This window comes from Pseudomonas sp. S32 (assembly GCF_016648095.1).
In the GTDB taxonomy this organism is placed as follows: domain Bacteria; phylum Pseudomonadota; class Gammaproteobacteria; order Pseudomonadales; family Pseudomonadaceae; genus Aquipseudomonas; species Aquipseudomonas parafulva.
Genome location: NZ_JACVVF010000015.1, coordinates 1 through 55,127, shown reverse-complemented (window position 1 = coordinate 55,127; position 55,127 = coordinate 1). Strand labels below are relative to the sequence as shown.

The 55,127-nt window shown below is 63.3% G+C and carries 50 protein-coding genes and 1 tRNA gene (1 of these 51 running past the window's edge); 26 read left to right on the top strand and 25 right to left on the bottom strand.

All coding sequences use genetic code 11. The features are described from left to right. Together IAE38_RS10770 and IAE38_RS10765 are read right to left on the bottom strand one after the other, a co-directional pair. A protein-coding gene (locus IAE38_RS10770; protein WP_201217536.1) for an amino acid ABC transporter permease crosses the window boundary here: on the bottom strand, positions 1–435 show its 5' portion. It extends 375 nt beyond the left edge of the window; 435 of the gene's 810 nt are visible here — the first part of the coding sequence; the start codon lies at positions 433–435; its stop codon lies off the left edge, out of view. Then, a complete protein-coding gene (locus tag IAE38_RS10765; RefSeq protein WP_201217535.1) occupies positions 432–1,253 on the bottom strand; it encodes an ABC transporter substrate-binding protein in 822 nt (273 codons plus the stop codon). Before IAE38_RS10765 ends, IAE38_RS10770 begins: the two co-directional genes overlap by 4 nt. Before the next feature lie 118 nt (positions 1,254–1,371). On the opposite strand from IAE38_RS10765, the gene IAE38_RS10760 reads away from it, so the two are divergent. Then, complete coding sequence (locus tag IAE38_RS10760; RefSeq protein ID WP_201217585.1) at positions 1,372–2,256, top strand: homocysteine S-methyltransferase family protein; 885 nt, start codon at positions 1,372–1,374, stop codon at positions 2,254–2,256. 164 nt (positions 2,257–2,420) lie between these two features. Continuing rightward, the gene (locus tag IAE38_RS10755) at positions 2,421–4,394 is read left to right on the top strand and encodes a BCCT family transporter (protein ID WP_201163564.1); all 1,974 of its coding nucleotides are present in this window, start codon (positions 2,421–2,423) and stop codon (positions 4,392–4,394) included. Positions 4,395–4,399: 5 nt separating this feature from the next. Here IAE38_RS10755 and IAE38_RS10750 read toward each other — a convergent pair whose 3' ends face one another. From IAE38_RS10750 to IAE38_RS10735, 4 genes are all read right to left on the bottom strand, one after another. Continuing rightward, entirely contained in the window at positions 4,400–5,356 is a 957-nt protein-coding gene (locus IAE38_RS10750; protein WP_201217533.1) for an arsenic resistance protein, read from the bottom strand. 121 nt (positions 5,357–5,477) lie between these two features. Continuing rightward, positions 5,478–6,065 (bottom strand): hypothetical protein, encoded by a 588-nt coding sequence (locus tag IAE38_RS10745; protein WP_201217532.1) that lies wholly within the window; start codon positions 6,063–6,065, stop codon positions 5,478–5,480. 142 nt (positions 6,066–6,207) lie between these two features. Further along, positions 6,208–7,461, bottom strand: a complete 1,254-nt coding sequence (glyA, locus tag IAE38_RS10740) for a serine hydroxymethyltransferase (RefSeq protein ID WP_201163567.1) — start codon at positions 7,459–7,461, stop codon at positions 6,208–6,210. Positions 7,462–7,663: 202 nt separating this feature from the next. After that, entirely contained in the window at positions 7,664–11,434 is a 3,771-nt protein-coding gene (locus tag IAE38_RS10735; protein ID WP_328804864.1) for a sensor domain-containing protein, read from the bottom strand. Positions 11,435–11,740: 306 nt separating this feature from the next. Between IAE38_RS10735 and IAE38_RS10730 the strand changes: the two genes are divergently transcribed. The 3 genes from IAE38_RS10730 to gdhA all read left to right on the top strand — a co-directional run bounded on the left by IAE38_RS10730 (position 11,741) and on the right by gdhA (position 15,532). Then, positions 11,741–12,130 (top strand): hypothetical protein, encoded by a 390-nt coding sequence (locus tag IAE38_RS10730; RefSeq protein WP_201163569.1) that lies wholly within the window; start codon positions 11,741–11,743, stop codon positions 12,128–12,130. Between the two features lie 186 nt (positions 12,131–12,316). After that, a complete protein-coding gene (gene ettA / locus IAE38_RS10725; protein WP_201217583.1) occupies positions 12,317–13,984 on the top strand; it encodes an energy-dependent translational throttle protein EttA in 1,668 nt (555 codons plus the stop codon). A gap of 207 nt (positions 13,985–14,191) precedes the next feature. Further along, entirely contained in the window at positions 14,192–15,532 is a 1,341-nt protein-coding gene (gene gdhA, locus IAE38_RS10720) for an NADP-specific glutamate dehydrogenase (protein WP_201163570.1), read from the top strand. 30 nt (positions 15,533–15,562) lie between these two features. Here gdhA and IAE38_RS10715 read toward each other — a convergent pair whose 3' ends face one another. The 4 genes from IAE38_RS10715 to IAE38_RS10700 form a co-directional block, all read right to left on the bottom strand. Continuing rightward, entirely contained in the window at positions 15,563–16,063 is a 501-nt protein-coding gene (locus IAE38_RS10715; protein ID WP_028631732.1) for a GreA/GreB family elongation factor, read from the bottom strand. Between the two features lie 66 nt (positions 16,064–16,129). After that, positions 16,130–16,486 carry a hypothetical protein gene (locus IAE38_RS10710; RefSeq protein WP_201163597.1) on the bottom strand — a complete coding sequence of 119 codons (357 nt, stop codon included), beginning with the start codon at positions 16,484–16,486 and terminating at the stop codon, positions 16,130–16,132. A 98-nt stretch (positions 16,487–16,584) separates the two neighbouring features. After that, a complete protein-coding gene (locus IAE38_RS10705; RefSeq protein WP_201163571.1) occupies positions 16,585–18,438 on the bottom strand; it encodes an Lnb N-terminal periplasmic domain-containing protein in 1,854 nt (617 codons plus the stop codon). Positions 18,439–18,513: 75 nt separating this feature from the next. Then, on the bottom strand, positions 18,514–19,002 hold the full coding sequence (locus tag IAE38_RS10700; RefSeq protein WP_028631729.1) for a DUF3015 domain-containing protein: 489 nt from the start codon (positions 19,000–19,002) through the stop codon (positions 18,514–18,516). Positions 19,003–19,253: 251 nt separating this feature from the next. On the opposite strand from IAE38_RS10700, the gene IAE38_RS10695 reads away from it, so the two are divergent. The 4 genes from IAE38_RS10695 (at position 19,254) to IAE38_RS10680 (ending at position 23,472) form a co-directional block, all read left to right on the top strand. After that, entirely contained in the window at positions 19,254–21,692 is a 2,439-nt protein-coding gene (locus tag IAE38_RS10695) for a Lon protease family protein (protein WP_201217530.1), read from the top strand. 158 nt (positions 21,693–21,850) lie between these two features. Then, complete coding sequence (locus IAE38_RS10690; protein ID WP_201163573.1) at positions 21,851–22,189, top strand: PA4575 family protein; 339 nt, start codon at positions 21,851–21,853, stop codon at positions 22,187–22,189. Between the two features lie 84 nt (positions 22,190–22,273). Further along, complete coding sequence (locus tag IAE38_RS10685) at positions 22,274–22,762, top strand: TIGR00645 family protein (protein WP_028631726.1); 489 nt, start codon at positions 22,274–22,276, stop codon at positions 22,760–22,762. Between the two features lie 92 nt (positions 22,763–22,854). Then, positions 22,855–23,472, top strand: a complete 618-nt coding sequence (locus tag IAE38_RS10680) for an FKBP-type peptidyl-prolyl cis-trans isomerase (protein WP_201217528.1) — start codon at positions 22,855–22,857, stop codon at positions 23,470–23,472. A gap of 153 nt (positions 23,473–23,625) precedes the next feature. Here the strand turns inward: IAE38_RS10680 and IAE38_RS10675 are convergent, their stop codons facing one another. The 3 genes from IAE38_RS10675 to IAE38_RS10665 all read right to left on the bottom strand — a co-directional run bounded on the left by IAE38_RS10675 (position 23,626) and on the right by IAE38_RS10665 (position 25,424). Then, positions 23,626–23,871 carry a PA4570 family protein gene (locus IAE38_RS10675; RefSeq protein WP_028631724.1) on the bottom strand — a complete coding sequence of 82 codons (246 nt, stop codon included), beginning with the start codon at positions 23,869–23,871 and terminating at the stop codon, positions 23,626–23,628. 83 nt (positions 23,872–23,954) lie between these two features. After that, positions 23,955–24,296 (bottom strand): zinc ribbon domain-containing protein YjdM, encoded by a 342-nt coding sequence (locus tag IAE38_RS10670; RefSeq protein ID WP_201217526.1) that lies wholly within the window; start codon positions 24,294–24,296, stop codon positions 23,955–23,957. A 159-nt stretch (positions 24,297–24,455) separates the two neighbouring features. Next, the gene (locus IAE38_RS10665; RefSeq protein WP_201217524.1) at positions 24,456–25,424 is read right to left on the bottom strand and encodes a polyprenyl synthetase family protein; all 969 of its coding nucleotides are present in this window, start codon (positions 25,422–25,424) and stop codon (positions 24,456–24,458) included. A gap of 244 nt (positions 25,425–25,668) precedes the next feature. Here IAE38_RS10665 and rplU point away from each other — a divergent pair, with 244 nt between their 5' ends. The 5 genes from rplU (at position 25,669) to IAE38_RS10640 (ending at position 29,359) form a co-directional block, all read left to right on the top strand. Beyond that, a complete protein-coding gene (rplU, locus tag IAE38_RS10660; RefSeq protein WP_003247466.1) occupies positions 25,669–25,983 on the top strand; it encodes a 50S ribosomal protein L21 in 315 nt (104 codons plus the stop codon). 38 nt (positions 25,984–26,021) lie between these two features. After that, positions 26,022–26,279 carry a 50S ribosomal protein L27 gene (gene rpmA, locus IAE38_RS10655; RefSeq protein WP_003247464.1) on the top strand — a complete coding sequence of 86 codons (258 nt, stop codon included), beginning with the start codon at positions 26,022–26,024 and terminating at the stop codon, positions 26,277–26,279. A gap of 188 nt (positions 26,280–26,467) precedes the next feature. Further along, on the top strand, positions 26,468–27,694 hold the full coding sequence (cgtA, locus tag IAE38_RS10650; protein ID WP_028631721.1) for an Obg family GTPase CgtA: 1,227 nt from the start codon (positions 26,468–26,470) through the stop codon (positions 27,692–27,694). 85 nt (positions 27,695–27,779) lie between these two features. Beyond that, positions 27,780–28,898 carry a glutamate 5-kinase gene (gene proB / locus IAE38_RS10645; RefSeq protein WP_201163576.1) on the top strand — a complete coding sequence of 373 codons (1,119 nt, stop codon included), beginning with the start codon at positions 27,780–27,782 and terminating at the stop codon, positions 28,896–28,898. Positions 28,899–28,900: 2 nt separating this feature from the next. Continuing rightward, entirely contained in the window at positions 28,901–29,359 is a 459-nt protein-coding gene (locus IAE38_RS10640) for a CreA family protein (RefSeq protein ID WP_442967367.1), read from the top strand. A gap of 339 nt (positions 29,360–29,698) precedes the next feature. Here the strand turns inward: IAE38_RS10640 and mksF are convergent, their stop codons facing one another. The 3 genes from mksF to mksB are packed head-to-tail and all read right to left on the bottom strand — an operon-like array spanning position 29,699 to position 34,513. Continuing rightward, entirely contained in the window at positions 29,699–32,530 is a 2,832-nt protein-coding gene (gene mksF / locus IAE38_RS10635; RefSeq protein ID WP_201217523.1) for an Mks condensin complex protein MksF, read from the bottom strand. Further along, complete coding sequence (gene mksE / locus IAE38_RS10630; RefSeq protein WP_028631717.1) at positions 32,527–33,234, bottom strand: Mks condensin complex protein MksE; 708 nt, start codon at positions 33,232–33,234, stop codon at positions 32,527–32,529. Before mksE ends, mksF begins: the two co-directional genes overlap by 4 nt. Next, a complete protein-coding gene (mksB, locus tag IAE38_RS10625) occupies positions 33,224–34,513 on the bottom strand; it encodes an Mks condensin complex protein MksB (protein ID WP_201217521.1) in 1,290 nt (429 codons plus the stop codon). The genes mksE and mksB overlap by 11 nt, the downstream gene beginning before the upstream one ends. Positions 34,514–34,719: 206 nt before the next feature. Between mksB and IAE38_RS10620 the strand changes: the two genes are divergently transcribed. From IAE38_RS10620 to IAE38_RS10610, 3 genes are read left to right on the top strand one after another with little or no spacing between them, the layout of a single operon-like run. Further along, positions 34,720–35,502, top strand: coding sequence for an energy transducer TonB (locus IAE38_RS10620; protein ID WP_201217519.1), 783 nt, complete (start codon positions 34,720–34,722; stop codon positions 35,500–35,502). Continuing rightward, on the top strand, positions 35,499–35,951 hold the full coding sequence (rimI, locus tag IAE38_RS10615; protein ID WP_028631714.1) for a ribosomal protein S18-alanine N-acetyltransferase: 453 nt from the start codon (positions 35,499–35,501) through the stop codon (positions 35,949–35,951). Before IAE38_RS10620 ends, rimI begins: the two co-directional genes overlap by 4 nt. A gap of 56 nt (positions 35,952–36,007) precedes the next feature. Then, the gene (locus IAE38_RS10610) at positions 36,008–36,565 is read left to right on the top strand and encodes a D-Ala-D-Ala carboxypeptidase family metallohydrolase (protein ID WP_201163598.1); all 558 of its coding nucleotides are present in this window, start codon (positions 36,008–36,010) and stop codon (positions 36,563–36,565) included. On the opposite strand, the gene IAE38_RS10605 is transcribed toward IAE38_RS10610, so the two are convergent. Next, complete coding sequence (locus IAE38_RS10605) at positions 36,505–37,419, bottom strand: LysR substrate-binding domain-containing protein (protein ID WP_201163581.1); 915 nt, start codon at positions 37,417–37,419, stop codon at positions 36,505–36,507. The two genes, IAE38_RS10610 and IAE38_RS10605, sit on opposite strands and share 61 nt — an antisense overlap. 136 nt (positions 37,420–37,555) lie before the next feature. On the opposite strand from IAE38_RS10605, the gene IAE38_RS10600 reads away from it, so the two are divergent. The 3 genes from IAE38_RS10600 to IAE38_RS10590 all read left to right on the top strand — a co-directional run bounded on the left by IAE38_RS10600 (position 37,556) and on the right by IAE38_RS10590 (position 38,925). Beyond that, positions 37,556–38,182, top strand: a complete 627-nt coding sequence (locus tag IAE38_RS10600) for a LysE family translocator (protein WP_201163582.1) — start codon at positions 37,556–37,558, stop codon at positions 38,180–38,182. A gap of 102 nt (positions 38,183–38,284) precedes the next feature. Beyond that, a complete protein-coding gene (gene vapB, locus IAE38_RS10595) occupies positions 38,285–38,515 on the top strand; it encodes a type II toxin-antitoxin system VapB family antitoxin (RefSeq protein ID WP_201163583.1) in 231 nt (76 codons plus the stop codon). Continuing rightward, on the top strand, positions 38,512–38,925 hold the full coding sequence (locus IAE38_RS10590) for a type II toxin-antitoxin system VapC family toxin (protein WP_201217516.1): 414 nt from the start codon (positions 38,512–38,514) through the stop codon (positions 38,923–38,925). The genes vapB and IAE38_RS10590 overlap by 4 nt, the downstream gene beginning before the upstream one ends. A 140-nt stretch (positions 38,926–39,065) precedes the next feature. On the opposite strand, the gene IAE38_RS10585 is transcribed toward IAE38_RS10590, so the two are convergent. Then, positions 39,066–39,142, bottom strand: a tRNA-Met gene (locus IAE38_RS10585). A 94-nt stretch (positions 39,143–39,236) separates the two neighbouring features. Then, on the bottom strand, positions 39,237–40,157 hold the full coding sequence (locus tag IAE38_RS10580; RefSeq protein ID WP_201163599.1) for a FecR family protein: 921 nt from the start codon (positions 40,155–40,157) through the stop codon (positions 39,237–39,239). Between the two features lie 188 nt (positions 40,158–40,345). On the opposite strand from IAE38_RS10580, the gene IAE38_RS10575 reads away from it, so the two are divergent. The 3 genes from IAE38_RS10575 (at position 40,346) to IAE38_RS10565 (ending at position 43,055) form a co-directional block, all read left to right on the top strand. Next, positions 40,346–41,560 (top strand): MFS transporter, encoded by a 1,215-nt coding sequence (locus tag IAE38_RS10575; protein ID WP_028631707.1) that lies wholly within the window; start codon positions 40,346–40,348, stop codon positions 41,558–41,560. A 121-nt stretch (positions 41,561–41,681) separates the two neighbouring features. Next, a complete protein-coding gene (locus tag IAE38_RS10570) occupies positions 41,682–41,819 on the top strand; it encodes a hypothetical protein (protein ID WP_201163586.1) in 138 nt (45 codons plus the stop codon). Between the two features lie 78 nt (positions 41,820–41,897). After that, positions 41,898–43,055: an MFS transporter gene (locus tag IAE38_RS10565; protein WP_201163587.1), complete on the top strand. Its 1,158-nt coding sequence runs from the start codon at positions 41,898–41,900 to the stop codon at positions 43,053–43,055. Positions 43,056–43,082: 27 nt separating this feature from the next. On the opposite strand, the gene IAE38_RS10560 is transcribed toward IAE38_RS10565, so the two are convergent. From IAE38_RS10560 to IAE38_RS10550, 3 genes are all read right to left on the bottom strand, one after another. Next, positions 43,083–45,551 carry a TonB-dependent siderophore receptor gene (locus IAE38_RS10560; protein ID WP_201217514.1) on the bottom strand — a complete coding sequence of 823 codons (2,469 nt, stop codon included), beginning with the start codon at positions 45,549–45,551 and terminating at the stop codon, positions 43,083–43,085. A gap of 98 nt (positions 45,552–45,649) precedes the next feature. After that, positions 45,650–46,606, bottom strand: coding sequence for a FecR domain-containing protein (locus IAE38_RS10555; protein WP_201163589.1), 957 nt, complete (start codon positions 46,604–46,606; stop codon positions 45,650–45,652). Beyond that, complete coding sequence (locus IAE38_RS10550) at positions 46,593–47,108, bottom strand: sigma-70 family RNA polymerase sigma factor (RefSeq protein WP_201217581.1); 516 nt, start codon at positions 47,106–47,108, stop codon at positions 46,593–46,595. The genes IAE38_RS10555 and IAE38_RS10550 overlap by 14 nt, the downstream gene beginning before the upstream one ends. 169 nt (positions 47,109–47,277) lie before the next feature. On the opposite strand from IAE38_RS10550, the gene IAE38_RS10545 reads away from it, so the two are divergent. The 3 genes from IAE38_RS10545 to IAE38_RS10535 are packed head-to-tail and all read left to right on the top strand — an operon-like array spanning position 47,278 to position 51,454. After that, positions 47,278–47,904: a DNA-3-methyladenine glycosylase family protein gene (locus IAE38_RS10545; protein ID WP_201217513.1), complete on the top strand. Its 627-nt coding sequence runs from the start codon at positions 47,278–47,280 to the stop codon at positions 47,902–47,904. A gap of 21 nt (positions 47,905–47,925) precedes the next feature. Continuing rightward, the gene (gene ada / locus IAE38_RS10540) at positions 47,926–48,981 is read left to right on the top strand and encodes a bifunctional DNA-binding transcriptional regulator/O6-methylguanine-DNA methyltransferase Ada (RefSeq protein ID WP_201217511.1); all 1,056 of its coding nucleotides are present in this window, start codon (positions 47,926–47,928) and stop codon (positions 48,979–48,981) included. Between the two features lie 55 nt (positions 48,982–49,036). Then, a complete protein-coding gene (locus tag IAE38_RS10535) occupies positions 49,037–51,454 on the top strand; it encodes a DUF3772 domain-containing protein (protein ID WP_201217509.1) in 2,418 nt (805 codons plus the stop codon). 60 nt (positions 51,455–51,514) lie between these two features. Here IAE38_RS10535 and IAE38_RS10530 read toward each other — a convergent pair whose 3' ends face one another. From IAE38_RS10530 to IAE38_RS10520, 3 genes are all read right to left on the bottom strand, one after another. Next, positions 51,515–52,945, bottom strand: a complete 1,431-nt coding sequence (locus IAE38_RS10530) for an aldehyde dehydrogenase family protein (RefSeq protein ID WP_201217508.1) — start codon at positions 52,943–52,945, stop codon at positions 51,515–51,517. Positions 52,946–52,958: 13 nt separating this feature from the next. Continuing rightward, positions 52,959–54,458: a purine-cytosine permease family protein gene (locus tag IAE38_RS10525; RefSeq protein WP_201212175.1), complete on the bottom strand. Its 1,500-nt coding sequence runs from the start codon at positions 54,456–54,458 to the stop codon at positions 52,959–52,961. Positions 54,459–54,548: 90 nt separating this feature from the next. After that, on the bottom strand, positions 54,549–54,938 hold the full coding sequence (locus IAE38_RS10520; protein ID WP_201217506.1) for a YybH family protein: 390 nt from the start codon (positions 54,936–54,938) through the stop codon (positions 54,549–54,551). Between the last annotated feature and the right edge of the window lie 189 nt (positions 54,939–55,127).

Below are 55,127 nucleotides of genomic sequence, written 5' to 3'. Positions count from 1 at the left end.
CGACAGGGCGATGATGCCGGCACTGATGGCGCCTGGCACCAGCCCCACCTGGGGCAGGCCCAGGTAGATGAGCAGGATCTGGATCAGCAGCGGCGTACCGCGGAAGAACGAGGTATAGAAGCTGGCCACGCCCACCAGCACCGCACTGCCCGACAGCCTGGCCAAGGCCGCAGCAAAACCCAGCAGCACCGACACCACCATCGAGCACAGGCACAGGAACAGCGTCAGTGCCGCCCCTTGCAGAAACCCGTTTGGCCCAAGCTTGAAGCCCGCCAGGTTGGGAAACTTCTCCACAATGATCGAAAACTTCAGGTCGAAGCTGAGAAAGAACCCGATAAACAGTGCGAACATCACCAGCCAGGTCAGCAGCAACCGGGTTTTGAAGCCCAGCAGGCGGGTGCCTTTGGGTTTGGGGGCGGAAGGGAAGGTACTCATTTGCTGATATCGGCGCCGATCCATTTCTGCGACAGCTTGCTCAGGGTGCCATCCGCTTTCAGCTCGGCGAATACCTGGCGTACCTTGGCATCCCACTCGGCGTCGCCTTTTTCGATGGCAACGGCGTTCGGCTCTTCATAAAGCGGCGCACCGGCCAGCTTGAAGCGCTTGTCCTGGTTCAGGCGCGGTTGTGCGGTTACCAGGTTGGTGAGGATGGCGTCCAGGCGCACGCCGGCGCCCAGCCCCAGGTCCTGGAAGGCGACGTTGTCGGTATCGTAGGGCGCGATCTGCACGAAATCGAACGGGTAATCGATCTTGCGCCCCTCGTCACCTTCAATCACAAGGTTCTTGTTCAGGTAGCTTTCGTAGCTGGAGGCGCTGGTCAGGCCCACCTTGCGCCCTTCCAGGTCCTTGGCGCCATGAATGCGGTCGTCCTTGGCATTGACCACGATCACCGCAGGCGATGCGTAGTACTCAACCGGGAAGTCGAACACCTCGGCGCGGGCCTTGCTCGGGGTCATGGAGCAGATACAGATGTCGTAGCGGCCGCTCCAGCGCCCTGCGGCGATCACGTCCCACGACGGTGTTTCGAGGCGCAGTTTCACGCCCAGCTTGGCGGCCACGGCTTTGGCCACATCCACGTCGAAGCCATCCAGCTGGTTCTGGTCGTTCAGGAAGGAAAACGGCGGGTAACTCTCCATCAGCACATTGACCAGTTCCTTGCGCGATTCGACTCGCTCCAGCGTGGCACCGGCAAAAGCCTGGGAGGCGGTGGCAAGCAGCACGAGGCCCGCGCCGAGCAATGCAGAAAATCGCATGTTCATACCTGAAAAGTTGGCCAATAAAGGGATTGGGTATTTAATAGTTATATATGTAGTCAACATAATGAATTTTATTCATAAGCACCTTTAGAGTAGTTATATGAAACAGCGAGCGATGGTGATTCTTGACGGTGGCATGGGCCGTGAACTGCAACGTAGCGGGGCGCCGTTCCGCCAGCCCGAGTGGTCGGCACTGGCCCTGAGCGAAGCGCCGGAGGCCGTGGTGGGTGTGCATGCGGCGTTCATCGCTGCAGGTGCCCAGGTGATCACCAGTAACAGCTATGCGGTGGTGCCTTTCCATATTGGCGAAGCGCGCTTCGCTGAAGAGGGGCGCCAGCTCGCCAACATTGCCGGGCAACTGGCCCGTCACGCCGCCGACAGCGGGGCGCACCCGGTGAAGGTGGCAGGCTCCTTGCCACCGCTGTTCGGCTCCTACCGCCCAGACCTGTTCCAGCCAGCGCGCGTGGCAGAGGTGCTGCTGCCACTGCTGCAAGGCCTGTCACCCCATGTGGACCTGTGGCTGGCAGAAACCCAAAGCGCCATTGCCGAAGTGCGGGCCATTCATCAGCACCTGCCTGAAGACGGCCGCCCGTTCTGGGTGTCGTTCACCTTGCAGGATGAAGACGTGGACGCCGTGCCACGCCTGCGCTCCGGTGAACCGGTAGCCGATGCCATCGAGGCCGTGGTTGCCCTCGGTGCTGCTGCGGTGCTGTTCAACTGCAGCCAGCCCGAAGTGATTGGGGCTGCAATCGATGTGGCCCGCCAGGTGATCGAGCAGCATGGGGCCGAGGTGGCAATAGGGGCGTACGCCAATGCCTTCCCACCACAGCCGAAGGAGGCCACGGCCAATGATGGCCTGGATGAACTGCGTGAAGACCTCGACCCACCGGGCTACCTGGCCTGGGCCACCGACTGGCGCGAGCGGGGCGCCAGTATGGTAGGTGGCTGCTGCGGCATAGGCCCGGAGCACATTGCCGCGCTCAAACGCGACCTGGGCTGACCTGCTGGCGAATGCCTGGCGGTAAAACACAGCGGTTAAGTTTGGGAAATGCCGGAACTGACGGTAAGGTTTCAGCATCTCTCATTCATCACGCGCCGAGGGTGGTCGTGTCCTGACCACCCATTCACGATGCGCAGCGCTGAACGCCAGGAGTAATACTGCCTATGACTGCAGAGCAAAAACGCAGGAGCACCATCAACCCGCCCGTCTTCTTCACCAGTGCCATACTCGTATTGTTGCTGGTGCTGTATGCCACTGTTTTCCAGGAACACGCCCAGCGCGTATTCGAACACGTCCAGCAATGGATCATCACCAACGCCAGCTGGTTCTACATCCTCACCGTGGCGCTGGTACTGATCAGCGTGGTGTTCCTGGCGGTCAGCCGTTATGGCGACATCAAGCTGGGCCCGGACCACAGCGAGCCGGATTACCCCAACAAAAGCTGGTTCGCCATGCTGTTCTCCGCAGGCATGGGCATCGGCCTGATGTTCTTCGGCGTTGCAGAGCCGGTGATGCACTTCATCAACCCGCCGGTGGGTGAGCCCAACACCATCGCGGCAGCGCGCGAAGCGATGAACATCACGTTCTTCCACTGGGGCCTGCATGCCTGGGCCATCTACGCCATCGTGGCGCTGATCCTGGCTTACTTCAGTTTCCGCAACGGGCTGCCGCTGACCCTGCGTTCGGCGCTGTACCCGTTGATTGGCGAGCGTATCTATGGCCCCATTGGGCATGCGGTGGACATTTTTGCCATTCTGGGCACGGTGTTTGGCGTCGCCACTTCGCTGGGCTACGGCGTGCTGCAGATCAACAGCGGCCTGCACCAGCTGTTCGGCTTGCCCATCAGCACCACCATCCAGGTCATCCTGATTGCCGTCACCTGTACGCTTGCCACCCTGTCGGTGGCCAGTGGGCTGGATAAAGGCATCCGTATCCTCTCCGAGCTCAACCTGGGCCTGGCGGTGATTCTGATGCTGTTCGTGCTGATTGTGGGCCCGACCGTGTTCCTGCTGCAGGCCTACGTACAGAACACGGGCGCTTACCTGTCCGATATCGTCAATAAAACCTTCAACCTGTTCGCCTACGAGCCCACCGACTGGATCGGTGGCTGGACGTTGCTGTACTGGGGCTGGTGGCTGTCCTGGTCGCCCTTCGTCGGGCTGTTCATCGCGCGTATTTCCCGCGGCCGCACCATTCGCGAGTTCGTCTGCGGCGTGTTGTTCGTACCGGCCGGCTTCACCCTGCTGTGGATGACCGTGTTCGGCGATACCGCCATTCACATGATCCTGCACGGCGGCATCAAGGACCTGGCCACGGTCGTCGACCAGGACAGTTCGCTGGCGCTCTTCGCATTCCTTGAGCACTTCCCGTGGTCAACGGCCGTGTCGATGCTGGCGGTGCTGATGGTGGTGGTGTTCTTCGTGACCTCTGCCGACTCCGGGGCACTGGTGGTCGACATGCTTGCCTCGTCGGGCAAAGGCCATTCGCCGCTGTGGCAGCGGGTGTTCTGGTCGGTCACCATGGGCGCCGTGGCTATCGCCCTGTTGCTGGCCAACGGCCTGAAAGCGTTGCAGGCGGCCACTATCGCCAGCGCCTTGCCGTTTGCGGTCATTCTGCTGGTGGCAATCTGGGGGCTGTTCAAGGCGCTTGGCCTGGATGCCACCCGGCGCGGCCTGCGCACCCAGGCCCTGCCCGGCCAGCGCCAGCACCGGCAGAACCACGGGGGCTGGCAGCGGCGCCTGCGCAACATTGCCATGATGCCGCGCCGGGCTCACGTGACGCGCTTCATCAACGATGTGGTGAAACCTGCCTGTGAGGAAGTGGCCCAGGAACTGCGCAAGCAGGGTTACGACGTCACGGTAGATGAACGCGACGACGGCCGTGTCACGCTGGAGTTATCCCATGCGGGTGAAGGTCGCTTCAAATACGAAGTTCGCCCCCGCGCGTTCAATACCCCCAGTTTTGTCATCCGCGAGTCGGACGACAACAACGATGCGCGCAAGTACTTCCGCGCCGAGGTGTACCTGCGTGAAGGTGGCCAGGACTACGACGTCATGGGCTGGAGCCGTGAAGATGTGATCGGCGACATCCTGGACCAGTACGAGCGCCACCTGCACTACCTGCACGTGGTCAGCTGAGCCCGTTACGTGCGGGCGAGCCTCGGGAGCGCCCGCACGTAGATCAGCTCGCACACCAGCTCCACCAGTGTTTGCGTAATCACGGCCGCCGCTGCCAGGGTGCGTAACTGCTCTGGCAAGGCCAGTGCCAATGGCAGCACCACCAGTGAATTACGGGTGGATGCACTGAACATCACCGAGCGTTGCTGGGGTACCGGCAGCCGCATCAGCCGTGCAGTTGCCCAGCCGATCAGCGGTGCTAGCACTGCAAAGGCCAGGTACACCGGTACCACGGGTAGCAACTGGCCCAAGTCCCTCAGCACCACGCTGATCTGCGGTGCGATCACCACGAACAGCACCAGCGCCATTGCCGGCACTGGCATCCAGGCCCAGGCATGGTTCCAGGCAGCCACCGCACTGGACCGTTTGACACTTGCGCTGGTCAGCACCGCCAGCCCCAGCGGCAGCACGATCAGTAACAGAAATGCCTGCAGAAACGGACTGATCGCCAGGCCTACCTGCGCGCTGTCCCCCAGCAATACCGCCAGGTAAACCGGCAGCAGCACCAGTTGCAGCAACAGCAGTACGGGCGTGGCCGCCAGGGTCAACCGTGCATCGCCCTTGCCCAGGTGGGTGAACACCACCACGTAGTCGATACAGGGCGTCAGCAATACCAGCAATGCGCCCACCAGCAGTGCTGGGTGGTGCATCAGGCCACGGGTAATGGCCGCGACCAACAACGGCACCAGAATGAAATTGGCCAGCAGCAAGGCAGCCATGAAGCGGCGATTACTCAGGCCCTCGCGCAGGCTCAGAAACGGAATCTGCAGGAACATGGCGTACATCAGTACGGCAATAGTGGGCGTGGCCAGTGCCTCCAGATAGCGCGCGGAGGTGCTGGACAGCAAGCCAAACACGATGGCCGCCAGCACGGCGGCGAAGTAGATCGGGGTCTGGTGGGTTTCGAGTTGGTCTCTGGTCAAGGGGAGCCTGTGAGCTTGAGCAAAAAACCACAGGTTAATCTGAAAAGTAGCCGGTTGCCGAGACAACGGCATTTGCGGCCCGGCTACGCGGCTGCTTTCCTGGCCTTAGGCTAATGATTGCTCAGGCAGACCTGTACCAGTCCACATCCCGCTGCTCGATTGCCAGCCTGAGCGTGCACCGGTCAGCCGCCGCGTGGCACATGGCATAGCCACCAACCGGGAATAGGGACTGGAGCCCGAGCGGGTTATCGGTGCTCACAAGTGAGATATCGATTTCGTCCGTCTCGGTTGTGATGACATCCAAATGTTCGCCGGTAGCGGCAGCAATGACTGACCAGAGGGTGGGATCTTTCTGTTCGATAGGCTTGACCGCCACCAGCCCTTCCTCCGTGACGAAAACGCCCTGGCCAAAATGCGGGCCACTGCGAATGTAAAGGCGATAACCCTCGTCACTGTGGCGGAAGTACAACAACAATGGGGCCGGCGCAGCCGCTCGCTCAAAGGTAATCAGCCCCAGGTCCTGGCCGTGTTGCCAGTCCTCATCCGAGCAATTGAGCATGCCAAGCGCCGATGCGCCGTCCAGGGCATGTGCAGGGCTAGCCAGTGGACTCTCCAGCACCACCTGACCACGGGTCATGCTGTCGAAAGTATTCACTGGGCAACCATTTACTTGCAGGGTTGCAATAAAGGAACGGGCTTTGTGTGTCATCAGGGGGCGCCTCCAATGTGTTCAACGGAGGCAGGAGGCTAAGGTGAACCCTGGCTGGGGCCTATCTGGAACCGATTCCGGGATGCCTGCAGGCACAAAAAAGCCCGGCATCAAACCGGGCTTCTTCAGCTCAACGCTGCGATCAGTTGCCGTAAACCGGCAGCTTCTTGCAGATGGCCTTGACCTTCTCGCGAACGGCGTCGATCACCGCGTCGTTGTTCAGGTCAGCCAGGATGTCGCAGATCCAGCCGGCCAGTTCACGGCATTCGGCTTCCTTGAAACCACGGGTGGTAACGGCCGGGGTGCCGAAACGCAGGCCCGAGGTGACGAACGGCGAGCGTGGGTCGTTCGGTACCGAGTTCTTGTTGACGGTGATGAAGGCTTTGCCCAGGGCGGCGTCTGCATCCTTGCCCGAGATATCCTGTTTGATCAGCGACAGCAGGAACAGGTGGTTCTTGGTACCGCCAGACACCACGTCGAAGCCGCGCTCGATGAACACGCTGGCCATGGCCTGGGCGTTCTTCACCACTTGCTCCTGGTAGGCCTTGAACTCAGGCTGCAGGGCTTCCTTGAAGCAGATGGCCTTGGCGGCGATGACGTGCTCCAGCGGGCCACCCTGGGCACCCGGGAATACGGCAGAGTTGAGCTTCTTCTCGATCTCTTCGTTCTTGCGCGCGAGGATCAGGCCGCCGCGCGGGCCGCGCAGGGTTTTGTGGGTGGTAGTGGTGACCACGTCTGCGAACGGCACCGGGTTCGGGTAAACACCCGCAGCCACCAGGCCGGCCACGTGGGCCATGTCGACGAACAGGTAGGCACCGACCTTGTCGGCGATGGCGCGGAAGCGGGCGAAGTCCAGCACCTGCGAGTAGGCCGAGAAGCCGGCAACGATCATTTTCGGCTTGTGCTCGACTGCCAGGCGCTCGACTTCGTCGTAGTCGATCAGGCCGTTGCCGTCGATGCCGTACTGGATGGCGTTGTACAGCTTGCCCGAGGAGCTGACGGAAGCACCGTGGGTGAGGTGGCCGCCGTGGGCCAGGCTCATGCCCAGAATGGTGTCACCGGCCGACAGCAGCGCCAGGTAGACCGCAGCGTTGGCCTGGGAACCTGCGTGTGGCTGAACGTTGGCGTAGTCGGCACCGAACAGCTGCTTGGCACGGTCGATGGCCAGTTGCTCGACCACGTCGACGTACTCGCAACCGCCGTAGTAGCGCTTGCCTGGGTAGCCTTCGGCGTACTTGTTGGTCAGCACCGAACCCTGGGCTTCCATGACAGCCGGGCTGGTGTAGTTTTCCGAGGCGATCAGCTCGATATGCTCTTCCTGGCGCAGTTCTTCTTGCTGCATGGCTTCGAAGAGCTCGGCGTCGTACTTGGCAATGGTCAAATCACGGCTGAACATGGCGGTCCTCAAGGATCGGGGTGAATTGGGGGGGGCATTCTAACCGATTGCTCTGCAGCTGGCATATGAAGTGGCATCAAGTCGCGGACCAAAGGGCCTCATGTTGCAGGCCGCGCCGTTTGTGGGCTGGAGGTGGGCGGTAGTTGACTTGAAAGTCCGGTTTCAAGCGGTGCAGAGCATCGCGTGCCGCGCACTGGAAACGTCAGTCGAACATGAACAGCGTTTCGTTGGCGAACTGGGCTTCGAACTGGTGGGCCGGCATGGGCCGCCCGAACAGGTAACCCTGCACTTCGTCGCAACCATGCTCACGCAGAAACTCCAGCTGCTCATGGGTTTCGACACCTTCGGCGATCACTGCCAGGTTCAGGCTGTGGGCCATGGCGATGATGGCCCTGGCGATCTGCGCGTCCTGCTCGCCAGCCGGCAGGCCATCGACGAAGGTACGGTCGATCTTGAGCACGTCGATGGGGAACTGCTTGAGGTAGTTGAGCGATGAATAACCGGTACCAAAATCATCCACGGCAATGCTCAGCCCCAGGTTCTTCAGGCCGGCGAGAATCTGCAGCGCCTCGTTCACCTCGCGCATCAGGATGCTCTCGGTCAACTCCAGCTCCAGACACGCCGGTGGCAGGCCGGTTTCATCCAGGATGTTGGCGATGCGGGTGCCCAGTTGGCCGTCGGAAAACTGCCGCGCCGAGATGTTCACCGACACCTTGGGCACCCGCACCTTGGCCTTGTGCCAGGCCTTGAGCTGACGGCTGGCTTCGCGCAGCACCCAGTCGCCCACGTCCACCACCAGGCCCAGTTCCTCGATCACCGGGATAAAGTCGCCCGGCGGCACCAGGCCTCGGGTTGGGTGCCGCCAGCGCAGCAGCGCCTCGGCGCCGGTCAGGCGCTTGCCGTCGCCGCTGAACTGCGGCTGGTAGTAAAGAATGAACTCATTCTGCTCCAGCGCGTGGCGCAGGTCGCTTTCCAGCTCCAGGCGCTCCAGGGCGCTGGCGTTCATCTCGGCCTGGTAGAACTGGAAGTTGTTCTTGCCACGCTCCTTGGCGTGGTACATGGCTGTGTCGGCGTTCTTCATCAGCTGGCTAAGCTCGCTGCCATCTTGCGGGCTGAGGGCGATGCCGATACTGGCGGTAACGAAGAACTCGCGGTTTTCCAGCACGAACGGACGCACCAGGCTGCCAAGGATGTTCTCCGCCACATGAATGGCGCGGTTCAGGGCCAGTTGGCGGGTGGCCCGCGGTTGCAGCAACAAAGTGAACTCGTCGCCACCCATGCGCGCGACGGTGTCGTCGTCGTCCACGCAGGCCAGCAGGCGCTGGGCCATGTCCTTGAGCATGCGGTCGCCGGCGGCGTGGCCCAGGGAGTCGTTGATCGGCTTGAAGCGGTCCAGGTCGAGGAACATCAGCACCACCCATGCCTTCTGCCGCTCGGCTTGCTGCAGGGCGTTGTACAGGCGGTCCTGGAACAGCGTGCGGTTGGGCAGGTGGGTGAGGGCGTCGTAGTAGGCCAGGCGGTGAATGCGCTGTTCGCTGGCCTTGCGCTCGCTGATGTCGGTGAAGAAGCACACGTAGCTGGCCAGGTCGCCTTCGTCATCCAGCACGGCGGTGATGCCCACCCAGGCCGGGTAGTGATCGCCATCGCGGCGCTTGAGCCACACTTCGCCTTCCCAGCTGCCGCGCTGGTTCAGCTGCTTGAGGATGTAGCCCAGGTGCGCTTGCTGCTGCTCGTTCATCACCAGCATGCCCGGCAGTTGGTCCAGCACCTCGCTGACCGCATAGCCGCTGACGCGGCTGAACGCTTCATTGGCCTGCACGATGTAGCCAGCCGGGTCGGTGATCAGGATCGCCGACGTGGAGTGCTCGAATACCGTGGCGGCCATGCGCAGGTCTTTTTCGGCGCGGCGTTGCTGGCTGATGTCGCGGCCCACACCCAGCACCCCTTCGAAGCGCTGGTCGTCGTCCCACACCAGCACCAGGCGCAGTTCGATCGGGATCTTGCGGCCGTCGGCGCGCAGGCAGTCGAACAGGAACAGTTGCATTGGCAGATGGTTGCGCAACTCGGCCAGTTGGGCCGGGTCGTCCATGGCCTTGCTGACGCGCTCCATCAGGCCGTAAATACCCGTGAGCTGGGCCGGGTTGGCAATGATCGACTGCCAGCCGTTGGCGAAAATCCAGTCGGTCTGGTAGCCCAGCACGCTTTGCACCGAAGGGCTCACATAGTCCAGCTTGAGCTGGCTGTCCGTGGAGAAGATCACATCGCTGATGCTCTCGGCCAGCATGCGGTAGCGTTGTTCGCTGTCGCGCAGCGACTGGCTGGCTTCGATCTGCACGGTAACATCCTTGCCCACCCCGATGATGCGTGTCACCTGGCCGTCTGCGTCGCGGGCCAGCACCTGCTCACGGATGTCATAGCAGCGCCAGTTGCCGTCGCGGTGGCGGAAGCGCAACTGGCAGTGCAGCGGCTGGTCGTGCCCGGTTTCACGTTGCTGCTGGCGCAAGGCCTTGTAGTGGTCGGCATCTTCAGGGTGCAGCAGCAGTTCCCAGAAGCGGTCGCCCATCTGGGCCAGCTCGGTGCGGTCGTAACCCAGTGTCTGGCCCAGGTGACGGTTGCTGAAGATCATCCGCTGGCTGTGCACATCCTGCACGTACAGCTGGTCTGGTACGGTGCGGACCACGTCCGACCAGAAGCTTTCGCGCTCCAGCAGTGACAGTTCCACCTTCTTGCGGCTGGTGATGTCGCTGATGCTCAGGATCACGGCCTGGTAGTCCCGGCGCTGCTGCGGCAGGCGTGCCATCAGCCACAGGTGCAGCTCGCCACCGAGGGGGGAGGGCAGGCGCACTTCCAGCTCCAGCAAGGCGCGCTGCTCGATCAAGGCATCGATCAGTTGCATGCCGACGCTGTCGCGGCCATTGCCGCTTTCTTCGAACAGGCGCTGCCAGGCCCCTTCATGGCTGTCGATGTTCAGCAACTGGCGGGCCACTTGGTTGATCTCGGTGATCTTCAGTTGCTGCAGCAGAGCGCGGCGCAGGTTTGGCTCCAGGGCCAGGCTTTGCTTGAGCGCTGCGCGGTTACGCACGTGGTAGCGGTCCAGTTGCCCGGGAAGGCTGGACAGGTCCAGCACGCACAGCGCTACGCCAGTGCCTTCGAAAATTTCCTGGTAGCGCCGGCGGTCTTCCTGCAATGCGCGCTGGCGGCGGCGCATGTTGATCAGGGCCAGCAGCGGCAGCAGTGCGCAGATCAGCACCAGCACGCACTTGCCGATCAGCGCGGGCAGCAGCTTCTGCCGCGCCAGATGCGCGTCGAATTGCCCGCGCAACTGCCAGGTGCTGCTGTCGATGAACGCCAGCATCACGCTCTGCAACGGCGCCTGGCTGCTGTGTGAGGACAGGTGGCGTTGCAGTACATCGCCGCTGCGGCTGTTTTCCAGCAGCCATTGCGGGTGGCTGGCGCCGTTCAGGCGGTCGGTAAGGGTGCTGTAGTAGTCAGGTGACAGGCGCAGCAGCCAGTAGCCGCGGTCCTGCTCGGGCGCCTGGCGCAGCAGCAGGTAAAGCGTGCGGTTGTCGGCGGCGTTGGTGAAAAAGTACGGGCGGCCCTGGTTGAGCTTGAGCAATTCGTCGATCAAGGCGCGATCGCCCGCACCCGGCAGGCTGTCGATACGCGAACGGCCCGCGCTGTCCAGCCACGCCACGCTCTGCAATGCGGGTATCCGTTCGCGCAGCACGCCGACCAGCGCACTGACCGCAGCCGGGGCCGGCGCTTTGATATAGGGCTGCATCACATTGATGGCCTGCTGCGCCTTGAACGCCATGTTCAGGCTCAGGTGGTCGGCCAGTTCCGTGGTGGCATCCAGGCTCTTCTTGCGCAGCTCGGCCTGGGTATTGTTGAACTGGGCGAACAGCTGCCACAACAACAGGCCCAGCAGCAGCAAGGCCAGCAACGCCAACGCACCCTTGATCGACCCGCGCATGCTGGTAGCGGGCGCGTGGGGCGCGGAACGCGATGAAGGCGGTAGCGTGTGATTGGTCAAGCGTCGATCCTGCGATTGGGCTGGCGATGGCAGGTAGGGTCATGCGCGGCGGCTGCCGGTGCCTGGCTGCCATACCGCGGTGGCGCACTATAAGCCGGACACTCGAAACCGGCTAGCATGCCTAGCATTGTGGCAAAGTGCCAGCGCTGTTCGCCGTGTCCCGTGGGGCCCTGGTTCGGCAAGCCCCTGCAACCTGTGCGAGAATGCCGCCCGCTTCACATGACAACGCATCGGAGATGTTCGGTTTTGGTTACTCACTTTTCCACCAATGGCCTCGATTCCGCCTGTGGGCGCAGCAGTCAGACCCTTGTCAGCACTGCCGTGACCGAGGACGTATCCTGCAAGACTTGCCAGCGCTCGCTGGTAAAACCCGCCGCAGCCACCAAGGCCAAGGCGCCGTCGCTGGCCGAGTTGCGTACCAGCGCCAGGGCAGCTGCGCAACCGGCACCTGTAGCTGTGGCCAAGCCAGGCGCCAAGCCGGTCGCCACGCCTTCCGCCACGTCGGCACCTGTGGCCCCTGTACAGCCAGCGCGCAGCGGTGGTTTCAGCGTCAAGTCGGCCTGGGCTTCGCGCCTTGCCGAGCAAGGTGAGCGTTGCCGCTTGCCACGCGGCAAGGCCAGGCAGCGCCACGTCTGACCCCGCGCTGGCCGCAGCACCTGCAGGCCAGCGCCCCCTTTTTCTCGACCATTAGCCACGCCTATGCAACGCGGCGCGTTGGCGTAGAATGGTCCACTTTGTTCAACGACACCCGACCGTGACTCCCCTGGCCATCGCCGGGGCGCTCGTCGATGTCCTTACTTATCTGAATGAGAGGGCTTGGTTTTGGCTCAATACGTCTACACCATGCATCGGCTGAGCAAGGTCGTGCCGCCGAAGCGGGAAATTCTCAAGAACATTTCCCTGTCGTTCTTCCCGGGCGCCAAGATCGGTGTACTCGGCCTGAACGGCGCGGGTAAATCGACACTGCTGCGCATCATGGCGGGTGTCGACAAGGAGTTTGACGGCGAAGCCCGCCCGATGCCCGACATCAACGTGGGTTACCTGCCGCAGGAGCCGCAACTGGACCCCACCAAGTCGGTGCGCGAAGTGGTCGAAGAAGCGGTCAGCGTAATCAAGGACGCACAGGCCCGCCTGGACGAGGTCTACGCGGCCTACGCCGAGCCCGATGCCGACTTCGACAAGCTGGCCGCCGAACAGGCCAAGCTTGAAGCCATCCTGCAGGCCGCCGACGGCCATAACCTGGAGCGCCAGCTGGACGTGGCGGCCGATGCCCTGCGCCTGCCGGCCTGGGATGCGCGCATCGAACACCTGTCCGGCGGTGAAAAGCGCCGTGTAGCCCTGTGCCGCCTGCTGCTGTCGGCCCCCGACATGCTGCTGCTGGACGAACCGACCAACCACCTGGACGCCGATTCCGTCGCCTGGCTGGAGCGCTTCCTGCACGACTTCCCGGGCACCGTGGTAGCCATTACCCACGACCGGTACTTCCTCGACAACGTTGCCGGCTGGATCCTGGAACTGGACCGTGGTGCGGGTATCCCGTACGAAGGCAACTACTCTGGCTGGCTGGAAGCCAAGTCCGATCGCCTGGCGCAAGAGTCCAAGCAGCAGAGCGCCCACGAAAAGGCCATGAAGGAAGAACTGGAATGGGTGCGCAAAGGCGCCAAGGCCCGCCAGTCCAAGTCCAAGGCGCGCCTGCAGCGGTTCGAAGAAATGCAGTCGCAGGAATTCCAGAAACGCAGCGAAACCAACGAGATCTACATACCGGCTGGCCCGCGTCTGGGTGACAAGGTCATCGAGTTCAAGAACGTCACCAAGGGCTATGGTGACCGCGTACTCATCGACAACCTGTCGTTTGCCATGCCCAAGGGCGCCATTGTGGGTGTGATCGGCGGTAACGGTGCCGGTAAGTCGACCCTGTTCCGCATGCTGATGGGCAAGGAACAACCGGACTCGGGCAGCATCGAGATTGGCGAAACCGTGCAGCTGGCCTGCGTGGACCAGAGCCGCGAAGACCTGGACGGTGGCAAAACCGTGTTCCAGCAGGTTTCCGACGGCTCCGACCAGATCCGCATCGGCAACTACGAGATCCCGTCGCGTACCTATGTTGGTCGCTTCAACTTCAAGGGCGGTGACCAGCAGAAGTTCGTCAAGGACCTGTCCGGTGGTGAGCGTGGGCGCCTGCACCTGGCTCTCACCCTGAAAGAGGGCGGCAACGTGCTGCTGCTCGACGAACCGTCCAACGACCTCGACGTTGAAACCCTGCGTTCGCTGGAAGAAGCCTTGCTGGACTTCCCTGGCGCCGCCATCGTGATTTCCCACGACCGTTGGTTCCTGGACCGTGTAGCCACGCACATCCTGGCTTACGAAGACGATTCCAACGTGGTGTTCTTCGAGGGCAACTACACCGAGTACGAAGCCGACCGCAAGAAGCGCCTGGGTGATGCTGCTGCCCAGCCGCACCGTGTGCGCCACAAAAAGATGGCCCAGTAAGCCGCTTTCAGCTGCACAACGATGGGGCCTTCAAGGCCCCATTTTTGTGCCTGTAATCGGCAAATAGCGTTTTATTTTGTATACATTTATATAAAACGCACCAAATAATTTCATTAAAACGACATCGCGCCCTGTTGCAGGGCGATTGCTTCTTGGTACATTCCAGAGAAAACCAATAAGTCCAATCCTCTTGGTGAGATGTCTACCATGATCGAATCCGTCGACGATTTCCTCGCACGCCTGCAGCAGCGTGACCCCGGCCAACCGGAATTCCACCAGGCCGTGGAAGAGGTGCTGCGCACCCTCTGGCCGTTCCTTGAAGCCAACCCCCATTACCTGCAGGCGGGCATTCTGGAGCGCATGGTGGAGCCTGAGCGCGCGGTGCTGTTCCGGGTTTCCTGGGTGGATGACCAGGGCAAGGTGCAGGTCAACCGCGGCTACCGCATCCAGATGAGCAGCGCCATCGGCCCGTACAAGGGCGGCCTGCGCTTCCACCGGTCGGTGAACCTCAGCGTGCTGAAGTTTCTGGCGTTCGAGCAGGTATTCAAGAACTCCCTGACCTCCCTGCCCATGGGCGGCGGCAAGGGCGGTTCGGACTTCGACCCCAAGGGCAAGAGCGACGCTGAAGTAATGCGCTTCTGCCAGGCGTTCATGAGTGAGCTGTATCGCCACATCGGCGCTGATTGCGATGTGCCGGCCGGCGATATTGGTGTGGGTGCCCGCGAGATTGGCTTTATGTTCGGCCAGTACAAACGCCTGGCCAACCACTTCACGTCGGTGCTCACCGGCAAGGGCATGACCTATGGCGGCAGCCTGATCCGCCCGGAGGCAACTGGCTACGGCTGCGTATATTTCGCCGAAGAGATGCTCAAGCGCCAGAACCAGCGTATTGATGGCCGTCGCGTGGCCATCTCGGGCTCGGGCAACGTTGCCCAATATGCGGCGCGCAAGGTCATGGACTTGGGCGGCAAGGTTATTTCGCTGTCTGACTCAGAAGGCACGCTGTACGCCGAAGCGGGCCTCACTGATGCCCAGTGGGATGCGCTGATGGAGCTGAAAAACGTCAAGCGTGGGCGCATCAGCGAATTGGCCGCGCAGTTTGGTCTGGAATTCCGCAAGGGCCAAACCCCGTGGAGCCTGGTGTGCGATATCGCGTTGCCTTGCGCCACCCAAAACGAGCTGGATGTGGACGATGCCAAGGCGCTGCTGGGCAATGGCTGCATCTGTGTAGCCGAGGGCGCCAACATGCCTACCACGCTTGCGGCTGTGGATATCTTCCTGGAGGCAGGCATTCTGTATGCCCCTGGCAAGGCCTCCAACGCCGGCGGTGTGGCTGTGTCAGGCCTGGAAATGTCACAGAACGCCATGCGCCTTCTGTGGACGGCCGGCGAAGTGGACAACAAGCTGCACGGCATCATGCAGTCGATTCACCATGCGTGCGTGCATTACGGCGAAGAGGCCGACGGCCGCGTCAATTACGTCAAGGGTGCAAACATCGCAGGCTTCGTGAAAGTAGCGGATGCGATGCTGGCCCAAGGCGTAGTCTGACCCGCCCGCTATCAGGGCCGCGTCGCGGCCTTAGTCTGCTTCACCGTCGATCCGCACAACCTCGATCACCCGATCACCCGCTGGTCGGTGCCACGCCACCTCGTCCCCGGGCTCAGCACCGAGCAGCGCCCGCCCCAGGGGCGAGCCCCAGTTGATCAGCCCGCGCCCCGCGTCGGCCTGGTCTTCACCCACCAACTGCACGGTCTGCTCCAGCCCATCTTCATCAGCAAACGTGACGCGGCTGCCGATGGCGACCTTGCTGGATGACTGGGCAGGGGGCATCACCTGGGCGCTCTGCACGCGCAGGGTGAAGTAACGCAGGTCACGCTCCGTGTCGGCCAACCGCTGCTTGTCACCGCGCTCACCCTGCGCCGCCAGCTCACTGCGCAAGGTGTTGAGGCTGGCCACGCGGGCCTGCAACTGGCGCAGGCCACTGGCGGTTACATAGTTGGGTTGTTCACTGACATGCCGCTCTACCGGTTGATCGGCCTGGGCAGCGGCTTGGTCTTCGTTGACGAATGCTCGGCTCATGGCGGCCTCCTTGTGCAGAAGACCATCATGGCAGGCTGAGGGTTTCAACGAATGCCCAGTAGCGACTCAGTCGGGGCGCCAGGCCCGGGCTGCGCCGCGGTCCTTTTCCTGCTGCCAGTCACGGTCGCGCTGGTCCCAGAAGCGCTGGTGGTATTGCTGCTGCTCGGCGCTGTCCTGCGTAGCCTTGCACTGGCGGAAACCATCGTCCCAGCCGGTTTCATACTGCGGCTCGTGCAGGTAGCGCGGCACGTTCTTGCGAAAGTCGCCCACCATCACACCGGCGGCCTGCCGGCCACTGCTGCACCCATCCTGAAAGCCGTCGGCATAGGCGGGGGGGTAGCCGCGCCCGACCATCTGCTCGTGGGTGCTTTCACACCCCGCCAGCAGCAACGCAACGCACAAGCCCAACCCGTACCGCCACATGGCCACCCACCCTCCAGCTGTTGATAACCAGTCTAGAGGGCGATTTGTCGCGGTGCTGTCAAAACAGTGTCAAAGAGTCGCGGGTTCTACAGCGAGAGCTAGTAGTGGTACCACTTCACTTCGAGCATCACCTCGTTCTGTGCCGTGGCCAGGTGGCTGAACCCGCGTGAGGCACTTAGACGCAGCCCCAGGTTCTGGCTGATCTCCCACTGCTGGTTCAGGCTCAGGCTGCGGCGTACTTCGCCGTTGGTGAAGTAGTCCCCCTTGGCTTCGAGCGTCATGTTGCCCAGCCCGTTGCGCCACAACAGCCCGCCGTTGAACCCCGCCGCCGGTGCAATGAACTGGGCAAAATCGTTGTGGTGCTCCACCCGCACTGTGCCCAGGGCAAAGCCCAGCAAACCGTCGGCCAGTTGCCAGGTGCCGCCGGCGCCGCCGTTCACGTGGCTGACCAGCACCTCGTCGTCATGCTTGCCCGGTACCCGCTCCAGGCCGCCGGCCACCTGCCATGACCAGGGTTTGAGCAGCTCGTTGCGCGGTGTCAGCGAGCGGATGGTGGCGAGGTCCAGGCGTTGCACCTGCCAGTCATTGCCTTCGTACTGGCGCACCTTCAACTGCAGGATCTCGATCTGGGCGCCGAGCGGGAAGCCATAGGCGTTGTCGTTGAGGTCGTGGTAGGCCATGCGCAGGCCGTACTCGGCGAAGGCGCGGTCTTCCCGGGTACCTACGCCAAGCTGCCAGGTACGCGAATCGTGGCCGTCTTCGGGGAGCCCCGGGCGTTCAATCTGCAAGGGTGGCGGCGGGTTGGTATTGATCGCGCGCAGCAGCTCGAAGCTGCGCTTGGCCTGGCCGGGGTCGCGCTCCTGGCCATTGGCCCGGTAACGCTCCAGGCGATAGGCGGCGTCCTGCACCAGTGCCTGACGCTCCCGGGGCAGTGCCTTGAACTCGGGGCTTTGCAGTTGCGCGGTGTCGGCACTCACGGCCAGCACCTGGCGTTTTTCGTCATGATCCAGCGGTGCTGCCCGCGCCAACAGTTCACGTTCGCGCGAGGGGCGGTAGATTTCGCTGGCCACCAGGCCGGACTGCTTTACCGCCTTGACCGTGTCGGTAGGGATGGCCGTAAGCGGGAACTGCGAGGTCAGGTCCAGGCCTGGGCGCGCCACCTGCAGCAATTCCAGCAGGCGGTAGGAGCAGTTCTCGTCGAAGAAGAAATAGTCGAACTGAATCTGCTTCAGTTCCCACACATGTTCCACCATGCGCCCGGTCTCTTCCGGGGTCAGGTCCAGCTGGTACTCCCACAGGTCGCGGTTTTCCAGGCTGCGGTATTCGGAGAGCTTTTCCTGGTAGGGCATCAGCGCGAACAGGCCAGGGTAGCCGCCCGCCAGGCCTTTCCAGGCATACAGGATGCTGTTGTCGCTGCCTTCGATGTACGCACCGAAGTTGATCGCGTAACTGAGCAGCGTGGTGTCGTCGCTGCGGGTGGTGGACTGGTCGATGCGCAGCAGGGTATGGCCGAACATGGACGAGGGGCTGTTCAGGTAAGCGGCCGGGAAGATCAGCGCCGCGCTGTGTGGGTCGATCGACTGGTACCAGGTCTTGAATTCCTGGCAGTCCGGCTCTGGCAGGCCTTGCAGGCCGAGCTGCTCACGCAGCCAGCGGGTGCGGGCCGGGAACACGCATTGAGCATGCTTGTCGCCAAGGCTTGCCGGTGCGTACAGGGCCTCTACGGTGGCCTTGAGTTCGCGGTCCGGGTGGTGCGCGCCGTCCTGCGCCAGGAAAAACGCATCGTCGTCCACATAGCTGCGCCAGCCACCCAGCTTGCCCGTTTCATAATGACCAAGGGCTATCCAGTAGGGGGTGTTTGCCAGTTGCTGAAGGCGAGCTTGGTCGATGTGCGGGGCGGCATGAACAGGGGCGCAGGCTAACAGCGCCAGGGAAGCGAGGCGTTTGAACATAGGGGGCAGCTACTTCCAGACGATGCCGAAGAGAAGGCGAAACCCGCCCCGGGGCCGGGGCGGGAAAAGCGGCAATTACGCCTCGGTAGCGTACTTGGCCAGGCGTGGGTCGTTCTTCAGAACGGCCAGGGTGTTGCTGTGTACGGTTTCAGCATTGACGTCGGCGCTGCTGAAGATCTGGTTGAAGTGGTCGTGGGTGACCGATGCGAAGTAGCCGCGGTCTTCCGGTGCCACGCCCAGTACCACGGCGTAGGTGGTCAGAGCTTCACCCTGGCCCATGGCCATGTCTTCGGAAAGCTCGTTCATCATGCCGTTCATGGCGAACCAGGACTTGCCGCCGTAGGTCAGCGAAGCCTTTGTGGAGCAGCCGTTGGTGCCGGAGGTCATGCCGAAGGTGGCGTTACCGGAAGTGCCGTTGGTGGTGGAAGCCAGGAAGTGCGCAGGGGTGCCACGCTGGCCTTCGAACAGCATGTTGCCCCAGCCGCAGTTCGGGCCGCCTGGCGCATCGGCCATTGCGTTGAGCGAGGCCACGGTGAACAGAGTACCCAGAAGAATCCGTTTCATAGCTTTATTCTCTATTTGACTTAAACCAAGGGTCAGGTTTCTGGCAACTCGATTGCCAGGTCGGGAAAGCATTTCACCCACCCGCGCAGCTTGGAGTTTAGGCGCGATCTAAAGGTTGCGTCACTGATTGCGAAAAATTTGCCTGCACAAGACACCGTCGCACCTGCGACATAAAGTTTTTATAGCCTTGCAACCCTCGCGCAGGCGGCGCCAGAATGCTGCCATCTGCCCCGCCGAAGTAAGGAAACCCAATGCCCGATCCTGTCGCTGCGCGCCTGCGTCTTGCGCCTGAAGCCCTGACCCGGCGTTTCTCCCCCGAGCAGTTTGCCTTTGCCAATACCGACGATCTGGAGCCGTTTCGCGGAGTCCTGGGCCAGGAACGTGCTGTCGAGGCCCTGCAGTTCGGCGTGGCCATGCCGCGCCCTGGTTACAACGTGTACGTCATGGGCGAGCCCGGTACCGGGCGTTTCTCGTTCGTCAAACGCTACCTCAAGGCCGAGGGCAAGCGTCAGCAGACGCCGGCCGACTGGGTGTACGTCAACCACTTCGACGATAACCGTGAGCCCCGCGCCCTCGAGCTGCCCTCGGGCACGGCCGGTGAATTCATCGCCGACATGGGCGGGTTGATCGACAACCTGCTGGCAACCTTCCCGGCAGTGTTCGAACACCCCTCCTACCAGCAGAAAAAAGGCGCCATCGACCGCGCCTTCAACCAGCGCTATGACCGCGCCCTGGATGTGATCGAGCGTGCATCGCTGGAAAAGGACGTGGCCCTGTACCGCGACGCCAGCAACGTCGCCTTCACCCCGATGGCCGACGGCAAGGCCCTGGACGAAGCTGAATTCGCCCAGTTGCCAGAAGAGGTGCGCGAGCAGTTCCACGAAGACATCGCCCTGCTCGAGGAGCAGCTGAACGAGGAGCTCGCCAGCTTGCCGCAGTGGAAGCGCGAGTCCAACAACCAGCTGCGCCAGCTCAACGAAGAAACCATCACCCTGGCGCTGCAGCCGCTGCTGGCGCCATTGTCGGAAAAATACGCCGAAAATGCGGCCGTGTGCGCTTACTTGCAGTCGGTGCAGCTGAACCTGCTGCGCACTGTGGTCGAGCAACTGGTCGATGACAGCAAGACCGACGCCGTGGCGCGCAAGCTCCTCGAGGAGCAATACGCGCCGAGCCTGATGGTTGGCCATCATGTCGATGGCGGTGCGCCGGTGGTGTTCGAACCGCACCCCACCTACGACAACCTGTTCGGCCGTATCGAATACAGCACCGACCAGGGCGCGCTGTACACCTCCTACCGCCAACTGCGCCCCGGCGCGTTGCACCGTGCCAATGGCGGCTTCCTGATTCTTGAAGCCGAGAAGATGTTCGGCGAGCCGTTTGTATGGGATGCCCTCAAGCGTGCCTTGCAGTCGCGCAAACTCAAGATGGAATCGCCGTTGGGCGAGCTGGGCCGTGTCGCCACCGTCAGCCTGACCCCGCAGATGATCCCGCTGAACGTGAAGCTGATCATCATCGGCTCGCGCCAGTTGTATTACGCGCTGCAAGACCACGACCCGGACTTCCAGGAGATGTTCCGGGTGCTGGTGGACTTCGACGAAGACATGCCCATGGTCGACGAAAACCTGGAGCAGTTCGCCCAGCTGTTGCGCACCCGCACCAACGAGGAGGGCATGGCCCCGCTGACCAGTGACGCCGTGGCGCGGCTGGCTACCTACAGCGCCCGGCTGGCGGAAAACCAGTCGCGCCTTTCTGCCCGTATCGGCGACCTGTTCCAGCTGGTGAGCGAAGCGGATTTCATCCGCCAGCTGGCCAGTGACGAGATGACCGATGCCGGCCACATCGAGCGTGCGCTCAAGGCCAAGGCCACGCGTACCGGGCGTGTTTCACAGCGGGTGCTGGATGACATGCTGGCCGGCATCATCCTGATCGACACACAGGGCGCAGCCATCGGCAAGTGCAACGGGCTGACCGTGCTGGAAGTGGGCGACTCGGCCTTCGGCATGCCGGCGCGTATCTCCGCCACCGTGTACCCGGGCGGCAGCGGTATCGTCGACATCGAGCGTGAGGTCAACCTGGGCCAGCCGATCCACTCCAAGGGGGTGATGATTCTCACCGGGTACCTGGGTAGCCGTTATGCCCAGGAGTTCCCACTGGCCATCTCTGCCAGTATTGCCCTGGAACAGTCTTACGGTTACGTGGACGGCGACAGCGCCTCGCTGGGCGAGGCTTGCACGCTGATTTCCGCCCTATCGCGCACGCCGCTCAAGCAATGCTTTGCCATCACCGGTTCCATCAACCAGTTTGGTGAGGTGCAGGCAGTGGGTGGGGTGAACGAGAAGATCGAAGGGTTCTTCCGCCTGTGCGAGGCACGTGGCCTGACGGGCGAGCAGGGTGTGATCATCCCGCGCGCCAACGTTGCCACGCTGATGCTCGACGAACGCGTGCTGCAGGCAGTGGAGAACGGCGTGTTCCACGTGTATGCGGTCAGCCAGGCAGACGAGGCTCTTAGCCTGCTGGTGGGCGAGGAGGCCGGGGCGCCCGACGAAAAAGGCCAGTTCACCGAAGGCAGTGTCAATGCGCGCGTGGTCGAACGGCTGCGGGAGATCGCCGAGATGATCAGCGAGGAAGACATCGAGAAGGCAGAAAAAGAACGCCTCGAAGAGGTGATCGCCCAAGCCAAGTCGGCTTGAGTCAATAAACCGGCGCTGGCGGCCATGTGCTACCGTTCGGCGCCGGTTTTCCATCTTTTCTCGCTGTTCCTCTATGCTGGAACTTAGGGACAGCATCAAGGTTCAGGATGGAAACGGCCTGGTGTTCAGGCCGATCTCGGCTCTAGGGGGACGCGGCCATGCGCAACCTCAGCCTCACTCGCCAGTGCCTGGGCCTGGTGACCCGAATTGAATGCAGCATTCGCCCGCTGGCCGGCGATACTGGTATGTGGACGTTGCTGTTCGCTGCCGGCATGGCCGGCGAGCAACCGTCGGCCATCAAGGCCCAGGGGCCGTTTCACGGGCCTGTGGTGGCAGAATCGGTGTTGAACGCCATTGTCGACAGCCTGACCTTGCACGGTTACCAGTTGAGCGAAGACCCGCAGATCTGGTGCCTGCATCTTCAGGCGCAGTTGCGGCGGATCAATGGCGAACGGTGCAGGAACCTGGGTGATTACCAGTTTCATCCTGAGAGTTGAGGCAAGGGCCTGGGCTTTTGCTGGAACAGGTGGCTGGCTATACTCGCCGTCGTTTTTCCAGTCACCTACGAGCCCCAACCCTCCATGGAACGTATTCTTGAAAATGCGATGTATGCCTCTCGCTGGCTGCTCGCTCCCATTTACTTCGGCCTGTCCCTGGGCCTGCTGGCGCTGGCGCTGAAGTTTTTCCAGGAAGTGGTTCACGTCCTGCCCAATGTCTTCGCCCTTAGCGAAGCCGACCTGATCCTGGTGATTCTGTCGCTGATCGACATGTCGCTGGTAGGCGGCCTGCTGGTGATGGTGATGATTTCCGGCTACGAGAACTTCGTCTCGCAGCTGGACATCGATGAGAGCAAGGAAAAGCTCAACTGGCTGGGCAAGATGGACTCCTCGTCGCTGAAGATGAAGGTCGCCGCCTCGATCGTGGCCATCTCGTCCATCCACCTGCTGCGAGTGTTCATGGACGCCCAGAACATCTCCACCGAATACCTGATGTGGTATGTGATCATTCACATGACCTTCGTGCTGTCGGCGTTCTGCATGGGTTACCTGGACAAGCTCACCAAGCACTGAGCCGCTTGCCGCTGGCAGCCAGCAGTGTGCTAGGCTGCTGGCCCTTTTCACCAAGGGCGCGGCTTCGCTGCGCCCTGCTGCGGAGCATGACAATGTCCGACCTCAACCTGTCTACCGACGAAACCCGCGTCAGCTACGGCATCGGCCGTCAGCTGGGTGGCCAGCTGCGTGACAACCCGCCACCGGGCGTCAGCCTGGAAGCCATCCTGGCCGGCCTGACCGACGCGTTCAACGGTGCAGACAGCCGCGTTAGCGAAGCCGATCTGTCGGCCAGCTTCAAGGTTATCCGCGAAGTGATGCAGGCCGAAGCGGCTGCCAAGGCTGAAGCCGCTGCTGGCGCTGGCAAGCAGTTCCTGGCCGACAATGCCAAACGTGATGGCATCACCACCCTGGCCTCTGGCCTGCAGTTCGAAGTGCTCACCGCAGGTGAAGGCGCCAAGCCGTCCCGCGAAGACAGCGTGCGCACCCACTACCATGGCACCCTGATCGACGGCACCGTGTTCGATAGCTCGTACGATCGTGGCCAGCCGGCTGAGTTCCCGGTGGGTGGTGTGATTGCTGGCTGGACCGAAGCCTTGCAACTGATGAATGCCGGCAGCAAATGGCGCCTGTATGTACCGAGCGAGCTGGCCTACGGCGCGCAAGGTGTGGGCAGCATCCCGCCGCACAGCGTACTGGTGTTCGACGTCGAGCTGCTGGACGTTCTGTAATGCCCTGAGGGCCGCATTTGTGGGAGCGGGTTCACCCGCGAAGCAGGCAGCGCGGTGCATGGCACCGGCTTCGCCGGTATTCGCGGGTAAACCCGCTCCCACAGCGGTTGCGCCAACGCTCAGATTGTGTGGGCGACAGTGGCTCCACAGAGGTCAATTCCAGTCTGTTCCGCCTGGGCGCAAGGCCCGTGCATAACAGAACAGAAACAGGTTGCGCACCAGCTCCTTCAATACCCCGGGCTCGCTCGAGTTCAGGCCATTCATGTCCAGGTCGCCCTGGTCACGCAATTCGTCCAGTGCTTCTTCCTCGAGCACCGCGCACACCTCACCGGTTTCCCGATGAAGGATGCGCAGGTAGGGGTGAGGGCGGTCCAGCCAGGCGTCTATCAGATAAGTCATGACCATTCTCCTTGGATAGCTTTCCAATGAGAATAATTCTTATTATCAAAATAGCAAGAACCAATTGGCGGATTCTTGTGAAATCAGACCTTGCGCACGAACTCGGACTTCAGCTTCATGGCGCCGATGCCGTCGATCTTGCAGTCGATATCATGGTCGCCGTCGCACAGGCGAATGTTCTTGACCTTGGTGCCGACCTTGACCACCAGGGAGGAACCCTTGACCTTGAGGTCTTTGATGACGGTGACGGTATCACCATCCTGCAGGATGTTGCCCACCGAATCCTTTTTCACCACCTCGTCGCTGGCCGCCTCGGCGTCGCCGCTGGTCGACCACTCGTGGGCGCACTCTGGGCAGATCAGCTGAGTGCCATCCTCGTAGGTGTATTCGGAGTTGCATTTCGGGCAGGGTGGCAAAGTACTCACTTCGGTTCCTCTAACAGGCGGGTGTTTAAAAACCCACATTGTAGAAGGTATTGCTGCAGAAGTGATTTTGTCCGGACAAATGCAGGCGTGGGCAAGCCTACTCCCACAACAGCACCGATGCAGGAGCGGGGTTGCCCGCAATAGAGGCGCTGCGGCCTGTCAGTGAGTGCGCGCCACCGCGAACTCGCTCAGCTCCACCAGTGCGTCCCGGTACTCGCTGGCCGGCAGTACTTCGAGGCATTCGATGGCGCGTTTCACGTAGCTGCGCGCCATTTCAGCGGTGTATTTGAGGGCGCCGGATGCCTCCACCGCTGCGCGGATCTGCTCGAGGTCTTCCAGGCCGCCTTTCTGGATAGCCTTGCGCACCAGCGCAGCCTGCTCGGCGGTGCCTTCGCGCATGGTGTAGATCAGCGGCAGGGTCGGCTTGCCTTCGGCCAGGTCGTCGCCCACGTTCTTGCCCAGGGCCTCTGCATCGCCTTCGTAGTCGAGCAGGTCGTCCACCAGCTGGAAGGCCACGCCCAGGTGGTCACCGAAGGTGCGCAGCGCCTCGCGCTGGGCGTCGGTGGCCTGGGCCAGCGCGGCGGCGCTGTGGGTGGACGCTTCGAACAGCATGGCGGTCTTGCCACGGATGACGTCCATGTAGACGTCCTCGGTGGTGCTGGCATCGCGCACCCGCGACAGCTGCAGCACTTCGCCTTCGGCGATCACGCGGGTGGCCTTGGACAGGATCTGCATCACCGGCATGGCGTTCAGCTCGACCATCATTTCGAACGAGCGGGAATAAAGGAAGTCGCCTACCAGCACGCTGGGGGCGTTACCCCACAGTGCATTGGCCGTGGAGCGACCGCGGCGCATGCCGGACATGTCGACCACATCGTCGTGCAGCAGGGTGGCGGTGTGCAGGAATTCGATGGTGGCGGCCAGCAGGCGCAGGTCGTCGCCCCGGTGCCCAAGGGCCTTGCCACACAGCAGCACCAGCAGCGGGCGCAGACGCTTGCCACCGGCGGACGTGATATAGTCGCCGATCTTCGATACCAACGGCACGCGCGAGGTCAGCTGCTTCTTGATGATCTCGTCGACGGCGCTGAAATCGTCAGCCACCGCACGGTAGAAGGTTTGGGGTTGCATCGGCTGCTCCAGTGAGGTTGCGCGGCATGCTAGGTTGCGGGTCCCGGTGTGTCAAGGCACGGTGCCAGTCGGCCGGGGGCGGTACTTGCAAGCAAAACCCGGGTTGCGTACAATCGCGCACCCTAACTTCCTGGGCAGCACCTGCCTTACGCAATTGCGCCGGGCCGTTCCAGCCCTGTGCAGCCATGCCAGCCAATACTCATCATATAAAGCGCTGGGTGAGCAGGATTATCGGAGAAATACCATGTCTTACGCAGTAATCGTTACCGGCGGCAAGCAGTACAAAGTCGCTGAAGGTGAATTCCTCAAGATCGAAAAACTGGAAGTCGCCACTGGCGAATCCGTGACCTTCGATCGCGTCCTGCTGGTCGCCAACGGTGAAGAAGTCACCATCGGTGCTCCAGTTGTTGCTGGCGCTAAAGTAGTGGCCGAAGTCGTTTCGCAAGGCCGCCACGACAAGGTTCGCATCATCAAGTTCCGTCGTCGTAAGCACCACATGAAGCGTATGGGCCACCGCCAGTGGTTCACCGAGATCAAAATCACCGGCATCCAGGCTTAATCCCCTAGATCCCCTGAATTTATTTGGAGAATTGAACCATGGCTCACAAGAAGGCTGGTGGTAGTACTCGTAACGGTCGCGACTCAGAATCGAAACGCCTTGGCGTGAAGATGTATGGCGGCCAGGTTATCAAGCCCGGCAACATCATCGTCCGTCAGCGCGGCACCGAATTCCACGCTGGCTACGGCGTTGGCATGGGCAAGGACCACACCTTGTTCGCCAAGATCGAAGGCGTGATCAAGTTCGAGAAGAAAGGCGAGTTCATGCGCCGTTACGTGAGCATCGTCGCCGCTTAATCGCGACGTCGCTCCAGAAGCCCCGTCATGCGACGGGGCTTTTTCGTTTGTGGTGAGCCTCTTGCAAAGCTGTTTGTCTGGGTTGCCGGCGTTGGTTTCTACGGTCGTACGGGGCCGCCGCGCTCATTTTTGCAAGAGCCTCATGTTTTTGAGTCATTCAACTCGTCTAGCGACGAGAGGCGGTTTTAATGAAGTTTGTTGACGAAGTATCCATTCGGGTCAAGGCCGGCGACGGCGGCAACGGTTGCATGAGCTTCCGTCGCGAAAAATTCATCGAGAACGGTGGCCCCAACGGTGGTGACGGCGGTGACGGCGGCTCGGTGTACATGGTTGCCGACGAAAACCTCAACACCCTGGTCGACTATCGCTACACCCGTCACCACGAAGCCCAGCGCGGCTCCAATGGCGGCAGCACCGATTGCACCGGCAAGAAGGGTGAAGACCTGTTCCTGCGCGTGCCGGTGGGCACCACCGTGATCGACGCTTCCACCCAGGAGGTGATTGGTGACCTGGTTACCCCAGGCCAGAAACTGATGGTCGCCCAGGGCGGCTGGCACGGCCTGGGCAACACCCGCTTCAAGTCCAGCACCAACCGTGCGCCGCGCCAGACCACCCCAGGCAAGCCGGGCGACCAGCGCGACCTGAAGATGGAAATGAAAGTGCTCGCCGACGTCGGCCTGCTGGGCTTGCCCAACGCTGGCAAGAGCACCTTCATCCGCTCGGTATCGGCCGCCAAGCCGAAAGTGGCCGACTACCCGTTCACCACCCTGGTGCCAAACCTGGGTGTGGTCAGTGTCGACCGCTGGAAGAGCTTCGTCATCGCCGACATCCCCGGCCTGATCGAAGGCGCTTCCGAGGGGGCTGGCCTGGGTATTCGCTTCCTCAAGCACCTGGCGCGCACCCGTGTGCTGCTGCACCTGGTCGACATCGCGCCGCTGGACGAAAGCAGCCCGGCCGATGCCGCAGAAGTCATCGTCAACGAGTTGACCCGCTTCAGCCCGTCGCTGGCCGAACGTGAGCGTTGGCTGGTGCTGAACAAGTCGGACATGGTCATGGACGACGAGCGCGACGAACGTGTGCAGGAAGTGATCGACCGCCTGCAGTGGGAAGGCCCGGTCTACGTGATCTCGGCCATCTCCAAGCAAGGCACCGACAAGCTCAGCCACGACCTGATGCGCTACCTCGAAGACCGCGCCGACCGCCTGGCCAACGACCCGGCTTACGCCGAAGAACTGGCCGACCTCGACCAGCGCATCGAAGACGAAGCCCGTGCCCAGTTGCAGGCCCTGGACGATGCCCGCACCTTGCGCCGCACTGGCGTGAAGAGCGTGCACGACATCGGCGACGACGACGGCTGGGACGATGATTTCGAGGACGACGAAGACGGCCCGGAAATCATTTACGTGCGCGACTGACCGGTTGCAGTACACTAAACGCCGCTCTCTGGAGCGGCGTTTTTGTATCCACGGTATCTACAGATTCGACATAGGTTGGAAGAAGATGCGAAGCAAGGTGACGGGCGCCAGGCGCTGGGTCGTGAAGATTGGCAGTGCGCTGCTGACCGCCGATGGCAAAGGCCTCGACCGCGGTGCCATGGCCGTGTGGGTCGAGCAGATGGTCGCGCTGCGCGAGGCAGGGGTTGAGCTGGTACTGGTCTCTTCCGGGGCCGTGGCGGCTGGCATGAGCCAGCTGGGCTGGACGTCGCGACCGAGTGCGATGAACGAACTGCAGGCCGCCGCTTCCATTGGCCAGATGCGCTTGGTGCAGGCCTGGGAGTCCAGCTTCGGCGAGCATGGCAAGCACACCGCACAGATCCTGCTGACCCATGACGACCTGTCCGACCGCAAGCGTTACCTGAACGCCCGCAGCACCCTGCGCACCCTGGTTGAGCTGGGCGTGGTGCCGGTGATCAACGAGAACGACACCGTCGTCACCGACGAAATCCGCTTTGGCGACAACGATACCTTGGCGGCGCTGGTGGCCAACCTGGTAGAGGCTGACCTGCTGGTGATCCTTACCGACCGTGACGGCATGTTCGACGCCGACCCGCGCAACAACCCAAATGCCCAGCTGATCAGCGAAGCCCGCGCCGATGACCCGGCGCTGGATGCGGTGGCGGGTGGAACCGGCGGTGCCCTAGGCCGTGGCGGCATGCAGACCAAGCTGCGCGCAGCGCGCCTGGCGGCGCGTTCCGGGGCCCATACCATCATCATCGGTGGGCGCATCGAGCGTGTGCTCGACCGCCTCAAGTCCGGCGAGCAGCTGGGTACACTGTTGTCGCCCGAGCGTGGCATGCTGGCCGCCCGCAAGCAGTGGCTGGCGGGGCATTTGCAAACCCGTGGCACCCTGGTGCTGGATGCCGGTGCCGTGCAGGCCCTGCGCCAGGCCAACAAGAGCCTGCTGCCGGTAGGCGTCAAGACCGTGCAGGGCAGCTTCCGCCGCGGCGAAATGGTGGTGTGCGTGGGCCCCGATGGCCTGGAGGTCGCACGCGGCCTGGCCAACTACAGTGCCCTGGAAGCGCAGAAAATTATTGGCCAGCCGTCCGATGCCATCGAGACGATACTGGGTTACAGCGCCGAGCCTGAGCTGGTGCATCGCGACAATCTGGTACTGGTATGACTATGCTGAAAAAGATTTTTGCCGTGGCGGCGCTGGCGCTGCCCATGCTGGCCGGCGCCGAGGAAATCGGCCAGGTATCCACTGTCTTCAAGTTCCTGGGGCCGAACGACCGCATTGTGGTCGAAGCGTTTGACGACCCCAAGGTCGAGGGCGTGACCTGCTACCTGTCTCGAGCCAAGACCGGCGGGGTGAAAGGTGGGCTGGGGTTGGCCGAGGACCGTGCGGAAGCGTCGATTGCCTGCCGTCAGGTTGGGCCGATCAGCTTCAAGGGCGACCTGAAGGATGGCGACGTGGTGTTCAAGGAGCGCACCTCGCTGGTGTTCAAGACCATGCAGGTGGTGCGCTTCCTGGACAAGAAGCGCAACACGCTGGTGTACCTGGTATACAGCGACCGCATTGTGGAAGGCAGCCCGCAAAACGCCGTGACCGCGATCCCGATTCTGCCTTGGGCACAGCAGTAACCCTGTAGCAGCACTAACCCTGCTGCTACAACATCAATCCTGTGGGAACAACTGTATTCCACAAAATCTGAATGCTGGCGCAATCCACCGTGTGGGAACGGCTTCAGCCGCGAACACCGGCGAAGCCGGTGCCATACACCGCGCTGCCTGCTTCGCGGGTGAACCCGCTCCCACAGGGAGTGGGGTTTGCTGGTTAAATCATCGCCCAGCGCGATAGCGTAGAAGCAACTGTGTGCCAAAAATCTGAATGCTGGCGCGATCCTTGTGGGAGCGGGTTCACCCGCGAATAATTGCAGCAGTGCATTATTCGCAGGTAACCCAACCCCCCAAGGTGTACCGTCAGGCCAACTCTTCGGCCTGCCCCTCGCGCACAACCGCCTTCACCTCGTCCAGCCGGCTGATGTACTTCCAGTCCGCCTCGTCGATGTAGATGCCATTGGGGCCGCTGCCCCCTTCCAGGTCAATCGCCACCCGTGCCGACACCTGCGGTTTCACGCTCGCCAGAATCGGCACGAAGCCCAGTTGCAGGCTGGTTTCCAGCAAGGCTGCCTGGTTGCGTTCATCGATGTCGGCAGCTTCGTCCAGGTAGTACGGCAGACGAATGCGGCCGGCCAGGTCGCGGTCCATCAGGTGCAGCAACAGGTACATGTTGGTCAGCGCCTTGATGGTCATGGTGGTGCCGTTGGACGCCGCGCCGTCGATGTCAGCGTGGATCACCGGCTGGCCATTGACCTTGGTGATCTCGAACGCCAGTTCGAACAGGTCCTTGAGCCCCAGTTGGTTGTGGTTGGCCGCCACCAGCCGCGCCAGGTATTCCTTGGCCTCTTCGTTCTTGTTGTCCTGCTCGGCGCTTTGCGTCAGGTCGAACACCGAGAGGGTCTCGCCTTCTTCGTACTGGCCGGCGCTGTGGATGATCTGGTCGATGTGCTTGAGGGCCTCCTTGTTGGGCGCCAGCACCACCCGGAAGCTTTCCAGGTTGGACACCTGGCGCCGGTTGATCTCGCGGTTGAACAAGGCCAGCTGGTGTTCCAGGCTGTCGTAGTCGCTGCGGATGTTGCGCAAGGTGCGGGCGATATCGGTAACCGCTGCGCGGCGAGCCTTGGCCAGGGTCAGCGCCTCGTCGGTGCGGTGGGCATAGGCGTTCACCAGCAGTTGCAGGCGGCGCTCCATGTCGTCCTCGCTGTCGAACTTGGCCACGCCCTTCAGGCGTACCTGGGCGTACAGCGCCTCGATCTGGTTGTCCACACGCTGTAAAGCCTGCCAGCTGTCCTGGTAGTCGTTGAGCAGCGGCAGCAGGTTGTCCATCGAGTCATCGACGGCTTCCATGAACGGCGTGCCGTAGGGCAGGTCGGCAGGCAGCAGCTGGCGGCGGCGCAGGGCGTCGTCGAGCGTGCGTTGCTGGGACTCCAGGTCGCCGATCTGGCGGCCGACCAGCTGCAGCTTGGCCGACAGCTGCTGGACGCGCTCGGTGAAGGCGTCGCTGGAGCGCTTGAGCTCATCCTGGGCGGCCTCCAGTTGCGACAGCTGCTCCAGCTTCTCGGGTTCCTCGGCGGCCAGGGTCTGGCTGCGGCGGAAGTCTTCCAGCGCCTTCTGGGCGTCGAGCACCTGCTGGTACAGGGCTTCTGTCTGCGCCTTGGAGGCGGAGCGGTCGGCGCTGACGGCCTGCTGGGTTTTCAGCTGCCGCAGCTCCTTGTCCAGGCGCTCTTTCTGGTCGCGCAATGCAGCGCGGTCGGCCAACGCCTGAAGCGCAGGCGGGTCGATGTGGGTGAGGTCGATGGAAAGGCCCGGGGCCTCGAAGCGCTCGCCCTTGAAACCGTCGAGTACCGCTTCCAGCGATTTGACCCACAGGTCGCTGTCGTCCAGCTCGATGCCGCGCTCGCCCAGCGGCAGGCTGAACAGGGCGCCGTTGAACAGGCGCATCAGGCGGTCGACGTCCTGCTGCGAAAACTCTTCGCGCAGGCGGGCATAGCTGTTGTTGTCGGCGTGGTCCAGCTGTTGCCTGACTTGTTTCAGGCGTTTTTCCAGGTCGCGTACGCGCTCGTCCAGGTCTTCGGCACTGAACTGGCGAGACTGGGCCAGGGCTCCGGCCAGCTCGTCGTGGGCGTCCTTGGCCGCCAGCAGTTGCTGTTCCAGCACCTTGACGTCGTCGACCAGGGCAAAGCGGTGGCGCAGCACCGACAGCTCACCCAGCCAGCGCTGGATGCCGGTGATTTCCCGCTCCAGGCGCATCAGCTCCTGGGTGCCGCCGCGCTGGTCGTTCTGCAGGCGGTCCTGCTCGCCGCGGTAGTGCTCGGCCTGGATGACCAGCTCTTCCTTGCGCGCCATGGCGTATTCCTGCCAGGTGCCCAGCAGGGTGTCGAGCACCGGCGAAATGCGGTGCAGCTTGCCGCGCAGGATGTCGCGCTGGGCCACGCCACCGGCCAGGGCTTCCACCAGGGGGCCGGCAGCGACCAGGGCGTTGTAGTCCTGCTCCATGCGGCGCACGTCGCGGAAGGCTTCCTCGCACGCGGCAATGTAGTCAACGCTGCCGGAGCGCAGGCTGTGTTCGAAGGCATCCAGGAACAGCTGCTTGAGCTTGGCGGCGGTAATCTCGCGCATGTGCAGCAGGTTGATGAACAGGGCGCGGAACGTTTTCAGGCTCTGCTCGCTGGTGGAGCGCAGCGGGATCAGGGTGAGGTCCAGCGGTATCGAGGTGTGGCCGCCGACCAGCAGCCGGCGCAGCTCGTCGGGCTTCACCTCGTAGGCCTTGATGCCCAAGCGTTCAAGGTTGGTGAACAGCTCTTTCTGGCGCAGGCAGGTGTCGTTCTTCTGGTAGTAGGCCAGGTCCAGCTCGCCTTTGTAGGCGAAGAACTGGTGACCGAAGCCGCCGCCCGGGCCACGGCCGACCACGCCGATCACGTGGGTGCCGTGGGGCAGGCTCAGCTCGCAAAGAATGTACGAGGTGTCGCTGGCGAAGTAGAAGCGGCGCGACTGCTCAAGGCTGTACTTGCCGAAGCTCATGTCCGACATGCGCGCCAGAATGGGGAACTGCAGGGCGTTGATCGACGCCGACTTGCCCAGGTTGTTGGCGCCATACACCGACAGCGGGTGTTCCAGCGGGAACAGGCCGAGGCTGTAGCCCGCCGTGTTGAGCAGTGCGAAGCGGCGGATACCGTAGCGTTCCTGGCTCATGCGTCAATCTCCTGTTGCTCTTCGCGAATGGCCCGCGCCAAGGCCTGCTCCTCGCTCTCTTCGCCCTCGAAGGGGCTGAGGTCCAGCGGGTCGTCGGTGCGGTTGAGTGCTTCGGGGCTTTCTTCCTCGACCAGGGTCGGGGTGGGCAGGGGCAGGTCGCTGTGCAGGGTGGCTGCCAGGTCACGGTCCTGCTGCACGGCCAGGCACACATCGAGAAAACGGTGCATGGGTGGCAGAAAGCGGTAGATGCCGCCTTCTTCGTGGGCAAAGCCGAGCTGGGTCATGCGCCGCAGGATCTTCTCCTCCAGCTCGTCCACCGTCTGTACTTCGGCCTGCAGAAACAGGTCGCGGTACTTGTCCAGCAGCGAGGGCAGTTCGTCACGGCCTAGGCTGCCGCCGTCCAGCACGGCCATCGGGTCGCGGCCTTGGTCGGCCAGGTGCTCGACCAGGATGAAGGTGAACAGCGACAGGCGCTGGGCAGTCTTGTTCACCTGCGCCGCGGCCATGTCCGGCACGAAGTAGTAGAAGCCGCGGGTATCGCACACCAGCTCGAAGCCCAGGGCCTTGAACAGGGTGCGGTACTGGTCCTGGAAGTTCGACAATTGGGCGTACAGCTCGGGGTCGCGGCGGCTGACGTGAAAACCTTTGAACAGCTCGCGGAAGATCGGCGCGAGCTGGGACAGTTCGGAAAGATCAAGATGCATGGGCTGGGCTCGCGTTGGTGTCGGTAAGCGCTGTGGTGGCGTCTTCGCGGCTGGAGGTCAGGGCGAACGAGCGCAGGCTGACCCGGTGTTCCTGGGTGGTGTAGTCACGGCGGTCCAGGCGTTGGCGCCTGAAGCGCTTTTCCCGCGAGAGGCGCGAGAACCAGTACAGCAGCTCGTCGGTTGCGCCCTCGGGCTCCTGCTCCAGCAGCCACACCATCAGGTCGGGCAGTGGTAGCGCCTGTTCGCAGCGATCGGTCATTTCCTTGACCGTACGCGGTGCACGGGGCAGGGCGCCGGAGGAAGGCTTGTGGGCCTTGGGGAAACGCGCCGGTTTGGGCTCGAAGCGGGCCAGGGCATACACATAGGCCTCCACCTGGTTGGCACTGCCCAGGAAGGTGCTCTGCGGCCGGGTGAACAGTGGCATGGCAGCCTGCGGCAGGGCGTCCAGGCCCTTGCGGCGGATCACCGAGAGTGCCAGTGCCGCGCCCCGGGTCACGGCGTTGTGCCGGCGCGCCTCTTCACGCAGCGGCAGCAGCAGCTCGCGGGCGTGGCGCAGGGTGAGCTGGGCGCTGGTTTGCATTTCCAGGATGCGCGCGTGGGTGCGCAGCAGCATGTCGTCGTCAACCAGGTGCCCCAGGCGCGCCTGTTCGCCCAGCAGCTTCAGCAGCACGGTTTCTACCTTGCGCACGCCCTGCTCGAAGGCGCCGTCGGCGTTCACCAGCTGGATCATGGGCTCGACGTATTCGTCCCAGGTAGCCAGTACTTCGGCGTAGCGCTGACGCAGGGGGATCTGGCGGTTGCTGGTTTTGGCCCGCTCGGCCACGGCCACCAGGGCCTGCTCGTCATTGTCGAGCTTCTTCAGCACATCGCGCACGCGCATGTCGAGCAGGCGCAGCTGGCGCGCCAGGTCGTCGCTGTCACGGTTGTCGAAGGCATCCTGGATATGCCCGGCCAGGCGCTCCAGGTGGCGCAGGTAGGCTTCGATTTCCAGGCACAGGCCCAGCCGGTGCTCGCGGCGCAGGTAAGCCAGGAAGTCGTGGATCTGGGCGTTGAGCTCGAAGCGGTTGGGGCTCTTGGCCACCGGCACCAGAATATCCAGGCGGATCCACACATCGAGCAGCTGGGTGATGTCCTGCGGGGTGCTTTCGACCTGCTGGCGGGCCACGTGGTGGCGCAGCTCCACCAGGCTCAGGGTGCCCTGGTCGAAGCGCTCGCACAGCGGCTCGATCAAGGCCCAGTGTTCGGCTAGGGCGCGCAGGACGCGCTTGGGTTCGATCATTGGCTTGGGCTCGTTGCCAAGAAAAAGGGGGCGATTGTACTGCATCCGGGGCCTGGGGTTTTACCCCTTGGTCTGTAATGGGGTGTGTATGTCTCGGTTTTAGTGGCGCCTGGCAGATCGGGCGGCGCGCGGTCTGATGGGCGCTGCAAAAACGACGGCGTACACGTTAGAATGCGCAACCGCCTTCACCCCTCGGATACCCGCCCTTGCTCACCGAACCCCGTCGTCGCGCCTACCTTTCCGCCATGCAAGTGGTGCATTGGTTGCCGCGCGCCGAACTGCCGTTCGCTGCGCCGTCGCGGCCCGAACTGTTGCTGCCGGTCATGCCGGTCGAAGACACCAACTTCGACGCAAGGCCGGCCCAACCTGGCGAGCAGGCACCTGTCATCGCCCAGGCCCGCGTTGCCGAGCGGCCAAAAATAGAGGTTCCGCGCCCGGGCACCAGCAAGCCCGCCGCCAAGCCCAGCGAGCCCGAGGCGCAACCCGCAGCGCCCCGCGCCGCCCCTGTGCCGCCACCGCGCTTCTCGCTGCAGTTGCTGCGCGCCGGCAGTTGCCTGCTGCTGGTTGAGCTTGCTACCGGGCAGCCTTTCCAGAGCCGCGACCCCTCCTACCTGCTGCTCAAGGACATGCTGCGCGCAGCTGGCCTGCCCGATGCTCCGCAGATCATCGGCGAGCCAGTACGCTGGCCGCTGCTGGTGCGCGGCAACATGGACCAGGGCCCCGAAGCCGCACGGGATTTCGTCCAGAGCTTCGTCCAGGCGCGGCTGGAAGACGCCCCCTGCACCTGCCTGTGGCTGGTCGGGCTGCCCGCGCTGCGTTTTGCCGCCAATGCCGACGAGCAGGCGTATTACCAAACCCTCCCGCTCGGCGGCCTGGGCGATGCCTGGGCCTTGCCGGGCCTTGAACTGTTGATGGACGAGCCGCAGCGCAAGGCGGACGTCTGGAAAGCCATGCGCCAGCTGATGGCGCGCTGGAAGCACGTTGAATGAGTGACTCGATCAGTTTCCGCCCCATGACCGAGGCGGATCTGGATGCCGTGCTGAAAATCGAATACGCCGCATTCAGCCACCCCTGGACCCGGGGGATTTTTCTGGATGCGCTCAAATCGTATGAAGTGTGGCTGATGTTCGACGGCCAGCAGCAGGTAGGTCATGGCGTGATCAACGTGATCATCGACGAAGCGCACCTGCTCAACATCACCGTCAAGCCGGAAAACCAGGGCCGGGGCCTGGGCTTGCGGCTGCTTGAACACCTGATGGCCCGCGCCTACCAGCTCAACGGCCGGGAGTGTTTCCTGGAGGTACGCGCCAGCAACCCGGCCTATCGCTTGTACGAGCGCTTCGGTTTCAACGAAATCGGCCGCCGGCGCGACTACTATCCAGTGGCGGGCGGTCGTGAAGATGCCCTGGTGATGGCCTGCACGCTGCTCGAAGACTGAGCCCGCGCCGGCCACTGTTGCAGGCAGGGGAGGGCGGAGTGAACATACGGTTGCTGATGGTGGGCCTGCTGGCGGCGAGTGCAGCCCAGGCTGATACACGGGATGTGTGGATGTTCGCCCAGTGGGCGGGCGACCACCCGACGCGACCGTTTCGGGAAATGCTGGTAGATGCCCGCCTTTATGGGGTGGTGCCCATTCACCAGTTGCTGCGTTCTGCTTCCGACTGGCAGCCCTGCCGCGCCGCGCCCTTTGCCGTACCCCCTCCAGGCAACTGGCCTGCAGTGCGTTCAACCCTCTCCCTGCTCAAGGCCCTGAATGGTCAAGGCATCCTGCCGGCCTTCGAAGTGGTATCGGCCTATCGCGACCCAGGCCTGAACCGCTGTGCCGGCGGTGCTCCTGGCAGTGCTCACACCCGGGCCTTTGCGGTGGATATTCTGCTGCCGCCCGCGGCCAACCCCGGCCCGCTGTGCCAGTTCTGGCAGCGGCACGGTCAGGTGTGGAACATGGGCCTGGGCCGCTACCCAAGCGGGCGCATTCACCTGGACACAGCCGGCTACCGCACCTGGGGTGGGGACGGCAGTGCGGGTTCGTCGTTTTGCACCAGGCCCAGGTGAGCCAGGCAACCCCGGCATTGCTCGGTCACCCATTGGGCGAAGCGCTGGCGTTTACCGCCGTCATCGAGGCGGTGGTTGCTCAGCAGGTAATAGGCAGAGCCGTCCGGCACAAAGCCAAACGGTGACTGCAACTGCCCGCTGTCCAGTTCGTCACGCACCATCAATGCCGAGGCCATGGCCATGCCCAGCCCGGCACCCGCTGCCTGAATCGACAGGTAGAAATGCTCGAAATCGCCGCGTTCGCCGGGGCAGGGCGGTTGGCCGTTCAGGTGCAGCCAGGTAGCCCAGGCGTCGGGGCGTGTGGCGCTGTGCAGCAGGCGCTGGCCTTCCAGCTTAAACGGCGCGCCAGGGCGGCACACCGGGCCGATCCACTCATCGCAGATTTTTTGCTGGTACAGATGGCTGGGCCAGCGGAAGTCGTCGCGGCGGATCGCAAGGTCGACGCCGGTTCGTGCGAAGTCCAGCGGCCCACCAGCAGCCACCAGTTGCAGCTGCAAGTCTGGATGGGCCGCGTGCAGGCGGGGCAGCCGAGGGATCAGCCAGCGCATGGCGATAGTCGGCTCGCAGGACACGACCAACGTGACATCGTCGTGGCGGGTGAGCTGCTGCACGGCGGTTTCCAGCTGCTCGAAGACCGCCCGGGTAGTGGCGTGCAGGGCGCGGCCTGCCGGGGTCAGGAAAATCGCCCGGTTGCGGCGCTCGAACAGCGTTATGCCCAGGCTTTCCTCCAGCAGGCGTACCTGGCGGCTGACGGCGCCGTGGGTAACGTGCAGTTGTTCGGCTGCGCGCACGAAGTTCTGCGTGCGGGCCGCGATGTCGAAATAGCGCAGGGTGTTGAGGGGAGGCAGGTTCATGGCGTTGGTGCTTTAAACAAGAAATCTGTGACTTAAACTAGCAGATAACCTCAACTATAAATCGATTTTCCCCAGCCCCGGAGCCCCCGAAAATAGCGCCGTCAGTGCATTTTTGTCACTCATCTGGAGGGCTCCCATGACCGAACTCTTCGCCGTCGCCCTGTTCACCCTGCTTGCCGTCGTCAGCCCCGGGGCTGATTTCGCCATGGTCACCCGCAGCAGCTATGCCCAGGGCCGGATGGCCGGGCTGGCGGCGGCAATGGGCATTGCGCTGGGGGTGCAGGTGCACGTGCTGTATACCGTCTTCGGTATCGCAGTGCTCATCAGCCAAAGCCCCACCCTGTTTCTGATCATGAAGGCGCTGGGCGCCGGCTACCTGATCTACCTGGGTTACCGGTCATTCACCAACATACAACGCATCAACCTCGACCAACCTGCCGCCACGGCCGGCAGCCTGTTGCAGGCGCTGCGCACAGGTTTCCTCACTAACTGCCTCAACCCCAAAACCATGCTGTTCGTGATCAGTGCCTTCAGCCAGGTTGTACAACCGGGCAGCCCACTGTGGCTGAACTTCGCCTACGGCGCCTTCATGTCGGTGGCGCATTGGGCGTGGTTCAGCCTGGTGGCAGTGTTCTTCTCAAGCCCGGTGCTGCGCAGGGCGATGATCGAGCGGCAACGGATGGCTGACCAGTTGATCGGGGTGGCGCTGATGGGTTTGGGGGTAGCTGTCGCGGTGAGTGGGGTAGCGTTGCCTCAAGCGTGAGCCCTTTGATATGAACTGGACCATGTCATCAGTCATAGGTCTTGCATATGCTTGTTGGATTTGATAGCTTGCATAGGCAAGGCATATGTAGGAGCAAACACTATGCGAACTGTCTCAATTTTCAAAAATGGTAAGAACCAAGCCATTCGCCTACCCACTGACATGGCTTACGACGGTGTTGGTGAGCTGGAGATTACGCGCAGTGGTGACACCATTACCCTGCGCCCCGTTCGCCCCAGTTGGCTTTCCTTGGCGGACCTACCCAAGGCTGACGCGGACTTTCTGCAAGAGCGCCCAAGCGTTATCAGCGATGAAGGCAGGTTCAATCTGTGACCACGTACATGCTGGATACCTGCATTTGCTCATTCATCATGCGCGAGCGGCCGGATTCTGTTCTGCAGCGATTGGCCGCAGAGGTTGCGAGGAATAACCGGATCGTGATTTCTGCGATTACCTATGCCGAGATGCGCTATGGGCAGATCGGCAAGAAGGCATCACCCAAGCACAAGACCCTTGTCGATGAGTTCGTGAAACGGTTGGATGAAGTATTGCCCTGGGGTCAGGCTGCTGTAGACGCAACAGTCCAGGCAAAGCAAGCACTCACCAAAGCCGGCCTGGTGATTGGTGAAAACGACACTGCTATTGCCGGCCATGCGATTGCTTCAGGCTGTGTGCTGGTCACGAATAATGTGCGTGAGTTCAGCCGAGTGCCAGGTCTGTCTTACGAGGACTGGGTCCACTGAAGAGCGATCCGCTGTGCCTGATTGGGCGGGTTGAAGCACAAGGCTGGATCTACGCTATATCGGCAGAAACAAGAAAGCCCGCACAAGGCGGGCTTTTCAGGTTGCTTCGTAAACTGTCATTGACAGGCCGAAGCAGGATTTGGTGGCTACACAGGGACTTGAACCCCGGACCCCAGCATTATGAATGCTATGCTCTAACCAACTGAGCTATGTAGCCGATGGCGCGCATTATTCTCTTGAACGCCCCCCCTGTCAACACTCCTTTTAAAAAAAATTTGCACGCTTTCAAAAACTTAGCAGCCAGTGCCGGTTCAGCGCACTATCAGCCACCCAGGGAGCCCTTGAAGCGTCAGGTGTTGCGGGCCCGCCACTTGGGCCAGGCTTTCTGCCGGGCGATCAAGGTTGAAATCGCCGCTCACCCGCCGTTGCGCCGCTTCCTCATCCAGTAGCCACAGGCGCCGGCCCTGGTAACCCGCGAGGCGCGCCAGCACTTCGTCCAGTGGTGTGTCTTTGGCGACCAGATGGCCGTTGCGCCAGCTGTCGGCGGTTTTCAGGTCAGCTTTCTGTACCTGGCCGATGTGGGTGTCATCGAAGCTCACCCGTTCACCGGCCGCGACCAGGCGTTGATCACCGCCTTGGGTAACCATGGCCTTGCCGTTGAACACCGTCAGCACATCGTGCCCGGCCAAGCGGGCGAGTTGCAGGCGGGTGCCGAGCACTTCCACACGTGCCTGGCCAACCTCCACCTGCATGGCCCGCCCGTCCAGCATCACCTCCAGCAACACCTGGCCCTGCACCAACTGCAATTGACGGGTGCGGCTGCGCAGGTCCACGTTCATCGCTGTGGCGCTGTCCAGGTGCAGGGCAGTGCCATCGGCGAGGCGTGTGCTACGGCGCTCGCCAGCTTCGGTGTGCAATTCGCTGCCAAGGCGCTGTAACAGCGGCCAGTACAGGCATGCAGCAATCGCCAGGCCCAGCAGAAACACCAGCGCCAGCCATTTGCCCAAATGCCCGTGACGCACCTGCACCAGCTGCGGGCGAGGGCGGGCTGCTGGGGGTTGCACGCGTTGCAACACCGCCTGCAACTCGGCATACGCCTGTGCGTTTTGTGGCACCTGGCACCATGCAGCGAAGGCGTGTTGAAGGGTTTGATCGCACCCAGGCTGGCGCAGCAGTGCAAACCATTGCATGGCTTCATCATGTGGGTCGGGCTGCAACTGCTGGGCGGGCATCGGGCGCATGGACAGGGCTGCTCAAGAGAGGGGCGCGGGCGCCCGACGTTGACAGGGGCAAGGGCAAAAGATGCTAATTATATTGAGAACCATTTACAAGTGCGTGGCGACGAGGGGAAAAAAAGATAGCTATGTATCTATTTGTTTCCCGATAATCGGAGCCCAGCATTCCGACGGAGATCCAGGCCATGGCCACCCCCAGCGCCACCCCGGCGTCCACCCCAGCCCCGGCGAGCAACGCCACGCCGCTGGTGATGCGCATCATCGGCTTCTGCGCCCTGGCGCACCTGATCAACGACCTGATCCAGTCGGTGCTGCCGGCCATCTACCCGATGCTCAAGGCCAATTACAACCTGAGCTTCGCCCAGATCGGCATGATTACCCTCACGTTCCAGATCACCGCGTCCCTGCTGCAGCCCTGGGTGGGCTTTTTCACTGACCGCAAACCCAACCCCAACCTGCTGCCCATGGGCACTGTGTGCACGCTGATCGGTATCGTGATGCTGGCATTCGTTGGCAGCTTCCCGATGATTCTGCTGGCCTCTGCTCTGGTGGGCATCGGGTCTTCCACCTTCCACCCGGAAACCTCGCGCATTGCGCGCCTGGCGTCCGGGGGACGGTTTGGCCTGGCCCAGTCGACCTTCCAGGTGGGCGGTAACACAGGCTCTGCCCTGGGCCCGCTGCTGGCTGCCGCGATTGTCATACCCTTCGGGCAGACCCACGTGGCGTGGTTCGGCGTCGCCGCGCTGTTCTTCCTGGGCGTCACCCTGATGCTGCGCCGCTGGTACACCGAGCACCTCAACCAGGCCAAGGCCCGCAAGGCGGTGCAGGCCACCCATGGCATTTCCCGCGGGCGGGTGGTTGCAGCGCTGGTGGTGCTTGGCCTGCTGGTGTTCTCCAAGTACTTCTACATGGCCAGCTTCACCAGCTACTTCACCTTCTACCTGATCGAGAAGTTCGGGGTCTCGGTGGCCAGCTCGCAACTGCACCTGTTCCTGTTCTTGGGCGCAGTGGCGGCGGGTACGTTCTTCGGCGGCCCTATTGGCGACCGCATCGGGCGCAAGGCCGTGATCTGGTTCTCGATCCTGGGCGTGGCGCCGTTCACCCTGGCGCTGCCTTACGCCGACCTGTTCTGGACCACCGTGCTGAGTGTGGTGATTGGCTTTATCCTGGCCTCGGCATTCTCCGCCATCGTGGTCTATGCGCAGGAACTGGTACCCGGCAGTGTGGGCATGATCGCCGGCATCTTCTTCGGCCTGATGTTCGGCTTCGGCGGCATCGGGGCGGCGCTGCTGGGGTATGTGGCTGACCTGCGCGGTATCGAGTATGTGTACGGGCTGTGCTCGTTCCTGCCGCTGTTCGGGGTACTGGCGATCCTGTTGCCCAGCACCGGCAAGCGCTGATGGTAAGGGGGCTGCGTTGCAGCCCCTTCGCTGCGGCAAGGCTTGCGGGCAATTGACGGTATTGCCTGCGGTGGCCTAGAGTGCCGCCTCTTCCTGTCACCTCTGCGTAGTAGCCCTAGCAATGCGCCGTTTCCTGTCCCTGCCCAGCACTCGTCAGCCAGCCCCTGAGGGCCTGCGCCGCGCGTGGCCGAGTGACACGGTGCTCAAGCGCCGGCGCAGCGTGCTGTTTGCCTTCACCTTCTCGCCACACCTGAACTGATCTGCGTTTGCGCATCGCCTGCCGCCTTGGTGGGCGAGCCTGTGTGTGCACGTCTTATCGGTTTGCAAGGAGTGGTACATGAACATGCGTTTGCTGGCGGGCCTGCTGTTCGCCGTTTCGGTGGTGGGTTTCAGCCTGGGGGCCACACTGCCGCTGGTGTCGTTGCGCCTGCATGAGGCCGGGGCCGGCACCCTGGAAATCGGCGTCATTTCGGCCATTCCGGCGGCGGGGATGATGCTCTCGGCGTTTCTGGTCGATGCCTGTTGCCGGCACCTCAGCCGGCGCAACCTTTACCTGCTGTGCTTCAGCCTGTGCACGGCCAGCATCGCCCTGCTCGAGCCTGCGTTCGGCTCGCTGTGGATGCTGGCGCTTCTGCGCCTGGGGCTCGGGCTTGGCATGGGGATCGCCATCATTCTGGGCGAGTCCTGGGTCAACGAGCTGTGCCCCGACCACAACCGCGGCAAGATCATGGCCCTTTACGCCACCAGTTTCACCGGCTTCCAGGTATTGGGCCCGGCCATGCTCGCAGTGCTGGGCGCTGGCAGCCCGTGGATAACCGGTGTGGTCACCGCCTGCTATGGCTTGGCACTGCTGTGCATCCTGTTCACTGTGCCCAATGATTACGTGGCCCATGAAGAGGGCGACAAGAGTTTTGGCCTGGCCGGGTTCTTCCGGGTGGCGCCGGCCTTGTGCGTGGCCGTGCTGTTCTTCTCGTTCTTCGATGCGGTGGTGTTGTCGCTGCTGCCGGTGTATGCCACCAGCCACGGCTTTGCCGTGGGCGTGGCGGCGCTGATGGTGACGGTCGTGTTTGCCGGCGACATGCTGTTCCAGCTGCCACTGGGCTGGCTGGCCGATCGCGTGGAACGTACCGGCCTGCATCTGTTGTGCGGGCTGGTGGCGATGGCCATCGGCATTGGCCTGCCCTGGTTGCTCAACATGGCCTGGCTGCTGTGGCCGTTGTTGGCGCTGCTGGGGGCGGTTGCGGGGGGGATCTACACCCTGGCGCTGGTGCTGATCGGGCAACGGTTCAAGGGGCAGGACCTGGTCACCGCCAATGCCAGCGTCGGGCTGCTGTGGGGGGTAGGCAGCCTGGTGGGGCCGTTGGTCAGTGGTGCGGCCATGGATGTGGCGCCCCATGGCCTGCCCATGGCGCTGGCGTTGATGGCCGGGTTGTTCGTGTGCTTTGCCAGGCAGGCATACCGGCGGGCAGGGCAGGTGTCGGCGGTTGCCGACTGACCTGTCCTAGCCGCACGGCCGCTGCGGTCAGAAGCTTGCGCGCAGGGTCACCGCGACGTTGCGCGGCTCACCCCAGTAGTAGCCGGTTGCGGTGGTGTTGATCTGCCGGTAGTACGCCTTGTCGAACAGGTTGTTGGCGTTGAGCTGCACCGAATAGTTACGGTCGATATCGTATTTGAGCATGGCGTTGTACACCGCATAGCCCGCCTGGGTGGCTTTGGCCTGGCCGCTGCGCGCGTAGATATCGCTCTGCGCCTGTACCCCACCGCCGATGGTCCAGGCATCCAGTGCGCCGGGCAGGCGGTAGTGGGTGAACAGGCGCAGCATGTGCTGCGGGTCGGTGGTGCGGATCGCATTGCCATTGGTGGCAGCGGTGTTCTTCACGTACTCGGTGGTGTTGTAGGTGTAGCCGCCGGTCAACTGCCAGCCCGGCAGGATCTCGCCCGAAACCTCCAGGTCGATGCCTTCGCTGCGGCTCTTGCCCGAGGCGATCTTGCACAGGGCCGTGGTGCTGCACTGGCCTGGGACCGACGTGAGGTCGTCCACCGGGGTGCCCACCTGGTTGATGCGGAAGAACGCCAGGGATGTATTCAAGCGGCCTTCGTAGAATTCACCTTTGATGCCGGTTTCGTAGGCTTCGCCGACCACCGGGTCGAGCACCGAGTTGGTTTTGTCCACCACGGTTTGCGGGTTGAAGATTTCGGTGTAGCTGGCGTAGATGCTGAAATTGTCGTTCAGGTCGTAGATCAGCGCTGCATAGGGCACGATCTTCTGATCGACGCTGAAACGGCCGCTGGCCCCTGTGTTGTTTTCCTGCTCGTAGTCGTACCAGTTGGCCCGCGCGCCAATGATCGCGGTCAGCGGGTCGGCCAGCGAAATGCGCCAGGTGGCATGCGCTGCCTCCTGCGTGGTGCGGGTGCGCACGGGGTGGGCGGTGATGGCAATGTCCGGCTCGGCCAGGCTGGTTTTCGGGTCCCAGTAGCGGATGTCGTACAGCCCGGAGATCACCCGGTTGGTGGCCGAGGCATACGAGTCGTTGCGGATGCGCTCCACGCCCAGCATCAGTTCGTGGCTACGGCCCAGCAGGCTGAAGGGGCCGTTCAAGGTGGCGCTGAGGTTGTTTTGCAGGCTCTCACCGCCATCACCTTCGGTAACCTGGTATTGCATCAGGTAGGGGTTACCGGTTGGGTTGAGCCTGGCTGGGGCACGTTCCATGAAAGTCTGCTTGAAGCCATGGTCGTCCAGTTCGAAATGTGAGCGCAGGGCCATCAGCTTCAGCGTCCAGTCATTGTCGAAGCGGTGTTCCAGCTCGGCGAAGGTATTCAGGTTGCTGCGGTTCCAGCGGTTCCAGTCGGCGCCCAGGTAGGTGCTGCGGCCAAACGGCAACGGCGCGCCCGTGGCATCGGCGGGCAAGTTGCCCCAGGCACCGGTGGCATCCAGCTTGGTCCATTCCAGCCCGGTGGTCAGGGTGGTGCGCTCGTCCAGGTCGAAGGCCAGCGACCCCCCGAACGCCTCCTTGCGCTCGCTGCGCGAATGCTGGAACAGGTCGCGGTCGTCGTGCACGGCGATCACCCGCCCACGTACATTGCCGGTGTCGGTCAGCGGGCCCGAGATATCCGCCACGTAACGCTGGGCGTTCCAGGACCCCAGGGTGGCGGTGCCTGAAGCCTGGAAGCTGTGGGTGGGGCGTTTGCGCACCAGGTTCACCGTGCCGGAAGGGTTACCCGCCCCGCGCAGCATGCCGGTGGCCCCGCGCAGCACTTCAGCACGGTCGATGAAGGCCGCATCGGACTGGATGAACGCGCCGCCGCCGCTGCTTTGCACCACGGTGGCGCCGTCATACTGGATGGCGTCTATCTGGAAGCCACGCGAGTAGTACTGCACCCGCTCGCTGTCGGTGTAGTTCACTACCACACCGGGCGTCTGCTCCAGCAGGCTGGTGAGGTTGGTGATGTTCTGGTCCTCGATGCGCTGGCGCGTCACCACGCTCACCGACTGCGGCGTGCCGCGCAGGGTCTGGGGCATCTTGCCGATGGTCACGGCGCCAGTGGTGTAGGAACCGCTGTGTTCGGTGGTTTCGCCCAGCCGGTCGCTGGAAATACTGGTGGCGCCCAGCTCCAGGGCATTGCCGGCATCCATCACCGGCATCAGCAAGAAGCTGTTGTCGCCCTGTTGCTGAGCCTGCACGTCGCTGCCTTGCAACATGATCGCCAGCGCGCTGGCGCTGTCATGCCGGCCGTGAACGCCGTGGGTGGTCTTGCCTTGCAAGGCGTTGGCGTCGAAGGCAAGGTTCAGGCCGCCCTGGCGGGCCAACTGGTCCAGCGCCGGGGCCAGGGGGCCGGCTGGGATCGCCCACTCGGTTTGCGGGCTCTGGCTGGCCACCGCTGCCAGGGCGAGGGCCGGGCACAGGCTGCTGGCGGCCAGGCCAAGGCCCAATACGGCGGTGCCGACTGCACGGCGCAGCGTGTGGGGGCTGGAAAAACACGGGGCAATCATGAGCGCTCCTGAAGGTTGCGAAGGCCACTTTTAAGGCTGTGTTTCTTCAGGCCGAACGAGAATGAGATTACACCTCATTTATTTTTTTGCCCGTGCAGTCAGGCTGCGTCGATATTCACCCAGTAACGGGTGCGGTGGTGCACGCGAATAGGCAGGCTGCTGGCCAGCAGCCGCAGGATCTGCTCGGTGTCGGCCAGTTGATAGGTCCCGGACACCCTCAGTTGCGCCACCTGCGGTGCGCAGCGCAGCAGGCCGGGGCGGTAGCGGGCGAGCTCGGACACGAATTCGCCCAGCGCCATCTGCTGCACGCTGAGTACCCCGTCGGTCCAGCCCCAAGGGTCGTTATGCGGCTGCACGGCCTGATGGCGACCGTTGGCCCAGACTTGCCAGGTTTCCCCTGGGGGCACCTGCAGTTGCGCGGGCGATCCGGGGAACAGCGTCACCTCGCCGCGGCGTACCGCCACCAGCAGGCCCTGGTCGTTTTCCCGGAGCACCAACTGGCCATCGAGGGTAAGCAGCGGGCCGATGCGGGTATCGATGCGAAAGGGGCGGGTGTCGTCCGGGTTGCTGGCCAGGCTCACCTCACCGCGGATCAGCGCCAATTGTCGCAGCCCGGCACTGAATCGCAGGTCGATGGCGCTAGCGGTGTTCAACTGGATGTGGCTGCCGTCGCTGCTCTGCAACTGGCGGCGCTCGCCGGTGGCGGTGCTGCTGTCGGCCAGCAGTTGCGGCAACCCCAGTGGCTCTCGTGCCGCCCAGCCCAGGCTGCCGCCCACTGCCAGTAGCGCCAGCAACTTCAGTTGGTCGCGGCGGCTGATGCGCTGGCGTTGGCTGCCCTGCAAGGTGCGTCGGCTGAGGTCTTTGGGCAATTGCGCCCATTCTTCATCCAGGTGGCTCACCCGCTGCCAGGCCAGCGGGTTGTGCGGGTGGCTGGCCAGCCACTGCCGGAACTGTTCCTGCGCATGCGGGCTGGGGCTGCCGAACCGCAGCTTCACCAGCCAGTCGATGGCCTGGTCGACCTGCGCCTGCGCAGGCTTGTGCTCATGCATCGGCATAGCGCAACCGGTAGCAAACCTGAAACGCCTTGGCCAGGTCACGCTCGACGGTGGCCCGGGACACGTGCAGGCACTGGCTGATCTGCACCAGGCTCAAACCGTCGAGCTGGGCGAGCAGAAAGGCCTGCCGTGCGCGTGGCTTGAGCTGATACAGGGCGCGGTCGAGCCGTTCAAGGCTGTCGAGAATCACCAGGCGGTGTTCCTCACTGGGTATTTCGGCCTCGGGCAGGTGCGCCAGGCTCTCCTGGTAGGCACGCTCCAGCGCCCGGCGGCGGAACTGGTCGATCATCAGGCCACGGGCAATGCTGCTCAGGTAGGCGCGGGGCTCGCGCAGCGGTGATACCTGGCGGGCCCGCAGCAGGCGCACGAACGTGTCCTGGGCCAGGTCGGCAGCGTGCTCGCTGCAACCCACCCGGCTGCTTAGCCAGGCACGTAACCAGGCGTGGTGAGATTGATACAGCAGGGCGACCTCGGTCGGTTTCAGCGTGTCGTTGAACTGCATCGTCGCCAAGGCCCGGTTCCATGATGGATGTGATTGTGAATATTTCTCAATTCTATTCGCGCGTGCCTATGGCCGGCAATGGCATACCAGGAATTACCTGCGCAAGAACCGGCGTTCGCCCGATGAACGGCTGCGCTAAGCTGGCTTTCACTAACCCCTAGGAGGCGCCATGATCCTGGCCGATCTTTCCCCTCAGGCCTACCGGGAAGCCGCCGAGCACCTTCGGGCGCTGGACGCTGACTGGGCCGCGCACATTGCCGCGGTGGGCCCGTGCCTGCACCACGCCACGCCGGGGCGCGAGCCCTATGAGGCACTGGTGCGCGCCATTGCCTACCAGCAACTGCACGCCCGCGCCGCCGAAGCGATTCTGGGGCGCCTGCTGGCACTGTTCCCGCATCAAGCATTTCCGCAGCCGCGCCAGTTGTTGGCGCTGAGCCCGGTTGCCCTGCGTGAATGCGGCTTTTCGGCCAGCAAGCTGGCGACTGTCCAGGGCATCGCGCAAGGCCGGCTGGACGGTGTAGTCCCCACCCAGGCAGAAGCCTTGGGTGTGGCCGATGAAGCATTGATCGAACGGTTGATCACATTGCGTGGGGTAGGGCGGTGGACGGTGGAGATGTTGCTGATCTACAGCCTGGCACGGTCCGACATCCTGCCGGTCGACGACTTTGGCATCAGGGAGGGGTATCGGCGCCTCAAAGGGCTGGCCAAGGCGCCGACGCCTGGGCAGATGCGCGTGCTGGGCCAGGCATGGCACCCCTACCGAACGGTAGCCGCCTGGTACCTGTGGCGGGCCTGAAGCGTAACCTGGGAACACATCATGAAACCCTACGACACCCTCGAACAGCGTTGGCAGGCCGTGGAAATCCGCGATAGCGAGGCTGACGGTCAGTTTGTCTACGCCGTGCGTACCACGGGCATCTATTGCCGCCCCGGCTGCCGTTCTCGGCTGGCCAAGCGCGGCAACGTTGAGTTCTTCGACACCCCGCTCGCTGCTGAAACTGCCGGCTATCGCCCCTGCAAACGCTGCCTGGCGGCATCAGCCAGTGCCGGGCGCACCCGCCAGCTGATTACCCGCGCCTGCCGCCTGATCGAAGCGGGTGACCCGCCCCCTGGCCTGGAGCAACTGGGCCAGGCGCTGGCAGTGAGCCCCTATCACCTGCACCGCCTGTTCAAGGCCGAAACCGGGCTGACCCCCAAGGCCTACGCCAGCGCCTTTCGCGCACAGCGCCTGCGCACTGGCCTGGGGCAGGGGCAGTGCACGGTTACCGATGCCATCTACCAGGCCGGCTACAACTCCAACAGCCGCTTCTATCAAAGTGCCGATCTGCGCCTGGGCATGCGCCCGGGGCAGTTTCGCGCCGGGGGCGCAGGCGCCAGCATTCGCTTCGCCATCGGCCAGTGTTCGCTGGGGGCGATCCTGGTGGCCCAGAGCGCCAAGGGTATCTGCGCGATTCTGCTGGGTGACGACCCGCAGGCCTTGTTGCACGCCCTCGAAGACCAGTTTCCCAAGGCTGAGCTGATCGGTGGCGACCACGCCTACGAACGGGTGGTCGCCGAGGTGGTCGGCTTTGTCGAAGCACCGGCACTGGGCCTGGGCCTGCCGCTGGACGTGCAGGGCACGGCGTTCCAGGAACGGGTGTGGCAGGCCCTGCGCGAGGTGCCGGCAGGCGCGCAGGTCAGCTACAGCGATATCGCCGAGCGTATTGGCGCACCCAAGGCGGTGCGCGCCGTAGCCATGGCCTGCGCGGCCAACCGCATTGCGGTGGCCATCCCCTGCCACCGGGTGGTACGCCGGGATGGCGATATCAGCGGCTACCGCTGGGGGGTGGAGCGCAAGCGCCAGTTGCTGGCACGAGAAACGGCACTCTCCTGAAGGCTGCAAGCGGCGTAGAATGCCCCGCCAGATCGAATTGAAAGAGGAATATTCGATGAGGCGTGTCAGCCTTGCCCGTTTTTGCCCTGGCCTGATGGCCATGCTGGCGTTGATGCTGGCCCTTGCCGGCCCGGCCTGGTCGGCCCCTGCCGCGCCTGCGCCTGCCGCCAGCCTGTCCGCCACGGACGCCCCGGCCCTGGATGAAAATGCCAGCGTCGATCAACTGAGCGACCGCCTGGACCAGATCCGCCAGGGTGTCACCAGCGACGCCAACGACGACCTGCTGGCCCAGTTGCGCATGGCCGCCGTGCAGGTTCAGCGCCAGGCCGATGCATTGAGCACCCAGCGCACCACGGATGCCGAGAAGGTCGACGACAAGCTCAAGGTGATCGGCCCGGCGCAACCGGACGAAGCCGCCACCCTGACCCAGCAGCGCAAGGCCCTGGAGGCTGAGAAAAAAGCGCTGGTTGCCGAGAGAGACCAGGCGACCAAGCTAACCCAGTCGGCCCGCGACCTGTCTACCCAGATCGTCAACCTGCGGCGCAGCCTGTTCAACTCGCAGATCACCAGCCGGGCCGCCTCACCACTCAGCCCGGCGTTCTGGCAAAGCATCATCCGCCCTACCCAGGACGACGTGGCCCGCCTGCGCGACCTGCGCGGGGAGGCTGCTGATGCCCTGGGCAGCGCATTCAGTGCCGAGCACCGCTGGCTGTTCATCACCAGCCTGGTGGCGGCGATCCTGGTGTGGACCTTGGTACGCGGGCTGCTGGAGCGCCTGCTGGCCAGGGCCATGGTCAGTGGGTTGCCTGAAGGCCGGCTACGTCGCAGTGCCCTGGCGCTGGGTGTGAGCCTGGCCACGCTGGGCACCATTGCCGGTTCCGTGTCGCTGTTGCGCTGGGGGCTGGAGAGCAGCGCTGAGCTGGGTACCGACCTGGCCAGCCTGACCAACCACGTGCTGGCCCTGGTGGTGTTCAGCGCCTTCATCACCGGCCTGGGCCGCGCCATGCTGATGCTGCAGCGCCCGTCGTGGCGGCTGCCGGCCATTCATGACGAAGTCGCCAGTGCCCTGGGCTGGTTCCCGAAAGTGCTGGCATTGTCGCTGATGGTCATGATGACCATGGAGCGTATCAACAGCGTGATTGGTGTGAGCCTGGCGCTGACCGTGGCGGTCAACGGCCTCACCGCGCTGGTGGTGGCCATGATCTTCGGCGGCGCGTTGCTTTCATACCGCCGCACCTTGCGCGAGCACGGCCTGGAGCGCCCGACCGGCCTGGCCGGGTTGATCCCGTTCGTGATGGTGGTGTGGCTGGCGTCGATCCTGCTGGCGTTGGTGGCCGGTTACCTGACCCTGGCCTACTTCCTCACCGCCAAGTTGCTATGGGTGAGCATGGTGGTCACCTGCGCCTACCTGCTGACCACCTTCCTGGGCGACCTGTGTGAAACCCTGCTGTCCCCCCGTCAGCCGGGTGGCCTGGCGCTTGCTGCCAGCCTGGGCCTGGCGCCGCGCCACCAGGCCCAGGCCAGTACCGTGCTGGCGGGTATCGGGCGCACCGTGGTGCTGTTCCTGGCCTTGCTGCTGGCACTGATGCCGTCGGGCACCAGCCCCAGTGAGCTGCTGCTTAGCCTGGGTGACTGGGACGGCACCGGTGGCAAGCTGCTGGGCAACCTGAACATCGTGCCCCAGGACATCCTGCTGGCGCTGGCCATGCTGGTGTGCGGCATGCTGGCCATTCGCGTGGTCAAGCGCTGGCTCAGTGAGCGCCTGTTGCCGGAAACCGACATGGATGCCGGCATGCGGGCCTCGCTGGTCACGCTGGTGGGTTACCTGGGCTTCCTGTTCCTGGCCATGCTGGTGATGTCCACCCTGCACATCAACCTCACCAGCCTGACCTGGGTAGTCAGTGCGTTGTCGGTGGGTATCGGTTTCGGCCTGCAACAGATCGTGCAGAACTTCATCTCCGGCCTGATTCTGCTCACCGAACGCCCGGTGAAGGTGGGGGATTGGGTGAGCCTGGCTGGGGTCGAGGGCGACATCCGCCGTATCAATGTGCGCGCCACCGAGATCCAGATGTCTGACCGCTCGACGGTGATCGTGCCCAACTCGCAGTTCATCTCCCAGAACGTGCGCAACGTCACCATGGGCAATGCGCTGGGCGTTGTCGGCATTACCCTGACCTTGCCACTGGACACCGATGCCAACCGCGTGCGCGAGTTGCTGCTGACGGCGTACCAGGAGCACGAAGGCATTCTGGATGCACCGGCGCCGTCGGTGTCGTTCAAGGACCTGACCAGCAGCGGCATGGTGATCGGGGTGAGTGGCTACGTGGCGGGCCCGCGGCAGGTGTCCGGGGCGCGCAGTGACCTGCTGTTCACCATCCTTGGGCGGTTGCGCGATGAAGGTATCGCGCTGTCGTCACCGCAAAGCATGGTGTTGCTGCAGGAGGCTGGGCGGCAGGCGGACGAGCCGGCCTGATGGTTCACCTTGGGGCTGAACGCCGCGCCTGCGTCGCTCGGCCCCAAGTGCAGCCAGCCATCAGCCCAGGCAACGCGTCACGTGCTTGACCGACTGGTACCCCGCCAGCCCCCACGGCCCGAGCTCGCGGCCGATGCCGCTGGCCTTGGTGCCGCCCCAGGACGTTTCGACGAACACCGCCTGTACCGAGTTGATCCACACGTGGCCAACCTCCAGGGCATCGGCCACACGTTCGGCCCGCGCCAGGTCCGCCGAGCACACCGTACCCACCAGGCCGAAACGGCTGTCGTTGGCTTCTTCGATGGCCTGGGCCTCGCTGACGAAGCGGCGGGCGCACAGCACCGGGCCGAAAATCTCCTCGGTCCACAGGCGGCTTTCCACCGGCACATCGGTGTACAGCGTCGGGCTGACGAACCAGCCCTCACGGCCCAGCACCTCGCCGCCGGCAAGGCAGGTCAGCCCTTCTTCCCGGGCGGTGGCAAAGTAGCCCGCTACCTTCAACCATTGCGCCTGGCTGGTCAGCGGGCCCATGTCCACGTCCTCGCCTAGCGGGTTGCCGACGCGCAGCGCTTGCAGCGCCTTCTGCAGGCGGGGCAGCAGCGTATCGGCAATGCCTTCCTGCACCAGCAAACGTGATGTGGCTGAACACATCTGCCCGGCGTTCCAGGTGATGCCGGCGATGATCCACGCCACCGCCTGGTCCGGGTCGCAATCGTCGAACACCACGATGGCCGACTTGCCGCCCAGCTCCAGGGTCACAGGCCGGCACTGCGCTGCTGCACTGCGCATCACCTGGCTGCCCACGCCGTTGCTGCCGGTGAACGAGACTTTATCCAGGCCAGCATGGCTGCTGAGCGCTGCACCGGTTTCCGCCTTGCCGTTGACGATGTTCAGTACGCCCGCTGGCAGGCCCAGGGCCTCGGCGATATGGCCATAGGCCTGTTCCACCAAGGGTGTCACTTCCGAGGGTTTGAGCACCACGGTGCAGCCTGCTGCCAGGGCCGGTGCGAGCTTCCATGCGCTGGTGACCAACGGGAAGTTCCACGGTACGATCAAGCCAACTACACCAACCGGCTCCAGGCGCGTGCGTGACGTGAAGCCGGCAGCTGCCAGCGGCACATCCTGTTGCCGCGCTGGCAACTGCTGCGCCAGTTCGGCGTAGTACTCGAAGGTAGCGATGGCATCATCCAGGTCGATTTCTGCCTCGTGCCGCGGCTTGCCGTTGTTGCGCATCTGCAGACCGATCAGCGCTTCCCGGCGGGTACCGAGTTCGCGGGCAAAGCCGCGCAGGTAGGCCGCGCGGGCATTTGCGTCGGTGCATTTCCAGGCGGGCAGGGCGCGGCGGGCGGCGGCAACGGCCGCGTCCACCTGTGCCACGCTGGCGGCCGTCAGTTCTTCGAACGGTTGGCCCAAGGCCGGCTCATAGACGTGCAGGCATTCACTGCCCTGGCCTGCGACCCACTGGCCGGCGATGTAGTTGGAAGCGGTCATGTTCGGTATCCAGTCAGGCCATTTTGGCGTGGGTTACAGGGGTAGGCGGGGCGGTTTTGCAACGCACCCAGCGCGGACCATTGGGGCCGTATACGCCCGCAGGTTCAGGGAACAGGTTGAGCAGCAGCAGGTACAACACGGCTGCCAGCCCCAGCGTTACCGGCAAGCTCAGGTCGATGCCACCGGCCAGTTCACCCAGCGGCCCGACGAACTGCCCAGGCAGGTTCACAAAGCACAGGCCAACGGCAGCACTGGGCAGCCAGGCACCCATGCCGCGCCAGTTCCAGCCATGCAAAAACCAGTAGTGGCCGCCGCGTTGCCCGCGGGTGAATACCTGTAGATCGTCTGCGTGGTAGAAGCCGCGACGCGTGATCAGGCCGAGTATCATGATCACCATCCAAGGGCTGGTGCAGGTAATGATCAGCACGGCAAAAGTGGACACGCTTTGCACCAGGTTGAAGGTGAAACGGCCGACGAAGATGAAACCGATGGCCAGTACGCCGATCAGCAGCGTGGCCGCTGCGCGGCTGAGCAGCCGCGGAAACACGCTGGACATGTCCAGGCCGGTGCCATACAGGGCCGTGGTGCCGGTGGACATGCCGCCGATCACCGCAATCAGGCACACCGGCAGGAAGAACCAGCCCGGCGCCACCGCCAGCAGGCCGCCCACGTAGTTGTTGGCGGTGATGTAGTCCGGCGCCTGGGTTGCCACCAGGGTGGCGGTACACAGGCCGAACAGAAACGGAATCAATGTGGCTGCCTGGGCCGCGATCACCGCCAGCATGATGCGTGCCTTGGGCGTTTGGCGGGGAATGTAGCGCGACCAGTCTCCCAGAAACGCCCCGAACGACACCGGGTTGCTCATGGCCAGGATCGCCGCCCCGACGAACGCCGCCCAGAAGCCTGCCTGGCCCTGGTTGACGCTACCGGCATAGCCCGCGTCGAACGGCCCGGCGAAGGCGACGATACCCAGCAAGAACAGCAGGCTGGAGGCCCATACCGCCACCTTGTTCACCCACAACATGAAGCGGAAGCCGAAGATGCACACCACCAGCACCAGCACGGCGAACAGGCCATAGGCCAGGCCCAGGGTCAGGTCGTTCTCGGGCAGGCCCACCAGGCGTTTGGCGCCGCCCACCAGTGCATCGCCCGAACTCCACACCGACAGCGAAAAGAACGCGACTGCGGTGAGCAGCGACAGAAACGAGCCGACGATACGCCCGTGCACGCCAAAGTGCGCACCCGACGATACCGCGTTGTTGGTGCCGTTCAGCGCACCAAACAGGCCCATGGGGGCCAGGATCAGCGCACCCACCCCAACACCCAGCAAAATCGCCCATAACCCCGCCTGGAACGACAGCCCGAACAGCACCGGGAAACTGCCCAGCACGGCAGTGGCAAAGGTATTGGCGCCGCCGAAGATCAGGCGGAACAGGTCCAGCGGTGTTGCGTGGCGTTGATCGTCGGGTATCTGTTCGACACCGTTGGTTTCTATACCGGTCGTGTGGCTCATGGTGGTGCTCCAGCGCGGTTGTTGTGGGCCGGCGCCGTGCGCGGGCCTTTTTGTGGGTGCGATGGCAGTGCGGCAGCGCCGCAGAAAAAATCAGCTGGGCGTGATCACCGACAGGTGTTCGTGGCAGGCCAGCCACGCTTCGCCCTGGCGGCGAAAGACGATGGTTTCCCGTTCACTCAGGGCGTGCTCCTCGTTGGCGATTCGTATATGCGTGGCAACATCGTGCATGAAGATCGCCACCTCACCCTGCAGGCTGACTTGGGTGTTGCTCGACTCACAACGGAGGACGGCAAAACCTTCAGCCTGCCACTGGGCCCACAGCGCCTGATAGGCATGGCGGCTGAGCAGCGGGTGGGGGAGGGTATGGAACAGAAACGTGGCGTCTTCGCTGAAGCAGGCGAAGTAGCGATCAGTGTCGTTGCTGGCGAACGCGGCAACGAGGTTGGCGGCGGCTTGCCGCACCTGGGCGTTATGGTCCACGGAGGTGGCCTCACGGTTATTGTGATTGTGGTCAGGCGATTCTGGTGGGGCACAGCGAGGTGAAAAATCCCTGATGGCAAATAATCAGTTCAGAAAAGTGTGAAGTGATTGCAGGCGCGTACAAATGGCACAGGCATAACTGGCCCGAAACAAGCGTAGGAGCGAGCAAAGCTCGCGATGCGCCGCGCG

What these genes read in the sequence shown, in the direction of transcription:
- IAE38_RS10765 (WP_201217535.1), bottom strand. Translation starts at nt 1,253, where the DNA reads ATGCGATTTTCTGCATTGCTCGGCGCGGGCCTCGTGCTGCTTGCCACC.
- IAE38_RS10760 (WP_201217585.1), top strand. Translation starts at nt 1,372, where the DNA reads ATGGTGATTCTTGACGGTGGCATGGGCCGTGAACTGCAACGTAGCGGG.
- IAE38_RS10755 (WP_201163564.1), top strand. Translation starts at nt 2,421, where the DNA reads ATGACTGCAGAGCAAAAACGCAGGAGCACCATCAACCCGCCCGTCTTC.
- IAE38_RS10745 (WP_201217532.1), bottom strand. Translation starts at nt 6,065, where the DNA reads ATGACACACAAAGCCCGTTCCTTTATTGCAACCCTGCAAGTAAATGGT.
- glyA (WP_201163567.1), bottom strand. Translation starts at nt 7,461, where the DNA reads ATGTTCAGCCGTGATTTGACCATTGCCAAGTACGACGCCGAGCTCTTC.
- IAE38_RS10735 (WP_328804864.1), bottom strand. Translation starts at nt 11,434, where the DNA reads ATGCGCGGGTCGATCAAGGGTGCGTTGGCGTTGCTGGCCTTGCTGCTG.
- gdhA (WP_201163570.1), top strand. Translation starts at nt 14,192, where the DNA reads ATGATCGAATCCGTCGACGATTTCCTCGCACGCCTGCAGCAGCGTGAC.
- IAE38_RS10715 (WP_028631732.1), bottom strand. Translation starts at nt 16,063, where the DNA reads ATGAGCCGAGCATTCGTCAACGAAGACCAAGCCGCTGCCCAGGCCGAT.
- IAE38_RS10710 (WP_201163597.1), bottom strand. Translation starts at nt 16,486, where the DNA reads ATGTGGCGGTACGGGTTGGGCTTGTGCGTTGCGTTGCTGCTGGCGGGG.
- IAE38_RS10705 (WP_201163571.1), bottom strand. Translation starts at nt 18,438, where the DNA reads ATGTTCAAACGCCTCGCTTCCCTGGCGCTGTTAGCCTGCGCCCCTGTT.
- IAE38_RS10700 (WP_028631729.1), bottom strand. Translation starts at nt 19,002, where the DNA reads ATGAAACGGATTCTTCTGGGTACTCTGTTCACCGTGGCCTCGCTCAAC.
- IAE38_RS10695 (WP_201217530.1), top strand. Translation starts at nt 19,254, where the DNA reads ATGCCCGATCCTGTCGCTGCGCGCCTGCGTCTTGCGCCTGAAGCCCTG.
- IAE38_RS10690 (WP_201163573.1), top strand. Translation starts at nt 21,851, where the DNA reads ATGCGCAACCTCAGCCTCACTCGCCAGTGCCTGGGCCTGGTGACCCGA.
- IAE38_RS10685 (WP_028631726.1), top strand. Translation starts at nt 22,274, where the DNA reads ATGGAACGTATTCTTGAAAATGCGATGTATGCCTCTCGCTGGCTGCTC.
- IAE38_RS10680 (WP_201217528.1), top strand. Translation starts at nt 22,855, where the DNA reads ATGTCCGACCTCAACCTGTCTACCGACGAAACCCGCGTCAGCTACGGC.
- IAE38_RS10675 (WP_028631724.1), bottom strand. Translation starts at nt 23,871, where the DNA reads ATGACTTATCTGATAGACGCCTGGCTGGACCGCCCTCACCCCTACCTG.
- IAE38_RS10665 (WP_201217524.1), bottom strand. Translation starts at nt 25,424, where the DNA reads ATGCAACCCCAAACCTTCTACCGTGCGGTGGCTGACGATTTCAGCGCC.
- rplU (WP_003247466.1), top strand. Translation starts at nt 25,669, where the DNA reads ATGTCTTACGCAGTAATCGTTACCGGCGGCAAGCAGTACAAAGTCGCT.
- rpmA (WP_003247464.1), top strand. Translation starts at nt 26,022, where the DNA reads ATGGCTCACAAGAAGGCTGGTGGTAGTACTCGTAACGGTCGCGACTCA.
- cgtA (WP_028631721.1), top strand. Translation starts at nt 26,468, where the DNA reads ATGAAGTTTGTTGACGAAGTATCCATTCGGGTCAAGGCCGGCGACGGC.
- proB (WP_201163576.1), top strand. Translation starts at nt 27,780, where the DNA reads ATGCGAAGCAAGGTGACGGGCGCCAGGCGCTGGGTCGTGAAGATTGGC.
- IAE38_RS10640 (WP_442967367.1), top strand. Translation starts at nt 28,901, where the DNA reads ATGCTGAAAAAGATTTTTGCCGTGGCGGCGCTGGCGCTGCCCATGCTG.
- mksF (WP_201217523.1), bottom strand. Translation starts at nt 32,530, where the DNA reads ATGAGCCAGGAACGCTACGGTATCCGCCGCTTCGCACTGCTCAACACG.
- mksE (WP_028631717.1), bottom strand. Translation starts at nt 33,234, where the DNA reads ATGCATCTTGATCTTTCCGAACTGTCCCAGCTCGCGCCGATCTTCCGC.
- mksB (WP_201217521.1), bottom strand. Translation starts at nt 34,513, where the DNA reads ATGATCGAACCCAAGCGCGTCCTGCGCGCCCTAGCCGAACACTGGGCC.
- rimI (WP_028631714.1), top strand. Translation starts at nt 35,499, where the DNA reads ATGAGTGACTCGATCAGTTTCCGCCCCATGACCGAGGCGGATCTGGAT.
- IAE38_RS10610 (WP_201163598.1), top strand. Translation starts at nt 36,008, where the DNA reads ATGGTGGGCCTGCTGGCGGCGAGTGCAGCCCAGGCTGATACACGGGAT.
- IAE38_RS10605 (WP_201163581.1), bottom strand. Translation starts at nt 37,419, where the DNA reads ATGAACCTGCCTCCCCTCAACACCCTGCGCTATTTCGACATCGCGGCC.
- IAE38_RS10600 (WP_201163582.1), top strand. Translation starts at nt 37,556, where the DNA reads ATGACCGAACTCTTCGCCGTCGCCCTGTTCACCCTGCTTGCCGTCGTC.
- vapB (WP_201163583.1), top strand. Translation starts at nt 38,285, where the DNA reads ATGCGAACTGTCTCAATTTTCAAAAATGGTAAGAACCAAGCCATTCGC.
- IAE38_RS10580 (WP_201163599.1), bottom strand. Translation starts at nt 40,157, where the DNA reads ATGCCCGCCCAGCAGTTGCAGCCCGACCCACATGATGAAGCCATGCAA.
- IAE38_RS10575 (WP_028631707.1), top strand. Translation starts at nt 40,346, where the DNA reads ATGGCCACCCCCAGCGCCACCCCGGCGTCCACCCCAGCCCCGGCGAGC.
- IAE38_RS10570 (WP_201163586.1), top strand. Translation starts at nt 41,682, where the DNA reads ATGCGCCGTTTCCTGTCCCTGCCCAGCACTCGTCAGCCAGCCCCTGAG.
- IAE38_RS10565 (WP_201163587.1), top strand. Translation starts at nt 41,898, where the DNA reads ATGAACATGCGTTTGCTGGCGGGCCTGCTGTTCGCCGTTTCGGTGGTG.
- IAE38_RS10560 (WP_201217514.1), bottom strand. Translation starts at nt 45,551, where the DNA reads ATGATTGCCCCGTGTTTTTCCAGCCCCCACACGCTGCGCCGTGCAGTC.
- IAE38_RS10555 (WP_201163589.1), bottom strand. Translation starts at nt 46,606, where the DNA reads ATGCCGATGCATGAGCACAAGCCTGCGCAGGCGCAGGTCGACCAGGCC.
- IAE38_RS10550 (WP_201217581.1), bottom strand. Translation starts at nt 47,108, where the DNA reads ATGCAGTTCAACGACACGCTGAAACCGACCGAGGTCGCCCTGCTGTAT.
- IAE38_RS10545 (WP_201217513.1), top strand. Translation starts at nt 47,278, where the DNA reads ATGATCCTGGCCGATCTTTCCCCTCAGGCCTACCGGGAAGCCGCCGAG.
- ada (WP_201217511.1), top strand. Translation starts at nt 47,926, where the DNA reads ATGAAACCCTACGACACCCTCGAACAGCGTTGGCAGGCCGTGGAAATC.
- IAE38_RS10535 (WP_201217509.1), top strand. Translation starts at nt 49,037, where the DNA reads ATGAGGCGTGTCAGCCTTGCCCGTTTTTGCCCTGGCCTGATGGCCATG.
- IAE38_RS10530 (WP_201217508.1), bottom strand. Translation starts at nt 52,945, where the DNA reads ATGACCGCTTCCAACTACATCGCCGGCCAGTGGGTCGCAGGCCAGGGC.
- IAE38_RS10525 (WP_201212175.1), bottom strand. Translation starts at nt 54,458, where the DNA reads ATGAGCCACACGACCGGTATAGAAACCAACGGTGTCGAACAGATACCC.